The following is a 52562-nucleotide window of genomic DNA, read 5'->3' on the forward strand; positions in this document are numbered from 1 at the left end:
CGGCACCAGCGCGGCGGCGGCCGCCGCCATGGCCGCCGCGCATGCCGCGCAAGCGAACGCCGCCGCATTGAGCGCCGCCGACGACGCCGATCTCGATTTGCCGAGCCTGACCGCGCACGAGGCGGCGGCCGGCCGCCGGACTTGGCGCCCCGGTTCGGGCGCGCCGACGAACGGCGAAGCCGATTCGATGTACGAACGCTCGAAACTGAACCCGGTGCTCACGTTCGACAATTTCGTGACCGGCAAGGCGAACCAGCTCGCGCGGGCGGCGGCGATCCAGGTCGCCGACAATCCCGGCGTCTCGTACAACCCGCTGTTCCTGTACGGCGGCGTCGGCCTCGGCAAGACCCACCTGATCCACGCGATCGGCAACCAATTGCTGCTCGACAAGGCAGGCGCGCGCATTCGCTACATCCACGCGGAACAATACGTGTCCGACGTCGTGAAGGCATACCAGCGCAAAGCGTTCGACGATTTCAAGCGCTACTACCATTCGCTCGACCTGCTGCTGATCGACGATATCCAATTCTTCTCGGGCAAATCGCGCACGCAGGAGGAGTTCTTCTACGCATTCGAAGCGCTCGTCGCGAACAAGGCGCAGGTGATCATCACGAGCGATACGTACCCGAAGGAAATCTCCGGCATCGACGATCGCCTGATCTCGCGCTTCGACTCCGGGCTGACCGTCGCGATCGAGCCGCCCGAACTCGAAATGCGCGTCGCGATCCTGATGAGAAAGGCGCAGTCCGAGGGCGTGAACCTGTCGGAGGACGTCGCGTTTTTCGTCGCGAAGCATCTGCGCTCGAACGTGCGCGAGCTGGAGGGAGCGCTGCGCAAGATCCTTGCGTATTCGAAATTCCACGGCCGCGAGATCACGATCGAGTTGACCAAGGAAGCACTGAAGGATCTGCTCACCGTGCAGAACCGGCAGATTTCGGTCGAGAACATTCAGAAAACCGTCGCCGATTTCTACAACATCAAGGTCGCCGACATGTATTCGAAAAAGCGCCCGGCGAACATCGCGCGGCCGCGGCAGATCGCGATGTACCTCGCGAAGGAGCTCACGCAGAAGAGCCTGCCCGAGATCGGCGAGCTGTTCGGCGGACGCGACCATACGACCGTGCTGCATGCGGTGCGCAAGATCGCCGACGAGCGCGGCAAGGACGCGCAACTCAATCACGAGCTGCACGTGCTCGAGCAGACACTGAAGGGATGACGCGCGGATCGCCCGGCTTGATAAGCGCAAAACCGCCCCAATTTAAAAGGGGCGGTTCGGTTTTGAGGCACAATACTGGTTTGACCGCCTCCCGGCGGCGGGCCGCCTGCCCGTCCGGACAGGCGCTGCGGGGCTTGCAGGCCGTTATTTGAACGAAGGAACTCTATGCAACTGGTCAAGACCGAACGAGACACCCTCCTAAGGCCGCTGCAAACCGTGAGCGGTATCGTCGAACGCCGCCACACGTTGCCGATCCTCGCCAATCTGCTGATCACGAAGAGCGGCTCGGACGTGTCGTTTCTGTCGACCGACCTCGAACTCCAGATCACCACGCGCGCCGATTTCGGCGTCGGCGGCGATCAGGTGGCGACCACCGTCGCGGCGCGCAAGCTGCTCGACATCCTGCGCGCGATGCCGGACGGCCAGGTCACGCTGACGCTCGCGGACAAGCGCCTGACCGTGCAATCCGGCAAGAGCCGCTTTGCGCTGCAAACGCTCGCCGCCGACGAATTTCCGACCGTGGCGCAAGCGAAGGATTTCGGCGCGAGCCTGAGCGTGCCGCAAAAAGCATTCCGTCAGTTGCTCGGGATGGTGCATTTCGCGATGGCGCAGCAGGACATTCGCTATTACCTGAACGGAATGCTGCTCGTCGTCGACGGCGACCGGCTGATGGCGGTGGCGACCGACGGTCACCGCCTCGCGTACTCGTCGATGAAGATCGAAGGCTCGTTCGGCCGCCAGGAAGTGATCGTGCCGCGCAAGACGATTCTCGAACTGCAGCGCCTGCTCGAGGATATCGACGACACCGTCAAGATCGACATCGCGCAGACGCAGGCGAAATTCACGTTCGGCCAGGTCGAACTCGTCTCGAAGCTCGTCGAGGGCAAATTCCCCGACTTCCAGCGCGTGATCCCGAAGGCCCACAAGAACACGTTCGAGATCGGCCGCGAGGAGTTGCAGCGTTCGCTGCAGCGCGCGGCCATCCTGACGTCCGACAAGTTCAAGGGCGTGCGCTGCATCGTCGCGCCCGGCCAGTTGAAAATCATGTCGACGAACGCCGACCAGGAGGAAGCGCAGGAGGAACTGGAAATCGCCTACCAGGGCGATACGGTCGACATCGGCTTCAACGTCACGTATCTGCTCGACGTGCTCGCGAACCTGAAGGTCGACACCGTGCAGGTGAGCCTCGGCGACGCAAGCTCGAGCGCGCTCATCACCGTGCCTGAGAACGACGAATTCAAGTACGTCGTGATGCCGATGCGCATTTGAGCGCGCGCGACTGACCGATATACCAAGGGGCGGCAAGCCCCTTTGGCGTTTTTATGGCGATTTGAGAAGTATCGCGCTGCCTTGCCGGCGGCCAGCAGAACCGGAAGAAATCCATGACTGAACAGCACAATTCGCAGCCCGAAAACAGCTATGGCGCCTCGTCGATCCAGATTCTCGAGGGTCTGGAGGCAGTGCGCAAGCGTCCCGGGATGTACATCGGCGATACGTCGGACGGCACCGGTCTGCACCACCTCGTGTTCGAAGTGCTCGACAACTCGATCGACGAGGCGCTCGCCGGCCATTGCAACGATATCCACGTGACGATCCACGCGGACAACTCGATCTCCGTCACCGACAACGGCCGCGGCATTCCGACCGACGTCAAGCTCGACGACAAGCACGAACCGAAGCGCTCGGCCGCCGAGATCGTGATGACCGAGCTGCATGCGGGCGGCAAGTTCGACCAGAACAGCTACAAGGTGTCGGGCGGCCTGCACGGCGTCGGCGTGTCGTGCGTGAACGCGCTGTCGAGCTGGCTGCGCCTGACCGTGCGCCGCAACGGCAAGAAGCACTTCATGGAGTTTCAGCGCGGCGTCGCGCAAAACCGCGTGCTCGAAACGCGTGACGGCGTCGAAGTCTCGCCGATGCAATTGATCGGCGACACCGAGAACCGCGGCACCGAAGTGCACTTCATGGCCGATCCGACGATCTTCGGCACGGTCGAATACCACTACGACATCCTCGCGAAACGCATCCGTGAGCTGTCGTTCCTGAACAATGGCGTGCGCATTCGCCTGACCGACCAGCGCACCGGCAAGGAAGACGATTTCGCGTTCGTCGGCGGCGTGAAGGGCTTTGTCGAATACATCAACAAGACGAAGAGCGTGCTGCATCCGACCATCTTCCACATCAACGGCGAGAAGGACGGCGTCGGCGTCGAGGTCGCGATGCAATGGAACGACAGCTACAACGAAAACGTGCTGTGCTTCACGAACAACATCCCGCAGCGCGACGGCGGCACGCACCTCACCGGCCTGCGCGCGGCGATGACGCGCGTGATCAACAAGTACATCGCCGACAACGAGATCGCGAAGAAGGCGAAGGTCGAGACGACCGGCGACGATATGCGTGAAGGACTGTCGTGCGTGCTGTCGGTGAAAGTGCCCGAGCCGAAGTTCAGCTCGCAGACGAAGGACAAGCTCGTCTCGTCGGAAGTGCGCGCGCCGGTGGAGGAAGTGGTCGCGAAGGCGCTCGAGGAATTCCTGCTCGAAACACCGAACGACGCGAAGATCATCTGCGGCAAGATCGTCGAGGCGGCGCGCGCGCGGGATGCCGCGCGCAAGGCGCGCGAGATGACGCGCCGCAAAGGCGTGCTCGACGGCGTCGGCCTGCCCGGCAAGCTCGCCGACTGCCAGGAGAAAGACCCGGCGAAGTCGGAAATCTACATCGTCGAGGGCGACTCCGCCGGCGGCTCGGCCAAGCAGGGACGCGACCGGAAATTCCAGGCGATCCTGCCGCTGCGCGGCAAGGTGCTGAACGTCGAGAAGGCGCGCTACGACAAGCTGCTGTCGTCCGAACAGATCGTCACGCTCGTGACCGCGCTTGGCTGCGGAATCGGCAAGGACGACTACAACCTCGACAAGCTCCGCTACCACCGGATCATCATCATGACCGACGCGGACGTCGACGGCGCGCACATCCGCACGCTGCTGCTCACGTTCTTCTACCGGCAGATGCCGGAAATGATCGAGCGCGGCTACGTGTACATCGCGCAGCCGCCGCTCTACAAGGTAAAGGCGGGCAAGGACGAGCGCTATCTGAAAGACGACGCGGAGTTGAGCGCGCACATGCTGCGGCTCGCGCTGCAGAACTCGGAACTCGTGCCGCAGGAAAACGCCGCCCCCATCTCGGGCGATGCGCTCGGCGAGTTGGCGCGTTCGTATCTGCTGTCGCGCGGGGTGATCGAGCGGCTCGGACGGCTGTACGACCCCGCGGCGCTCGAGGCGATCATGGACGGCGTATCGATCGATCTGTCGAACGACGCGGCAACGCAAGCGTCCGCGAAAGCGTTGCAGGCCGCGCTCGAGGACGACACGCACAAGAACGAAGTGCGGGTTCTGCCGGCGTATGACGAAGTGCGCGAGCACCGGTCGCTGCGGATCGAGCGGCCGCATCATGGCAATGTTCGCGTGTCGGTGATCGACGAGGAATTTCTTGTCACCGCCGATTATCAGCAGCTCGTGAATACCGCGAATACGTTCAAGGGGTTGATCGGCAACGGTGCGCTGATCAAGCGCGGCGAGCGCAGCTCCGAGGTGTCGAACTTCAAGAGCGCGATGCAATGGCTGATGTCCGACGCGGAACGCAATATGTCGAAGCAGCGCTACAAGGGGCTCGGCGAGATGAATCCCGAGCAGCTGTGGGAAACCACGATGGACCCGGACGTGCGGCGCCTGCTGCGCGTGCAGATCGAGGATGCGATTGCGGCCGATGGGATTTTCACGACGTTGATGGGCGATGAAGTCGAGCCGCGGCGTGCGTTTATCGAGTCGAATGCGTTGCGGGCGGGGGATATTGATGTTTGAGGGGGGCGTCGCTCGTAAGCATCCCAACTGATCCCTTCGGTCCTCCACGAAACAAAAAGCGCCGCCAAGCGGCGCTTTTTGTTTTTCGATCCCCCCTCGCTACGCCTCTCCCCCCGACTCGGCCGCCTCATTCGCATGGGCCGACAGCGGTTCGCCGATCGCATAGAAATGGCCGCCCGCGACATGATGCAGGCTCCGCCATGCCGGCCCCGCGCGCTCGAAGCGCCAGTGACCATCCCGAAACACGCGCGTGTCGGACCATGCATCGACGATCTCGCCAATGAACAAGTCATAAGCCTGCTGGTTATGAGGCTCGGGGATAAGCTTGCATGCGAGCCACGCCGCGCAGCCCGCGACGAACGGCAACGCGTGACCGTCGATGTCGAACAGCGTGACACCCGCCTGTTGCAGCTTGCCCGGCTCATCCATCGCACTTACGGTGCCGACTTCATGCGTCAGCCGCAATTGCGCGGCCGTCGGCACCTGAATCGCGAACAAGCCACTCTGCTCGATAAGCGCGCGCGTTTTCGTCGCCTTGTCCAGCACGACCGTCAGCTTGGGCGGAGAGAAATCCAGGGCGCACGCCCATGCTGCGGCCATCACGTTATCCACGCCCTCGTGACGGGCCGATACGAGCACGGTCGGCCCGTGATTGATGAGCCGGTAGGCCTTGGCCAACTCGACTCGGGCGATATGGCTGTTCATTCACACTCCTCAAGAACGGGGCGCTTTTCAGATAAACATCCGGCTAATCGATGCGCCCTCAGCCGTTCATTATTGCACGCCGGCCTGTATCGTTTTGTATGAAACACGCGCTCCATTCTGGTGCAAACGGACTAATTCATCGAAGCTTCATGTCGCCATTCAATCTAAATATTAAATGGCTGCCAAAATAAATCGGCATATCCAGCAACGCACCGATTCGACGGTGCCATATACCTTCGGATATCTTCACCAAGTCGTTCAAATGAATATTATGAGCGACATGGTTTCATCAACGCCAACAGATAAGAGCAATAACGCAAACTCGCATTGAAACGGGCAATTCCCGCATTTGCCTCAATTTCGGCGAGTATGCAAATCAAACAAAAAAACATATCGAGGCTCTCGAAAGAGTCCAGGTACATCAGCCAGCCACACTTCGATAAGCGAGGTATTTCTATTCGAGTTGTCCCTGCAATAGCGCGGTCGTCGACCGTTTATCCATTTCACTGAATTTTATTTTCCCGCGATCGTCTCTGGAGGCATCCATGAACCGAGTCCGCAATTCCGGCATCACGCATCCCGCACCGTTCTTCTCCGAATCGGAAAGCCTGGAACGCAAAGCGAAAATCGACCGATATCTCGATAAAAAAATGGAGGAATGGCGTCAGTCGATTCCCTATGCGTCGCACATGAAAGACAAAAATATCAACATGAATTACTACCGTCGCACGCTGATCGAGCACGTGTGGCGCATTCGCCTGTCGCGAGCGAGCCAGGCCAAGGCCATCTATAAGATCGCGCAGATCTCTCCGGCTGCCGCACAAGACTATGCGCATTATCAGGCCGACGAAATGCTGCACGACAAGCTCTACATCCGCGATTGCGAAGCAGCCGGCGTGTCGATCGAGGAAATCCTGAATACCGAGCCTTATCTGTCGACCAAACTTTTTGAAGGCTTTTTTTATTACACCCTCGAACACGAACACCCGATGGCGCCGGTGGTATCGAACTACCTCGTCGAATATACGCAGGCCAAGCTGCAGCCGGACATCGTGAAGAATCTCAAATCCACGCTCGGCCACGATCTGATCAAGGGGCAGGAGGCGCATCTCGTCGTCGACACGCGAGACGACCATTCGCTGGAAATGTGGAAGATCCTCAATCAACTCATTCTCAGCGAGGAGGATTACGAGGCCGTATTCAAGTACATCGACGATGTACAGGAAATCCTCGCCATGTTCTTCCGCGAAATCTACGAAGACACGGTATTGGCACCGCAAAAATCCGCTGCGTGACCGCCAGCGCCGACGCGTAGCATCCCGGATGCCGGCGTGCCGGCGCCGCTCTTGCCGCCTGTCGATGGTTCGGCAGGCGGATCATGTATGTATCCCCGGAACCGATTCCTCATTTCACGATCCGCAGAATTCAGATCATTTGGAGGGAATATGTATTTGCGTGTCGAACCGATTAAGACGTTGGGGCGGAATATGAGGGTGCCCGCCTCGAAACCGGAAACGCAGCGCGCCATCATCGCCGCGAGTCTCGCCCAGGGTATCTCGACCGTGCGCAACGACTTGCGCTGCGTAGAAACGGAAACCATGAAAACCGCTTGTCGCAAGCTGGGCGCGACGATCGACGAAACCGCGGGTGCGCTGACGATCACCGGCACCGGCGGCCGCTTCAGCAACGACGTCCACGTCATCGACGCGCAAGGCTCCGGGCTCGTATTCCGCACGATGATGGCATTGAGCAGCATGCGCGGCATTCCGACGATTCTCACGGGCGATGCCACGCTGCGTCGGCGCGTCATGAAACCGCTGTTCGATGCGCTGCATGTGCTCGGCGCGAACTTCACCTATCTCGGCGACGAAGGCAAGGCTCCCGTGATCAATTGGGGCAAGGCGCTCGACGGCTCGCACTGCACGCTAGCGGGCGACATCAGCTCGCAGTTCGTCACCGCGCTGCTCATGACGGCTCCGCTCGCGCAACGCAGCATCGACATCCGGATGACGCCGCCTGTCCTCTCCCAATCGTATATCGATCAAACACTCGACTTCATGAAGCTCGCGGGGCTCGACGTACAAGCCAGCCCCGACTACACCGCCTACCGCGTGTCGCCCGGAGCGTACCGGGCATTCGACACGCACATCAACGCCGACTTCACTTCGCTTTCCTATCTTCTGATGGCTTGCGCGCTTTTTCCCGGCGCCTATCGGATTGCCGGCATCCAGCAAGAAACGCTGCAAGGTGAAAAACTCTTCATCGACATCGTCGAGGCGCTCGGCGTGCGGCTGCGCTACGCGCCCGGCCACATACTCGAAGTCGATAGCTCGAATGCCGGCCTCGAAGGCAATTTCGAGTTTGACGTCAGCAGCGGCCCCAACATCATTCCGACACTCGTCGCGCTGAGCCTTTTCGTCAAAGGCAAGCTGACCGTGCGGGGCGGCTCGGTCACGCGGTTTCACAAATCGTCGCGCATCGAATCGATGGTTGGCGAAGTCCGCAAGCTCGGCGCGGACATCGAGATCATCCGGCATCCGGACGGTCATACGGACGGCTTCGTCACACGCGGCAGGGACCGTTATGCGGGCGGGATTTCGCTTAGCAGCTGCGGTGATCACCGGAACTTCATGTCGCTGTTCGTCGCGGCATTGCGTTTTGACAATGCGTGCAACCTCGACGGCTATGCCGACGTGTCGTGCTCATTTCCGGATTTCATCGATCAGTTCCGCAAACTCGGCGTGGAAAGTCTTGCTGCAAACCATTACTACGTTGCAGCCGCGGACGAATGAATCGAAGTCGTCGGACGACGCCTCGCGCGTCGTCATACTTCCTTCCCACCACCTTGGAGATTCCAGTGGACAAGCGATTCAAACTCGAAAGCAGCGCTACGCAAGCGTCGCAGGCCGGCAATCGCGCTCGATCGCAATCCTGCACGATGCCATTGGAAAGTTCGTGCACACCCGCCAAGCCCATCTGGCAATCCGCTTTGCAGCCGATGCTGGATAACGAATCCGGCCACGCGCCTCCCAAACTGTCGTCCCGGCAGCAGCAAATCCTGATTTACATCATCCGTGGCTATCAAAATAAAGCGATTGCCCATCTGCTCGGCATCGAAATCGTCACGGTCAAGATGCATATCGGCGTACTGTTCAAAAAGCTGGGCGTCCGAAACCGCACCACGGCGGCCGTGCGCGGCATCGATCTCATCCGCGAAAGAGCGGACAAAGCATCGACCAACGCATATTGAACTGCCAGGGGCATCTCGAGTCATCTGCTGGCAGCGCATGCGGTTCCGCGCATTTCTTCGAAAAAATCAAATTGCCCGCGTTACTGCCCGGCTTTGCGCCGTATCGCCGGAACGGGCGCGCCTGGATGCGTCCGTTTCCGGCGCCGTGAATGGCGGATATCGGACGGCCCGCATGGGTCCGGCCACCGGTTGCTTTGCCACAGCGGCCTGAACGGACCGGAGGCGGCCGTACAAGCCGCATCCCATATCAACGATCGCGCGTGCCGCCGCTGCGCGGCGTGGCGCTCGCCATCGCGCGGCATTCACGCGATCCGATAGCGGGCCAGTGCCGATTGATCCCATTCGACGCCGCTTCCCGGCGTGTCGTTCGGCATCGCGTTGCCGTCGACGATCCGCATCGGTTCAGCCAGCACGAGATCGGCATAATCGTAATACTGCAGCCAGTGCGCGGTCGGCGTAACCGCCATCAAGTGCGCGCTGAATTCCTGATAGTTATGCGTGCTCACCGATAGCGACGCCGCATCGGCCAACGCCGCGCCTTGCATCCAGCGCGAGACGCCGCCGATCTTCATCAGATCGAACATCAACAGATCGGATGCGCCAGCCGCAATGCATTTGCCAAGCTCGTTCGTCCCAAAGCAGTTCTCGCCCATCTGAATCGGCGTGATTGTCTCGCGCGCGATGCGCGCGTGTCCCGCATAGTCGTCCTGCCGAGTCGGCTCCTCGATCCAGCCCAGCCCGAACGAATCGAGCGCCCTGCAGCGGCGAATCGCCTCGTCCACCGTCAACCCCTGGTTGTAGTCGACGCACAGCATCGACTTCGTGCCGAGCACGGATTTCACTGCGGCCACCACCTCGAGATCCTGTTCGAGCGAAATATGGCCGAGCTTGATTTTCATCGCCCGAAAGCCGCGCTCCAGCGATTGCTCCGCGAGCCGGCAACTGGCGTCGACACCGAGCATCCCGATGCTCGAATACGCGGGAATCGGCTGCGGCGCGCCGCCGAGCGCGCGGGACAACGGAACGCCCAATGCGCGAGCATGCGCATCCCAAAGCGCCATCTCGACGCCGGCCACCGCCATGCTGACCAGCCCCGTATTGCCGACCAGATGAAAATGCGATTCGAGCAGATCGCGCGTATCGAGCGCAATAAGCTGCTTGCCTTGCAGCAGCTCGCCGAACGATGCGATCAGCGTCGACAGCGGTTTGAGAACGAGTGGGGTGAATACGAACAGATACGCGTGCCCCATGACGCCCTGCTCGGTGTGCAGATCGATCAGCACGAACGGCGCATCCGCAATCAAGCCGCTTGCCGTGCGGATCGGGTTCGACATCGGCAACCTGACGGCAGTGACCGTCAATTCGCGAAACGTCAACGCAGACGACATGAACTCTCTCCCTATCGATGCAGCTTCGGTTCAGGCCCGGCGACGGGCGCCGCCGGCCAATCGCGGCCGCTTACAGCGTCAGAATTGCGCGCACACGACAATCAGCCCGGACGTCACGAGTGTCAGCCCCCAACGCTCGAGCATGCCGAGCTTCTCGCGCATCAGCTTGCGAGACACCAGATAACTGAACAGCACCTCGACCAGCCCGAGCGTGCGCACGTCCGCCGCGCCGTGAAGCGCAAGCGCGGTCAATTCGCCGATGGTCGCCAGCGCGCCGACCGTTCCGACCGTCAACGAAAAACGCCAGATCCGAACGATCGCGAGCAATCCGGCGCGATTCGCCAGCAGCAGATATCCGCCCAGCACGACCGACTGAATCAACTGCGCCCACAGCACGCCCCACGCGCCGTTCATCCACGGCGTCACGCCCGGCTGATGCAAGGCCGCCGCGCGATAGCCGACCGCCATCAACGCAAACGCCGCGCCCGCGCCCAACCCATAAACGGCCGATAAACCGAACCCGCCGCCCACGTCCGTCGCACGCCGCCCCGGTCCCGAATAGGTCAGCAAGACAACGCCCAGCATCGCGATCAACATGCCCAGCATCGAAAGTCCGCCCGGCACTTCATGCAGCACCAGCAGCGAAACCAGCGCCACTTGCAACGGTTCGGTTTTCGAGAACGCTACCGCCACGACGAAGTTGCGCTGCTTCATCGCCATCAACAACAACGCGGTCCCGCCCAACTGCGCGAGCGCCCCCAGCGTCAACCACCCCGCCCACGCCGCCGTTACCGCAGGCAGCGTGCCCCCCATGCGCGATAACAACAGCACCCATAGCAGCGAAAACGGCAGGCCGTACAGAAACCGCACGAGCGTTGCAGGCAACGTCCCGGCCTGCTCGGTCAAGCTGCGCTGGGCGGCATTGCGCACGGTGCGTCCAAACGCTGCGCACAAGACGATCGGCACCCAGGCCCACTCCCATACAGTCGACGCAAGCAACGGCACCTCCATAGTCATCCGAATCGCATCGCCGGCGGACTAAGAAGCTGAATCGCTCCTGCGCCGACGCTCCGTACCCGCGCGAGCCGCGCGGACCATGCCACGTGCTGCCGGCGCGTTCAGTCCATGCGCTTCCATACCGATATCGGCACATCGCCATTCGGGCGCGCAACGACGCGATAGCTCAATTCATCGCCGTTCAGTTCATAGGTGCGCTTTTGCTGCTCGCCTTCCCAATTCGGAAACGACGCATGTTGAATGTAAAAAACCAGCGTGTGCGACGCCGGATCGATTTCGAGCGTGCCGAAGTGCGTGCTCGATCCCATCACGGCATCCTTGTATTCGGCCTGCGTTGCCGAACGTTTGTCGCCCGAGCCAAAGCGCGCGCGTTCCGCCTTGAAGATCTGCAACGAATAGCGTCCGGCGCGATCGATCATCAAGAGGCCGGACGGCGCGGCGCCATAATCGCGGCCGCGCGTGCCGTCCGGATGTTCGACGTCCGCGGCCACGAGTGCCCAGGTGCCGGCAAGCGACACCGACGCGCCACCCGCAACCGATATGACCGGCATCGCGAGCATTGCGCCCGCGCATGCCAGCTTCGTGGCCAATCGAATCAGCGATCCAGCGTTCGTCATATCGAGTCTCCAGGTTCGTCGTCCAAGGTATCGGAAATCATTGCTCATCTGCGTCAAGCCGGCATTCGCGCCGGCGCGTTGCGTGCGGCTTTGATGATAGCCAAACGACTCTGAAGGAGATGCGATAATTCCGTATCGATGCTGCGGGAAAACTGAATCATGTCTCTGCCGAATCTCGATATGGATGTGATGCGAACGCTGCTGGCCGCTCATCAATTGGGCAGCCTGAACCGCGCGGCCGAGCGCGTCGGCCGGTCCCAATCAGCGATCAGCCAGCAAATCCGCAAGCTCGAGGAGCAAGTCGGCTTGCCGCTGTTTCGCCGCCAAGGGCGCGGGCTCGTGCTGACCGACGCGGGCGACGTGATCCTCTCGTATGCCAAGCGCATTCTCGATCTCAATGACGAGGCAATACGCTCGGTGCGCGGCGCGGCACTCGAAGGCAGCGTGCGTTTCGGCCTGCCCAGCGATTTCGCGGAAACCTGGCTGCCCGGCGTGCTCGGCACATTCAAAAAAACCCATCCCGCGGTGCGCGTCGAAATCGCGGTCGAACCCAATCGCCTGCTGCTCGAGCGTCTCGACAAAGCGGAACTCGATCTGGTGCTGGCGCTCGGTCAGCAAGCGCGCCCCGATGCCGTACATGTCTCGACACTGCCTATGACGTGGATCGGCCCGCAAAACTTCACCCGCCGCTCGACCGCGGGCGCCGCGCTGGATCTCGCGCTCTACAATCCGCCCTGCCTTTTTCGTCGCGCGGGCGTGCAGGCGCTCGACGACGCGAATATTTCATGGCGGCTCGCATACACGACCGCGAGCCTTCAAAGCTTGTGGGCGGGGGTCGCCGCCGGCCTCGGCATCACGCTGCGCACGGCGGCCGGCATTCCGCCCACGCTGCGCCGGCTCGGCGTGCGTGACGGGCTGCCGGAGCTGCCCACGGTGGATTTGTGTCTGCATGGCGCGCACCGCAAACTGTCTCCCGCGCTCGAACAACTCAAGCAAGTCGTGCTGGAAAGCGCCGTCGAACATCTCGCCGTTTGACGCGCCCCCGCACCGCGCGGCCGCCGTCGAACCGTTCACGCGAAGCTTGCCGGCCGCATTCGGCATTGGCGTCACGCCGCTTGCGCCACGGCCGCCGCGACGGCAGGCATCACGCGCTCGTCGAAGATGTCTGGAATGATGCGGCCGGCATCGAGCTGATCCGCATCCACCAACCCCGCAATCGCGTGCACGGCGGCCAGCTTCATCGCATCGGTGAACGCCGGTGCGTGGCTGTCCAGCACGCCGCGAAAGAGCCCCGGATACGCAAGGCCGCCGTCTATCTGATTCGGAAGATCGCTGCGGCCGGTCGCAACGATTGCCCGCGTCCCCCCCAAGTCAGACGGCAGAATTTCGGGTTCGGGATTCGCCAGCGCAAACACGATCGGCTCGCGCGCCATCGATCCGATATCGTCGGCCGTCACCACGCCCGGCCCCGACACACCGAGAAACACGTCCGCGCCCGCGAGCAAGTCGCGCAGCGTGCCGGTCTCGCACGCGCCGTTCGTATGCTCGGCAAACCACGCTTTCGATGGGTTGAGATCGGCGCGGTCGCGATGAATCGCGCCGATCCGATCGCATGCGATCAGCCGCGTCACACCGAGCTGCATGAACATCTTCGCGCAGCCGGTGCCGGCCGCGCCCGCGCCGACCATCACGACCTTGATCTCGCCGATGCGTTTGCCGATCCGCTTCAGCGCATTGAGCAGCGCGGCGCTCGCCGAAATCGCCGTCGCGTGCTGATCGTCGTGCAAAACCGGAATGCCTAGCACCGATTCGAGCCGCGCCTCGATCTCGAAGCAGCGTGGCGCGGCAATATCCTCGAGCATCACCGCCCCGAAAGCCGGAGCGATGCGCGCGACGGTATCGACAATCTCCCCGCTGTCGCGCGTGTCGACACAGATCGGCACCGCATTGATGCCGGCGAAGCGCCGAAACACGAGCGACTTGCCCTCCATCACCGGCAGCGCGGCATACGGGCCGACGTCGCCGATGCCGGATACGGCCGTGCCGTCGGTCACGATCGCGACCGTGTTCTGCCGGATCGTGTAACGCCGGATCAACTCCGGATCGCGATGAATCGCGGCAGCAACGCGCGCGAACCCGGGCGTATAGACGCGAGCCAGATCTTCGCGGGTTTCGATGTTCACCCTGCCCGTCATCTGCAGCTTGCCGCCGAGATGCGCCTGAAACGCCGGATGAGATAGATCGACCATGAGCATGAGTTCCCGACTGAAATTGGACTGGATTGCAAAAAACGACGCATCCGCGCTGACCCGCCGGCTATTCGCAATAGCTGATTCGAAAATGCGTGTCCGATTCGTGCTCGAGCACGTCGATCGATTGCGCGAGCGCGTGCTTGTCGACCACCCAAAGCACATCCATTACGCAAATCGCACGGTCCGAATCCTCGAGCTTCAACCCTGGCTTTCCGTGCAGTTCGAGCAGATCGGGCGGCTGTCCGGCCGCCTCGTATTCGATCGTCTTGATCGTGCGGCCCTTTTCTCCGTACTTGCTGACGAACAGGGTGGCGCGCCGTTCGGCTGGATCGTCGAGGCGCGCGAGCTGCGACACACGGTCGATAAAGGCATGAAACATCGCACGCTCGGCATCGTCCTTCAGCAACAACGAGCGCAGCCACATCTCCAGCATCGACACGCCGGTGACGCGCTCGGTGCTGGCGTTGATCAGGCTGCCGCCCATGCGTGGGTTGATCTCGATGATTTCCCAGCGCCGTTTCGCTTCCCAATACTTCATCTCGACGTGATACGCCCCTTGCGTCAAACCGATACGCGTGAGGCAATCGCAGACGAATCGCGCACCGTCCAGCAAGCTGTCGCACGACAGCGAAACGGGAGGGGAAATCGACATGCTTTCGAGCGTGGTGCGCTGCAAGCGCTCGACGCGCGCTTTTTCGTGGATGCAGATGACGCGCGGCCGATCAGCCGCGACGATCTCGAAGCTGAATTCCGGCCCTTCGACATACTCTTCGGCGAAAAACCCGTACTTGCCCATGAAGATGGCCGACAATTTCCGGTCGTCCAGCATTTGCGCCCGCATCCTCGGCAAATCGTCGAGATCGCGCATGCTCTCCAGAATGAAGCACCCGAACGACGCCGCGCCGCGCACCGGCTTGACGAACCAACGGCGCGACGGATCGAGGTCGAGCCGCGCGGGGTCCTCGCCCTCGTTGAGGCGCACGCTCGTCACCGCGCTGAGCCCGGCGCGACGGAGAAATTCGCGGCAACGGAATTTGTCCAGACTCAGCTCCAGCGCCTCGCGCGGCGCATCCCGCGAGCCGAGCGCGCGGTTCAGATCGGCCATCAGCAGGCGATAGCCCTCGAAGGTCGCGATCGCCGCGAGCAGCCGGTAATGACGTTGCTCGAAGGTGCGAACCGCTTGCTCGACGTCCGCCTGCGTGAGTTCGGCGTGCTCGACGAGCACCCAGTCGTCGAGCAACGTTTTGTTCCGCTCGAATACCTCGGGATCGGGCGGCAACGAACTGAGCGCAACGAGCGCGATATCGCGTGTGGCGAGCAGCGCGCTGAGTTCGCGCGTGAAAGAGTTGCCCTGATGCATCAGCAAGACGATGGCGTCTTTCATTGCATGGTCTCCCCGGCCGGCTGAAGCATCCCGAGCGTTTGCTGGTACGCGAGCAGCGCATCCACCAACAAACCGGCGCCGTCGCGACAGGGATCAACCACCGGCAAGCCGGTTTGATCCCGCAGCACCTGCATTTCGTGGCGATATGCTTCGTCGCTCAAGCCCGCGCTGTTGACGCTGATCGCCACCACTTTCGCCGGCCGCTCGAAGACGGTCAGCGCTTCGTTGAGCCTGATCAGCTCCGCAAGCGGCCGAATCTTCGTATTCCAGACCTTCGTGCGCTCGAGCCCGAGCCGATGACAGAAAATCAGCGCATGCGGCAAACCGCCATGCAGCAGCGCCAACGCAATGCCGCTCGCGCCGATGTGATTGAGCGACCCCTGCCCTTCAAGCACGACCCAATCGTTTCCCACTGCCGCATCGAGCACCACCCTTTCCGCCGCGCCGGCGACAAAGTCGCTCGGAATGCAGTCGACGACGATTCCGGTGCCGGAAATCAGCATGCCGGTTTGCCCCGTCGCCGCGAATCCGGTGCGGATGCCGCGCCGGTTGGCTTCGTGAGTGATTTCGAGCGCCGCTGTCTTTTTCCCGATATTCGAATCGCTGCCGCACGTATGCACAACGAAACAGTCCAACTCCAGCACACGCGCCTTATTGAGTTCGAGCGGCACCGGCTCTTTCGTCTCCCAGACGGTAATGCCGGCCTCGCTCGCCGCTTTCGCCAGATCCGGATCGGCATGCAATCTGAAATGGATGCTGTTGATCACATGCAAACCGCGCTGCATCGCCGTGCGAATCGGCTCCTTCCATCCGGACGGCAATTGCGCGGAATGCAGCCCCTTGCCGATGAACAGCACCTCCGGGCCGAAAGCCAGCGCTTGTTCGATATCCGCCACAACCGGGATATCGCCGCCGTATCCGATCACGTCCTGCACACGCTTGCCGGCCTGCGTGCTATCGATCACGGCGAGGCAGCGCTCGGGCCGGTAGCGCAGATAGGACGCCGCCACTTTGCTCGTGAACAGTCCAAAACAGCCTTCGGCGAAAACCACGCATTTTTTTGCAAGCAATTCGGCATGAGATAGGGTTTGCATCCGGGTCTCCATTGAACGGGGCAAATAAAAGCGAGTCATGCAGGAACGGTTTCCAGCACGTATTGCGTCCTGATCGCGTCCATCGAGGCCAACACCTGGGCTTCGTTGCGTCCCTCGACGAGAAAGCGCCCGCCTTGCAGGTGCGTATAGCCGCCACCGGTATCGGTCAACATCTCGCCCGCCGCGGGAATCAGCTCGCGATACAGCCCCGGCACGCGCCCGACGAGCGAGCGGGCAATCACCACTTTGCGCGGCAGCGGCGCTGGCCGCGGAATCGTCAGCCAGCCGCCGCTCGTCGCAACGTTTCGCGGCGGCGACGACGAATTGCCCAGCACGACGTCGACCCACAGCCGGAACAGATTCACGCCGAACACGCGGTGCACGACGTATGGCACGTCGGCGCCCGGCACGCGCGCGCCAACTTCGAGAAAGATCAATTCGCCGTCCCGTTCGAACAATTCGAGATGAAATGCCGAGCCGCGCAGCCCGAGCGCTTGCACGCATGCCGCTGCGAACGCCCGGCACGCGGCCGTCACCGGCGATTCGGTCTGGATGACCGAGCCGAGCGGCACGCCCGCTTCGAATTCGAGACACGACGAGATATAACGGCTCACCGACATGAACACGCTCTGCCCGAATGCATCGACCACGCCGTCCACGTGCAGAATGTCGCCGTCGATGTACTCCTCGATCTCGAATCCTCGAAGCTCGCGCGTCTGCACAATACGGCGCCACGCATCGATCGACTCCACTTTCAGCACGCCTTTGCTCGATGCGCCCCGCACAGGCTTCAAAATCAGCGGAAATCCCAATTCGAGCGCGCGCGCATCGTTATCGCCCGCGCCATCCGCATCGCATGCAAACCAGGCCGGCACGCGAATGCCCGCCGCGTGCAGCAGGCGCTTCATTTCGGTCTTGTCGCGAAACCGATCGACGTCGCCGGGGCGATGCCCCGGAATCTCGAAATGCGCTCTAACGGCCGCCGCCGCATCGAGCAAATACTCCGAGAATGCGAGCACGTGCGTAACCGGCCCGTGCAGGCTGATTACGCGTGCCACCCGTGCAATCACCTCGCCGATATCGTCGAAGCTCGCGACGGCATGCACGCGCCGCGCATCCGCCGTAATCGGCACGCCGGTACGGCCCTCGTCGTCGCATAAATAGCTGACGTCGCAATCCGGCGGAATGATCTCGTCGTATCGGCAAAGCTCATGATCCCATTGCCGGGCGTTGCGGTACTGCGGCCATCGGTTCATCACCAGGACATGAGGCTTCATCGCATCCTCGTCACATTTTTTCCGTGGTCAGAGCGTGCGTGGCGTATCCGCTCGAGCGCGTGTGCAGTTCGTCGGCAAGCAGATGCTCGCCTTGCTGAAGCGCATAGAGCGAGTTGAAAGCCTTCTGTGTGATCGGCATCGGATAAACACCCGCTTCGCAAAGCGCGACCGAACGGCGTTGCCCGCGCAGCAGATAAGTTCCCGCTTCGTTGTGCGCGGCATGCGGCCCGTAGTAGATGGGCAGCGCGTCGGCCGCGCGATAAGCGGGAATGAAGCAGCGGCGATACCGCGCCGAGTGGTTCGGATCGGACCGGTGCAGCACTTTGCAATGCAGAAATACAACCGTGCCCGCACCGCCGGCCGCCGTCATCTCCGGGTATTGGGTCGGCAGATGCGCCAGGTCGACCTTGCCGCGAAAATGGCCGTTTTCCGTGTGGTCGTAGATCGACGCGCGATGCGAACCGGCCAGTACCCGCAGGCACGCGTTATCCTCGGACGCGTCGTCCAGATAAATGAGGCACGCAATCAGCTTCGAATTCGTGTGCGGGTAATAAGAAAAATCCTGATGCCATTCGACCGGCGAGCCGACGCGCGGCCCCTTCATGTTGAGCTTGCTGTGGTGGAAGACGATATCGGGCCCAATCAGCGATTCGAGCCGATCGACGAGGCGCGGGTCTTCCTGTACCGCACGGAAAGCGGCATGCCGCTTGGATGGCTGCCAGATGCGCCGGATGACGGTCGGATCGCTGGGCTCCAGCTCCGCGACTTCGCGCAGATCGCCGGCAGAACCGATAATCTCGTCGATCGCTGAACGCATCGAGGCGATTGCTTCGGCGTCCAACAAATCTCGAACGACGAGGAAACCGTTCTCGCCGAACGCGGCCACTTCTTCATCGGAAAGGTGAAAGGACATGTCGGCCCTCGCTGGGTAATCGAATTTGACGGCGAATTTGCCGGCGAATATGCCGGTCTCTCCGGCGCATTGCTTGTTTGCCGGAACCCATCGTATAGCCGTGCCAATCGGGTCGACAGCTAGACAAAGGTATAGCGTGCCGCCCAGCGCGCGTGGGGCAACGCTCGTTGTCGTTCGTTGCCCGAGGCCCTCATCGTCCGAATCCTCTCCTCTTCGTCTTGCCCGTTACCGCCCGACCATCGCCCCCATCACGCCATCCCGACGAATCAGTCCGTGATAGAGCGCCGCCGCGAAATGCGCGACGAACGTCACGAAAAACAGATAAGCGAGCCATCGATGCGCGAGCCGCAGCCACGCGAACCACACGGGATCGGCCGGCACGATCGCCGGCAAGCGCACGCCCTCGCCGAGCGTGACCGGATACCCGCCCGCCGACAACATCGCCCAGCCGATCATCGGCATCGCGATCATCAGCGCATACAGCACGAGATGCGATCCGTGCGCGGCGAACCGCTGCCATTCGGGCAAATCGCCCGGCAACGCGGGCGGCCGCCGGCGCAGCCGCACCGCGACGCGCACGCATGCGAGCACCAGCACCGCGATCCCGAGCGGCCGATGCAACGCAACCAACGCCGCATGCCGATGCGACACCGACGCCACCATCCCCACGCCGATAAACAGCATCGCGACGATCATCGCGGCCATCACCCAATGCAGCAGGCGTGCGAGCGGACTGAACACAGGTTTCATCATCGTTTCTCCGGAAGGGAGCGCGCAGCGCCGGGCACCCCGGCTTGCTCGCCGGTGCGGCGCAAATAGGAATCGGCATACGCGGCCGAACGCGCGGCGAGCAGCGGATCGCCCGATACGCGGATACCATCGGGCAGGATCGTCGGATCGTAATTGACGTCGCGGCACGGCCCGCTGTGCTGCACCTGCGCGCGCTCGATCACGAGCGTGCCCGCGTCGATCGTCGCGCGCTCGTCGGGCCACGCGCGCGTCGCGTCGTCGACCGGATCGCCGGGCGCCGCCAGCGTGATCAGCAAACGCCAGCGCTGCGGGCCGGACGCCAGGCGTTGCAGCAGATCCCGCCGCAGCATGTCCGGATCGCCCGGGCGCACCGCATCGGTCGGCGCGCCCGGGCCGCGCGCATGGCCGTCGCCCTTGTCACCCGTACCACCCGTATCGCTCGCGCCACTCTTATCGCCCACGCCTGCCGTCCGCTCCGGCACGACGCGCCAGCGCGCCGCATGCCGGCCACCGTTTGCATCGACGAGATAAAACGCGTTCAGGCTGTAATACGTCTCGGCGACATAGCTCGCGCCCGGCCGCGCACGCTTCACCCACGCACGGAACGCGGCCGTCTCCGGGTGTGCGGCGAAGAATGCCGAGAGCTTCGCGGGATCGGGCTTGCCGGTGCGCGGATCGGGGCGGCTCGCGATCGTCTGCTCGTAGAACGCTTGCGGCGTCGCGACCGGGAACACCGGCATGCTGTTCATCCCGGTGCGCCATTGCTCGCCGTCCGGCGCGCTCAGACGCAGCGCGAGACTGCGAATCGGCACACTGCTGTCCGGCGCGTAGGGATTGCCGCCCGGCAGCGCGAAACGGCCAACGACAGGCGTGCGCACCGCCGCGAAAAACGGCGCGATCGAATACGCGCTCGCCGCGCCGTTGCCTTCGAAATAACCCGTCACGCATATGCCTTTCGCGTGATTGCGCCGATACCCCGGGTGCAGGCCGCCATTGCGCTGCAACGCGTCCACGAGCCGCTCGGGCGTGAGCCGCTGCGGCGCGAGCCAACCGCCGGCGTAGCCGAACGCCGCCACGCACGCCGCCACCGCGCCGCCGATCAGCATCCAGCGCCATCGGCCGCGCGCCGTCGCGCGCCGTGACGAAGAAGACGAGGAAGAATCCGCCATCGCATGCGCTCCCGACCGCCAGGTCATGTGTCGAATGCGCGTAAGACGTCGCACCGCCCGGTCTATTCCATCGAAAATTTTTTTGTCAGGCACGGGGAATAAACTGCGTCGGCCGGCGTCATACGCGACGAATCCATGCCCGAGCCGGCTTTTCGCCTGCTGCCGCCCACCATGCCGCCTGCCGACGATCTAGACGAACAACTGCGCGAACTCCTGCCGAGATTGCGCCGCTTCGCGCTCTGGCTGACCCGCGACGTCCACAGCGCCGACGATCTCGTGCAAGCCTCGCTCGAGCGCGCGCTGTCGCGCTGGTCGCAGCGCCGTGACGACACGGCGCTGCGTAGCTGGCTCTTCACGATCCTGTACCGGCAATTTCTCGACGCGCGGCGCCGCGCGAAACGGCACGCGTGGCTGCTCGGCCGTCTGCACGAGGACGACGAACCGCAATGGCCATCCGCCGAGCGCGAGGCAAGCGCCCGCGCGATGCTCACGGCCTTCGGCCGCCTCTGCGACGAGCAGCGCAGCCTGTTGCTGCTCGTCGCGGTCGAAGGCTTCAGCTATCAGGAAGTCGCCGATCTGCTCGGCGTGCCGATCGGCACCGTGATGTCGCGCCTGTCCCGAGCGCGCCAGGCGCTGCGCGGCCTGTGCGACGGCGAGCCCTCTGCTCCTTCGCTGCGATTGATGAAATGAAGCTCCCTCCCGACGAACACGACTTGCATGCCTATGTCGACGGCCGGCTCGACGAAGCCGAGCGCGCCGCCGTCGAGCGCTATCTCGCGCGTGACCCGGAGCGTGCGGCGCAGGTGCGCCGCTGGCAACAGGACGCGCAGCGGCTGCGCGCGGCGCTCGCGAGCCTGCCGCCGCCGCCCGCGAACCCGGCGCTCGACCCCGCGGCGCTGCGCGCGCGCCGCGCCGAGCGCGCGCGGGCGCGCTTCGCGCTGGCGGCGTCGCTCGTGCTCTGCGTGGGAATCGGCACGCTCGGCGGCTGGCACGCGCATCGCTTGACGGGCACGCCCGCCGCGCCGATGAGCGATGCGCTCGAGGCTTATAAGCTGATGGTGGTCGAGCGCAGCGCGCGGATCGACTTCCCTTCACACCGGCCGGCCGATCTGCAAGCGTGGCTCGAAGCGCGCGTGGGCTCGGCCGTGAAGCTGCCCGATCTGAGCGGCGCGGGTTTCCGGCCGGTCGGCGGCCGCCTGTTCGCGACCGAGCGCGGCGCGGCGGCGATGGTGCTGTACGAGGATGCGGACGGCCGAACGCTGAGCTTCTACGTGCGCCCGCCGGAATCCGCGCATCGGCTGCTCGCGGCCGGCCAACGCATCGACGGCGGGCTGCTGGCGCGCTACGGATCGTCGCACGGTTTCAACTACGCGATCGTCGGGCGTGCGGGCAGCCTCGACGAAACCGCCGTGGCGCGCGCGCTCGACGCGCAGATCTGACCCGAAACCGGCCGCCGGCGCCCGTGCGCGCCGCCCGGCGATCATCACCAACCGATCCGACCTAACGGCATCGCCATTTCATTCGCCTTGAAATATTACACATAATGAAATATAAATAGATTTTGTGTAATCACCTTTTCACCTTTTCGTTTCCGCGGCCACGCGGCAACCTAGCGCCCGATGCTGCAACCTCCCGCGAAACACCTGATCCTTGATTTACTCGTCGCGAAAAACGGCGAACCGCTGCAAGTGCGCGAGGCGATCATCGCGTGCCGGCTGTTCGGCCTGACCGAGAACAGTGTGCGCGTCGCGCTGGCGCGGCTCGCGGCTGAATCGCTGGTCGAAAGCACCGAGCGCGGCAGCTACCGGATTGGCTCGTCGGCCGCCGAACTATCCGAGGAGCTGAGCGCGTGGCGCACGGTTGAAACGCGGCTGCGGCGCTGGAGCGGCGCGTATCTGATGGTGTCGTGCCTGCCGCTCGGCCGCATCGATCGCACCGCGCTCGCGCGCCGCGAGCGCGCGCTGCGCATGCTCGGCTTTCGCGAATGGGACCGCAGCCTCTATGTGCGTCCGGACAACATTGAAGCGAACGTCGATGCGGTGCGGCGGCGTCTCGTGAAGCTCGGCGTGGAGACGTCGGCGGCCGTGTTCGTCGCGGGCGGGTTCGACGCCGAGCAGGAGGCGCGCATCCGCGCGCTCTGGAATGGTCACACGCTGACCGACACGTACCGCACGCTCGGCCACCAGCTCAACGACTGGCTCGCGCGCGCACCGGGGTTGGATCTCGATATCGCCGCGCGCGAAGCGTTCCTGCTCGGCGGCAAGGCAATCCGGCAGGTCGTGTTCGATCCGCTACTGCCCGAGCCGTTCGTCGATTGCGACGCGCGCAGCGCGTTCATCGCCTGTACGCGCCGCTACGTTGCGACGGGGCATCGAATCTGGCGGGCGCTGTTCGACAGCGAGCGGCTGGAGCCCGCCGCGCCGCGCGATGCGCCGGCGCGCGCCCCGGCCGATGCGTTGTCCTAGCGCGCCACGCGCGAGGAGCCGCTGAAATGACAGGCAAAACCCGTGCCCGCGAAGTCTTCAGCCACGAGGAGATCCGCTCGCTGACCGCCCGCTCGGATTGGCGCGGCGCATGGGCCGTCGGCTCGACGTGGGGCGTGATCGCGCTCGCTTTCGCGGGCCTCGCCTATGCGCGCGCGCATTTTGCGCCGTGGGGCTTCGCGCTCGCACTGGCGGCCGGCATGACCGTCATCGCCGGACGCCAGCTTTGCCTGGGCATCCTGCAACATGACGCAGCACACGGCACGCTGTTCAGCACGCGCTGGGCCAACGACGTGCTCGCCGATTGGCTATGCGCGCGCCCGGTGTGGAACGAACTGCGCAAATACCGTCCTTACCACCTGATGCATCACGCGGCCACATCGTCGCGCGCCGATCCGGACCTGTCGTTGATCGCCGGCCTGCCGGCGACGCGCGCGTCGCTCGCGCGCAAGTTTTTGCGCGATATCTCCGGCGTCTCGGGCGTCAAGTTCGTAGCCGGGCACGTGCTGATGGACGCGGGCGTGCTCAAGTGGTCGCTGACGAACGACATCGAACGCCTGCCGCAAGCGGGCCGGCGCGTGCGGGATTATCCGCTCGCGTTCATCACGAACGCGGCCGGCATGCTCGCGACCAACGGCATCCTGTTCGGCGTGCTGTGGGCGTGCGCTCATCCGTGGCTGTACGGCGTGTGGGCGCTGTCGTATCTGACGCCGTTTCCGCTTTTCATCCGGATCCGCTCGATGGCCGAGCATGCGTGCGTCGAAACCTGCGACGATCCGCTACGCAACACCCGCACGACCCGCGCCGGCTGGCTCGCACGGCTGACGGTCGCGCCGCTGCACGTGAATTACCATGCCGAGCATCACTTGATGGCGTCTGTCCCATATTTTCGGCTCGCGCGCATGCATCGGCTGCTGCGCGAACGCGGCCGCGCCGCTGCGCCGCCGTCGTACTGGCAAGTATTGAAGACGGTCAGCACGAAGACCGCGCCGGTTTGACGCGCGGCCCGTCCGGCGCGCCGCCCTCGCCCGATTCCCCGCCCGTCGATGCAGTTTGAATTGATCCACAGCGCACTTCCTGTTCCGCGTCGGACAATTTCCGTCATAGTGAAATCCTGACCTCTCATTCGAGCAACCGAGATATGTCCGAGGAAAATCGCAACGGCCAGGCGGCCGAATTCGATTACATCGTGATCGGCGGCGGGTCGGCCGGTTGCGTCGTCACGCACCGGCTCGTCCATGCCGGGCACCGCGTCCTGCTGCTCGAGGCCGGCCCGCCCGACAATTCGTTCTTCGTCCAGACGCCCGCCACCTTCGTTCGCGTGATCGGCACGAAACGAACCTGGATCTACGAAACCGAGCCGCAGCAGCACGCGGCCGGCCGCCGAATGTACGTGCCGCAGGGCCGCACGCTGGGCGGCGGCAGTTCGGTCAATGCGATGGTCTACATTCGCGGCACGCCCGCCGATTACGACGCGTGGCGCGACGCCGGCTGCGACGGCTGGGGCTGGGACGACGTGCTGCCGTTCTTTCGCCGCGCCGAGCGCAACCAGCGGCTCGCGGGGCCGCTGCACGGCGTCGACGGCCCGCTGCACGTCAGCGACACGCGCTTTCGCCATCCGCTCAGCCTCGCATTCGTCAAGGGCGCGCAGGAATTCGGACTGCCCTACAACGACGATTTCAACGGCGCGTCACAGGCGGGCGTGGGCTTTTATCAGACGACCACCTTCGACGGCCGGCGCGGCAGCACCGCGGCGACGTACCTTGCCGCCGTCAAGCACAACCCGTGCTTGACGATCGAAACCAACGCGTTCGTCACGCAAATCGTATTCGACAACGGCGCGGCGGTAGGCGTGCGCTACGTCGCGCGCGATGGCGAAAAGCGGCTCGCCCGCGCGCGCGCGGAAATCGTGCTCAGCGCGGGCGCGCTCGCAAGCCCGAAGCTTCTGATGCTCTCCGGCATCGGCCCGGCCAGCCAGTTGCGGCAGCATGGCATTGCGCTCGTGCACGACGCCCCGCAGGTTGGGCTCAATTTCCAGGACCATCTCGAATTGTCGCTGTACGGCCGCACGCGCGAGCCCGTCAGCCTCGCCGGTCAGGACCGCGGACTCAACGCAGTGCGCCACGGCCTTCAGTACACGTTATTCCATACCGGCTTGCTGACGTCGAATGTCGTCGAAAGCGGCGGATTCGCCGATACGGCGGGCTGCGGGCGCCCCGACGTGCAATTCCACGTGTTGCCGGTGCTTGTCGGCGATGTGGGGCGCGAGCCGCTCGCCGGGCATGGCATCTCGATCAATCCGTGCTTTCTGCGGCCCAAGTCGCGCGGCACCGTGCGGCTGCGCAGCGCCGATCCGCATGCGCCCATCCTGTTCGACGGCAATTTCCTCAGTCATCCGGACGATTATTCGACGCTGGTGCGCGGCTTCGAGATGGCGCGGGAAATCCTGCGCATGCCGTCGATGACGAAAGTGATCGCGGGCGAGATGCTGCCGAGCGATGGCGGCCGCTTCGATCTCGACGCCTATGTCCGCTCGCACGCGAAAACCGTCTATCACCCGTCCGGCACATGCCGCATGGGTGGCGATTCCGAGTCGGTCGTCGATCCGCAACTGCGCGTGCGCGGCGTGCGCGGGCTGCGGATTTGCGACGCGTCGGTCATGCCGACGCTGGTGTCCGGCAACACGAACGCGCCCACCATCATGATCGCCGAGCGCTGCGCGCAATTCATGCTTTCGCCCGCCGATGCAATGGCATCCGCGAGCGCGGGCCGTTCGGCGAGCCTCCCGCCAAGCGAGGCGCACAGCGCCCCGATCGCGAACCAGCCGGCCGATTCGCTGCTTCGCGCCCTGTCCCGCGCGCCATCCCACGGCTTATCGCGAACTGTCCGTCCGGACGATGCACAACCCATTTGAGGAATCCCGCATGCGTACCCCCTATCAAATCGTCGCCGACCACTACGCTGCGTCCGACCGGCGCGACCCCGCCGCCATGATGGCCGACATCGCGCCAACGATCGCATGGACCGAGATGGCCGGCTTCCCTTGCGCGGGCACTTACCACAGCAAGGAAGAAATCGTGCGCAACGTGTTCGAGCGTCTCGGCAACGATTGGGATAACTACACGTTCAAGCTCGACGCGCTTCACGACGCCGGCGACACCGTGATCGGCATCGGCCGTTATTCGGGCACCTACAAGCGGACCGGCAAATCGTTCGAATGCCGCGTGGCGCACGTGTGGCGCGTCGAGGCCGGACAGATCGTGGGCTTCGAGCAATTCACCGACACGCTGCTCGTCGCGCAGGCAATGCAGCGCTGAGCGCGCCGCCGCGCCGTTCGATTCGACATGAGGCTTTCATGAATCTGTCCGACCTTTCCACCCAATATCACCACCGATCGGAATTTCTCGCACGCCGCACGTTCGGCAACTGGATCGACGGCCGCATCTGCGAGCCGCGCTCGGGCCGCTATCTGAGCGTCGTCGATCCCGCAACCGAGAAGACGATCGCACAGGCCGCCGCAAGCGATGCGCGCGACGTCGATGCGGCCGTTGCCGCCGCGCGGCGCGCATTCGATTCGGGCGACTGGCCGCGGATGCGCCCTGCGGACCGCGAAAAGCTGCTATATCAATTCGCTGAGCTGATCGAGCGCCATGCTGACGAACTCGCTGCAATCGAAACGCTTGAAACCGGCAAGCTCGTCGGCATCGCGCGCGCGATCGACGTGCAAGGCGGCGCCGAATTCGTCCGCTATATGGCGGGCTGGGCGACGAAGATCGAAGGCTCGACCCTCGACACGTCGATCGCGGTGCCGGCCGGCACCGAGTATTTCGCGTATACGCGGCGCGAAGCGCTCGGCGTCGTCGGCGCGATCGTGCCGTGGAATTTTCCGCTCGCCATCGCCCTGTGGAAAGTGGCGACGGCGCTGGCGTGCGGCTGTACGGTCGTGCTCAAACCGTCGGAGGAAACGCCGCTCACCGCGCTGTACGCCGCCGAACTCGCGCAGCAGGCCGGGCTGCCGGCGGGCGTGCTGAACGTCGTGACGGGCACGGGCGCGGAGGCGGGCGCCGCGCTCGTTGCGCATCCCGGCATCGACAAGATCACGTTCACGGGATCGGTCGGCGCCGGCAAGACCATCGGCCACGCGGCGCTCGACCGGCTCGCGCGCTTTACGCTGGAGCTAGGCGGCAAATCCCCGCTGATCGTTCTTGACGACGCGGACCCCGACGCCGCCGCGCGCGGCGCCGCACAAGGCATCTTCTTCAACCAGGGGCAGGTCTGCACGGCCGGCTCGCGCGTCTACGTGCAGAAACGGCTCTACGAGCGCGTGGTCAGCGGCATCGCGGCCGCAGCCGAATCGATGAAGATCGGCTCGGGGTTCGATCCGGACGTGCAGATCGGCGCGCTCGTATCGAAACCGCACTTCGAACGCGTGCTCGCTCACGTCGACGCGGCCCGCGAAGAAGGCGCAACGCTCGTCACGGGCGGCACGCGCGCACTCGACAGCGGCTATTTCGTCAAGCCGACGGTGTTCGTCAATGCAACGCCGTCGATGCGGATCGTGCGCGAAGAAGTGTTCGGCCCGGTGGTGACCGTCGCGCCGTTCGATACGGTCGACGAAGCGCTGCGGCTCGCAAACGACACCGATTTCGGGCTCGCGGCGAGCGTGTGGTCGCAAAACCTGTCACTCGTGCATCGTATCGTGCCGCGCCTGAAGGCAGGCATCGTATGGGTCAACGCGCACAACATGCTCGACAGCAACCTGCCATTCGGCGGCTTCAAGCAATCGGGCTACGGCCGCGAACTCGGCCGCGCGGCGCTCGAACAGTTCACCGAATTGAAATCGGTGTGCATCGCGCATTGATCGCGCATCGAGGCAACGCAACCGCGGCGGCACCGGCCTGGCGCCGCCGCGCGGCCGTCGAAGCCCGTCAGGCCAGCGCACGCTGCCGCACGAACTCGCGCGGCGTCATCCCGTAACGCTGCTTGAAACTGCGGCAGAAATGCGCGCCGCTGCTGAAGCCCCAGCTAAGCGCGATCTCCAGGATCGCCGGCTTCGCCGTGCGTGCGGCGGCCAGCATTTCCCGGCAGCGTTCGAGCCGGCTCGACCAGATATAACGGTCGATCGTCACACCCTCTTCCTCGAAGATCCGGTGCAGATATCGCTTCGAGCAGCGCAACTCGCGTGCGATCCGCTCGATCGACAAATCGGCGTCGGCAAGGTGCCCGTGGATGTATTGCTTGACGCGCATGCGCAGCACGGCCGGCAGCGTCACGTGCGCGCCGCGCGCGTCGCGCTGCGCGGCGAGCGCCGAGACGAGAAGCCCCAGAATCGTTTCGGATAACGCAATGCCTGTCGTCCCCGGCAGCGCGGGCAATTGCTCGGACAGCGACACGAGAAACGACGACAGCAGCGAAAACAGCCCTTTCAACTCGAACTCGTGCACGTTGGACGTGTGCAGGCCGGTGGGCGCGACACCGCTCAACTGCTTGCGCGGAATCTGAATCACGAGTTGCTCGACGTGCGTAAGATTCGACAGACAATACGGCATGCGCGGATCGTACAGGCTCCAATCGCCTTCGCACAGCCGGACGAGCTTGCCGTGCTGCTCGATCTCGCTGACACCGCTCAATTGCAACAACAGCTTGAAGTAGTCCGAACCATGATCGTGCAACGCCCCAACGGGACGCACGATCCGGTGCGCGGGCGCGGAAATCTGGAACACGCGCATCGAGCCGACTTCGTATTGGCGCAGCTGCGCGTCGAACACGTCGTCGTCGCAACATGCATCGAGTCCGCCGAAATAATGCGTGACGACCCGTCCCCAAGCCGGACCACGCGACGCGGGCACCTCACCCGACGTCGTGAAGAATCTGCCATTCACTATGCGCTCCTTGCGGGAACGCGTGCAGCCATGCGGCAACCGACGCCTGCGCCTTCCCGGATATAGTTAGCATATTAAATATATGCGAGCTGCAGCATCCGGTTTACTCCGGAATACGGCACCGGCTCATTGCGCTCGATTGCGCACCGGTTTGCGGCCACGTCTGGCCGGCTTAAAAGCGCGTCAACATGCCGATGCGCGCGAGAAATTGCGAGTGCGTACTCGATTGCGCATCCGGCCCCATCACGCCATTGATCCACGCATACGCGCCGGCACCGCCACCCGCATACTGATAAACGCCTTCGACATAGGCAGACGTGCGCTTGGACAACGCATACTGGACAGCCGTCGTGACTTGGTGGGCATAGTTGCGCTCGAGCTGCGCGTTGCCTTTCATATACTCATAATTCGCGCCGATCGTCCATGGCGCGGCGACATAGCTCGCGCCGGCCTGGATCGCGTCAATCGCTGCGCCCGTCAACGTGTTGCGCGTATTCGTATAGAGCAGGTTCAGATCGAGCGACGACATCGTGTAGCGCGCGCCGAGCCCCCAGTTGCGCAGGCCGTCATGTCCATTGTTCATTTGGGGATATTTCACCTCGACATAGGCCGCGCCGAGCGATACCGCTCCCGCCTCGTACCGGATGCCCGCGCTTACCGTGCTGTTCGCTGACAATCCGCCACCCGCCTGGTTGCCGAACCCGTACAGCGCGCCGAACACGAGGCCGCCGAGGTTCGCGCTCGTGTACTTGACGGCGTTCGGTACACGGACCGAGCCTGCCAGCCGGTCGAAGTCGAACGAACCGGTCGGGTTGTCAGGAATCCCAAGCTTGGCGAACGGCCCTTGGCGGAAATTGTAGAGGCCGCCGTAGCGGAACGCGCCGTCGAACGAGCCGAAGGTCAGCGTATCGATCATGAAATCGTATTGCTGACCGAACGTGACGCTGCCGAGCCGCGTGCTCTTCAAACCCACGAACGCAGTGCGCGAAAACATCGAACCGGCCGTGGGCAACGCCGCACCGTTGCCGAGCATGTATTGCGACGTCAACTCGAAGATCACCGTCACGTCGCCGCCGAGCGCCTCGGTTCCCTTCAAGCTCCATAGATTCGGCACCGCGATGCCGTCGTCGAAATACAGGCTGCGCTTGCCGGCCTTGTTCGATATAAAGGACACGCCCGCATCGACGAGGCCGGACAGCGTCACGCCGCCGTCGGATGCGTGCGCGCTCGTCATGACGGCCAGGCTGGCCGCCGTCATTGCATACTTTTTCATCGCCGTCTCCACCAGAAATATTGTTATGGGCCTCGCGCCGGACGCGGCGGTGCCGATAGCTCGCGACGAGTGTGTGGCAGCAGGCGGCGCGCATCTTTTCCGAACGCGCACAAAAACTAGCCCGACGATGCACTCAATCGTCTGCTCTATGCTCTGGGGAACGAATCGAAGATAACGGGCGTGATATCGCACGCTGCGGCAAAAGCCGCACCAGCGCCGCGCGCAAGCGCGCGGCTAAAACGGCAACGTGCGAATGAAACGGCGCAAATGCTTATGAAACGTCGCGCTCATCCGTCGTCGCGGACCAAAGATCGTCCACGGTGCGCGCCCGCAGGTAGCGCACCGGATTGCCGGCCTGCTCCAGTGCCCGGAAATGCGCCGCGGCGCACTGGATCTTGCGACGCTCGTTCGTATGCAAATCGCCGTCGGCAAGGCCGCCCTTCGTGTCCACCACGAAATAGAGCCGCGATGCCTCGCCGTCGCCGCCGGCCGTCACCACCGCCCAATCCGGGTGATAGTTGCCAAGCGGCGTCGGGATCTTGAACCAGCCGGGCAGCTTCGCATACAGCTCGACTGCGGCGTCGCGCTCGAGCGCGTCGACGAATGCGAACTCGGCTGCCGAATCGCATCGCACGTCGACGTGGATCGATTTCGCCGCCTCGCATCGCAGGTCCTTCAGATAGCCGGTCAACGGCTCGTCCTCGAACAGTGACAGCGCATGCACGTGCCGCTCGCCGAGCAATTTGTATTCGATACCGTCGACGAGCGCATCGCGCTTGCAGCGCTCCAGCGTATCGGCGACGAGTTCGATGAAGCGCTGCGGATTGCGCGGAAATTCGTCGAGCCGGCCGCTTTCGATCAACACCGTCGCAATCGTGCGTCGCGTAAGCTGCGTGCGGTCCTGCAGCTCCGTCAGCAAATCCGGCAGAGCGATGTCGCCTTCGTCGATCAAGATCGCGCCCGCATTCTCCGTCTCGATTGCCTCGATGCCCGCCGCCTCGATCGCAATATCGGCCTTACGCCATTGCAGCCGGGCACGTGCGACGGCGGGCGCGGCCCGCAGCGCGGCGACGCAACGCTCGATCAGGTGCGCGTTGTCGAAATTCACGCGGTAGGCCGTCCGGTATTGAATCCGCGCCCACAGTGCGCGAAACGCGTCGCTGAGATAAACGGCCTTGCCGTTTTGATCGCGACGCAACGCGATATCGCGACGCTCGTCGGCGTTGCGCACGTCGAGCCGGCCCGCGAGCTTTCGCAGCAGATCGACGATGCGCGTGCGCTGCGCGTCGAATGCGTCCGGCAACGGCAATGCACGCAGCTTGAGCGCGGCCCGCAACGTATCCTGCACCCTGCCGCGCGCATCGAGATAGCCCGCGCCCGCCAGATACGTCCACAGCACGTTCGAGCGCTCGCTGCCGAGCGGCTGCACGCTGCCGTCCTCGGCCACCACGGGCAGCGCGGCGAACTGATTCACGTCGACGATACCGAAACGAATGCCCGTATCGGCCTCGATTTCCTTTTGCAAATGCTCGGCAAACTGCTCATAGCTTTCGCCCGCGATCACCGTCAGCGTATTGATGCCAAAGCCGCGCACCCGCTCGCCGCGCTGATTGACGGCCAGACGCAGCCCGCGCCCGATCGTCTGCCGCCGTTCGCGCTCGCTGTGGATGTCGCGCAGCGTGCAGATCTGGAAGACGTTCGGATTGTCCCAGCCCTCTTTGAGCGCCGAATGCGAGAAGATGAACTTCAGCGGCGTATCGAATGACAGCAGCCGCTCCTTGTCCTTCATGATGAGGCCGTATGCGCGCTCGGCGTTCTCGCGGCTGCTGGCGGTCTTGTCGTTGGTATCGGTCCAGCCGCCCTTTTTGTCGATCGAGAAATAGCCGTCGTGCACGGCTTCGGCGGCGCTGACGGGATCGATGCCGTCGAAGAGCGAGCGATACGCGGGCATTTGTGCCGCGCGGCGATACTCGTCTTCGAAAATCAGCGCGTAATCGCCCTTCTCTGGCTGGCCGTTCGCGTCGTACTTGCGATAGTTGGCCACCGAGTCGACAAAGAACAGCGACAGCACTTTCACGCCGAGCGGCCTCAAGCGCAGTTCCTTGTCGAGATGCTCGCGAATCGTGCGGCGGATCATCTCGCGCTGGATCGCCAGCGCCTGGACGTCGCCATGCGCGTCACCGACCGACAAAAACGCCGTGCCGCCCGGATAGCGCAGCTCCAGATATTCGGCGCCTCTGGCAGCATGAATCTCGCCGATTCTGAAATTCGCGTAGACCGCGCGCCTCGCGGCCCGTTCGAGATCGTCGCCGTCGACGAGGGTGAGCGTCTGCCGCCGCACGCCGCCATCGGGCGTGGCTACATCGAGTTCGGCGCGCGCGGTGATCGCACCGCGCCGGTTGCTGATCGACAGCACGCGCACGAACGGCTTGTTGTGCGCGTCCTCCACGCTCGCCGACGCGATCTCGATCTGCTTGACGAGCCGGCGCTCGTAAGCGTCGATCGCATCGAGCCGGTACACCATCTGATACTTGTCGGCGTGCGTGGCCGAATAGCGCAGCGTGCAAAGCGGCTGCATCGCATCCAGCGCTTCCTTGCCGCGCCCCTCCAGGCCGCCGTCGACGCTTTGCGGCTCATCGACGATCACGATCGGCCGCGTCGCGCGAATCAGGTCGATCGGCTTTTCTCCGCCGGTCTTTTCGCTTTCCTTATAAAGTACGTTGACGTCCTTCTTGTTGATCGCGGCAACCGTGACGATCATGATCTGCACCGTCGACTTCGATGCGAAGCCGCGCACATCACCGAGCCTCGTCGAATCGTAGACGAAATAGTCAAACGGTACGCCGGCATACAAGCCGCTGAAATGCCGCTCGGTCATCTCCAGCGTCTTGTGCACGCCCTCCTTGATCGCCACCGACGGCACGACGATCACGAATTTCGTGAAATCGTAGCGCCGGTGCAGTTCGAAGATCGTGCGCAAGTAAACATAGGTCTTGCCCGTGCCCGTCTCCATTTCGACGGTGAAATCGTTCGAGCGCGGCGTGCCGGACGGCGGCAAACCGTTGCGCGCCTGCACGTGCGCGAGATTTTCGGCAAGCGCGCGCGCATCGAGCATCAGACGATTGCCGACACCGAGCGCCGACTCGGTCATCCCGAGCGACATTTGCGGCGTCGCGCGCCGCGGCGCGCGCGGCGCCGCCGTCACGCTGAACGCCGCATCGCACACTTGCTGGCCGCGAAACAGGCCGCATACCGCTTCGACCGCTTCGAGCTGATAGTCGAGATCCGACTCGAAATGCAACTGCATAATCAACCTTCGTGTTGTGCGTCGTGGCCGCGTGCCTGCATCAGAGGCTCCGGATGCGTTTCACGCCATGCTGTTCGAGAATTGCCGACAAGTTCACCTTCGCGACATCGTCGACGAAGCTGCTGTCGCGAAACACGCAAGTCACGTCGCGGGCAAACAGCGGGCCCGCGTCCATCGCGCCGATCAGCTCGCCGATGCCTTCGCCGAGCGCGTCGGTATCCGCGCGGGAAATCGGCGCATCGAAGCACGCGACGATCGCATCGTCGATCAGGTGAACCGTCTTGCCGGCGATCGTCTGCGTGTCGATGCGCGCGCACAGGTCCAGGCCGAGTTTCAGCATCAGTTCGGCCAGCAAATCTTCATCGGAGCGGTTCGGCTTCACATGCTCGACCGCCGCGAGCAGCGATTGCTGCACGTCGTCGCTGTACGGGTCCCATTCGGCGACGTTCGTCGAATCCAACTTGAACACGCGAAAGCCGAGATCGGCGCGCCCGCCCGGATATTCGGCTGCAATCAGCTTTGCCGCGCGCCGTATCCGCTCCTTGGTCAGCTCGGCAAGATTCAGCGGCACGCCAAGCGCCGCGCAAAAATCGGCCGCGGCCTTTTGATCTTTGTTGCCGGCATCGAGCGGCTCCGGCAACTGCACGAGCAGATAGCGGCGCTGGCCGCCGTCGGCCGCGTTGAGCGCCATCACCGCATGCGCCGTCGTGCCGGAGCCGCCGAAGAAGTCGACGATCAGATCGTCGCGCTGCGCGAACCAGTCGATGATCGACGCGGCGAATTCGACCGGCTTGGGCAAATCGAACGGAATCCCAAGCGATTTGAGCAACATGTCGTCCGAGCCGCCGAACGGCAGGATCGACGGCACGTTCTCGTGCATGTTCTCGTCGAGAAAATAAATCCGCTGCGGCTGCGTGGTTTCGTCGGCGCCGAATTCGATGAACCCTTTGTCGAGCAGCGTCTGCATCGTCGCCGGCGGATTGCGCCAGCCGCGCTCGGGCACCGCGCACGGCTTGCCCGTGACCGGGTGCACGAGCGGCACGAAGTATTCGTCGGGGGCCTTCTTCTTGTTTGGCCACGCCATCGACACGAGCCGGTACACGCGGCCGTCCGCCGAGATCCGGTCATACATCGCCTCGCCGCCGGACAATGCCGTCTGCGACCTTACCCAGTTCCGGTACGCCGCGTTCGCGTCGTACCGGCTCGCCGCGCTCGCCACCGCGCCCGCCGCCGCGTCGAGCATGCGCTGCGCGTTGCGTTTGGGCCGTTTGAGCGGCGAGCGGGCGAACAGCAACTGCGCGTTGCGCGCGAACAGCACGATCGATTCGTGCTGGTACGCGATTCCGCGCGCATCGCCCTTCGGATTGCGTTTGTCCCACACCGCAACGCCCAGTTCGTTCTCCTCGCCAAAAATCTCGCGCATCACGAGCACGAGCGCGTGCAGCTCATGCTCGTCGATATGCACGACGATCGCGCCGTCTTCCGCCAGCAGATCGCGCGCAAGCTTCAGGCGCGGGTAGATCATGTTCAGCCAGTCGGTATGGAAACGGCCGTTCGCCTCGGTGTTGCTGCTGATCTTCGCGCCGCCCGTCGTCTGTCCGGTCAATTCGAGATAGTGGCGCAGGCTGTCGGCGAAATGATCCGAGTAGACGAAGTCCTTGCCGGTGTTGTACGGCGGATCGATATAGATCAGCTTGACCTTGCCTGCATAGCTCTTTTGCAGCAGCTTCAATACTTCGAGGTTGTCGCCCTCGATCATCAGATTGCGCGTCGAGGCCCAATCGACGCTTTCGCGCGGGCTGGGGCGCAGCGTGCCCGTCGAAGGCGTAAGCGCGAGCCGGCGAGCGCGGCGCTTGCCGTGCCAGTTCAGCCCGTATTTCTCGTCCGCGCCGCTCAGCGCGGGCGCGCCAACCAGCGCCGCGAGCGCGTCGAGATCGACCGCCGCGCCATCCGGCCCCTCGGTGACCACTTCCGGAAACAGCGCCTTCAGCCGCTCGACGTTTGCGGACACGAGATCCGCGGATTGCGCCTCCGGGCTCGCCGCATCGAGTTTTTGCATCATCCTTCCCATCAATTGCTCGTCTTCGTGCCAGCGCGGCGGACGCGCGGCAAACAAAGAGCCCGGCTCGAGCCGGGCTGCCAAAGGCCGCATTATCTCGCAGGAGAACGAGCGGACGAAACAGGAGAGATGAAACGCGCGGCGCGCGAGCGCGCCCGCGCATGCTTCGGGGCGAATCAGAACCGCGTTCGGATGCCCGACGTCAGCTCGACCTGATTGCGTGCGCCATGCGTCGACGCGACGGTGTAGCCGCCGTGCAGCCGCATGTAGTCGCCCGCGAGATAGACCTCGGTGCGCTTGGACAGGTGATAGAACACCGATCCGTACAGCGTTTCCTTATAGCCGTTGCCGACGCCCGACGTCAGGCTGAAAGCGCCGAGGTTCGCGTTCGGGATGTCGCCGTCGCTGTTGTACGCGGCGTTGTGCACGCGCATCTGCTGATAGCCCAGCTCGTAGTCGAGCGGCCCCTTCGGCGCGAGCTTGAACGACACGGTCCACGCGTTGTCCTGGCGCTGGCCGAGCACGCCCTGATTGCCGAGATAGCGGAAATAGCCGGCGTTCACGCGGAAAATATCGAACGTGTAGTTGCCGCCGACCGAGAACGACTTGTTCGAGAAGCCGTCATGATTCACGTGGCTGAAAAAGCCCGATACGTTGAATGGCCCACCGTTGTAGCCGAGCGCGACCTGCCAAGTCGAATTCAGTCCGAAGCTGGTCGAATTGCTGAACGCGTAGCCCGCGCTCGCAAAAATGCCGTTGCTGAACAGTTTCTTCCACGCGAGGCCGTTGCTGTAGCGCGTACCCGTCGCACCGGCCGCGTAGAAGATCATTTGCTTGAAGTTGTTCGCGTTGGTCCAGCCGCCTTCCTCCGTGGTCAGCTTCGCCGAACCATACGCGTCGCCGTAGATCGCCGACGCGTCGCGCGCGATCGTATTCTGAAAGCCGGCGGTGAACTTGCCGAGCGTGTCGTTCTCGATGCCGACCCACGCATCGCGATCGAAAATCTGGCCCGGGTCCTCCATGTTGCCGTCGGCGACCGTGTATTCGCTTTCGAGCCGGAAGATCACCTTCGTGCCGCCGCCGATGTCCTCCGCGCCCTTCAAGCCCCAGCGGCTGCCACTGAACCAGGGCTCGCCGTGCAGTCCCATGCCGATCATATGGTTGCCGTTCGCGTTCGCGTGCGACTGATACGTCAGCGCGCTGAGATCGATCAGCCCGTAAAGCTGGACGCTCGACTGCGCATATGCGTGCGGTGTCGCGCACGCCGCCGCTGCGACGGAAATTGCCAGGTATTGTCGTTTCAAGATCGTCTCCTCCTGTATCGGGGTGAGCGAGATTCGTTTGGACTGCGCAGATTCGATCCCGCACTGGTCGCACGACACGCATCGCGCGACCTTGCCATCGTAGTCGGCGCAATCCTTCGCGCCGCTTTCGCGCGAAAGCCGGTTATCTCGGGATAAACACGGAAGGAGCCGCATGCGCGGATGCGCATGCGATCGACGGACGTTATGCGGATGCGTCCTTCGTCCGAAGAATGTAGCCGAGCCCGCGCAGCGTGATGATCTGCGCCAGCGAACCCGTCAGGTGCTTGCGCAGCCGGTGGATGTAGATGTCGATCGCGTCGGCGCTCGGTTCGTCGTCGAGATCGTAGATGTTGTCCATCAGCCGCGCCTTCGATACCGTCTTGCCTTGCTGCAGCATCAGCGCCTCGAGGATCGCGTGCTCGCGACGGCGCAGCGTGAGCGGCGCGCCGTTGCACTGAAACTCGCGCGTCGCGAAGCGGTACAGCAGATCGCCGCAGGCAAGCTGCGTCGCGCCGACGCCGCATTGCCGCCGGATCAGCGCGCGGATTCGCGCAACCAGCTCGCGCGATTCAAACGGCTTCACGACATAATCGTCCGCGCCCGCGCTGAAGCAGTCGACCTTGTCGTCGACCGAGCCATGTGCGGTCAGCATCAGCACGGGCACGTTGTCGCCTCGGCGGCGCAGGCGTGCGAGCAGTTCCTTGCCGCTCATGCCGGGCAATCGCATGTCGAGCAGCAGCGCATCGTAGCGCTGCGCGTTCAATACCGTGTCCGCGCTTTCGCCGTCCGGTGCCGAATCGACGCCGAAGCCCTCGCCGCGCAACAGATCGACGATCCAGTGCGCAAGCTCCGCATTGTCTTCCACGAGCAGCAGTTTCATTGGATTTTTCTCAATTGCGGTAGGCAGGCAGACGCACTATCATCCTGACGCCGCGATTGCCGGGCCCGGATTCAAGTGCGACCGTGCCGCCATGCGAATGCGCGATCTCGTCGACGATCGCGAGCCCCAGGCCCGTGCCCCCCTCGTCGCGCGCGACGCGGTAGAAACGCTCGAACACGTGCGGCCGCGCTTCGGCCGGAATGCCCGGCCCGTTGTCGGCAACGTCGAGCACGACCGATTCGCCGTCGCGGCGCGCGCTCACCGTCACGCAGCCGCCTTCGTGCGTGTAGCGCACCGCGTTGTCGACGAGGTTCATCAACAGCGCCGACAGCAACCTTTCGCTCCCCGCGACGTACAACCTGCCGTCGTCGAGCGCGGCGCCGAGATCGATGCGCCGCCGCTCGGCGAGCACGATTGCCTCTTCGAGCACGCCCGACACCACGGCCGCGACGTCGACGCGCGCGTTGAGCCGCGCGGGCGATGCCGCCTCGGCATGCGCGAGCAACAGCAGCTTGTCGGTCACGTCGGCCATCTTGCGGCTGCTGCGCTGCATCGACGCGACGAGCCCGACCAGCGCGGCCGGGTCGTGCTCGCGCTGCAACGCGCATTGGAGCTGCGTATCGATCACCGCGATCGGCGTGCGCAACTGGTGTGCCGCGTCGGCGATGAAGCGCCGCTGCGTCGCCGCGTGCAGATTGAGCCGCGCAATGCATTGATTGATCGCATCGACGATCGGCCGCAGCTCGAAATGCAAGCGCTCGGAGTGAATCGGCTCAAGCTCCATCGGCCCACGGTCCGCGACGTCGTTCTTCAGCTTGATCAACGGCCGCAGTTCGAACGTGAGCCCCAGATAGGCAAGCGCCATCGCAAGCGCAAGCATCGCCATGAGCTTCAGCAACTGCGGCCGCCAGATCGCGGCGAGCATCATCCGGCGCGATTCCTGTGTCTTGCCGACGACCACCGTCACCGTTTCTGTACGGCCTTCGTTGTACAGCTCGCGCGTCGCCGCGACCGCGCGGATCGGCGCGCCGGCGAACGTCGTGTCGAACAGCGCCGGCTGCTCGCCGGGCACGGGCCGCGTGGCCGGCCAATCGAGCGCGGGATTGCCGGCGAGCAGGCGGCCGTCTTCCGTTCGGACCATGTAGTACACGTGATCGTGCGCCGGCGACTCGAACAGCTCCAGCGCGACGGGAGGCACGTCGACGACGAGCGCACCGTTCGCCCATTCGACGTCTTCGACGATCGCGCGCGCCGACGCGACGAGCGCGCTGTCCTGCACCAGATCGGCGGTCGTGCGCGCGGTGCCATAAGCCATCGCGCCCGCGATCGAGACGAAAACGGCGAGCGGCAGCAGCAGCCACCAGAGCAGCCGGCCGCGCAGGCTGTGCGACATGCCCGGTATCTCCAAACCCTGAAGCGATACGGCGCGCCACGCGCCATATCGCCACGAATGTTGTTATGGTCTGAACTTCAGAACGACGCAGGCCGCCACTTCAAGAGCCGCTTCTCGAGCCGAGTCAGCAGGAAGTCGGCGGCAAGCGCCACGACGGCAAGCACGATCATCGCGGCAAACACGCCGCTCGCGTTGAACGCGCCCTGAGCCGTGGAGATTAGCAAACCGATACCCTGCTTGGAACCCAGAAATTCCCCAACTACCGCGCCGACGAGCGCGAAGCCGAAGCTCACGTGCAGGCTCGCCAAAATCCAGCTCAGCGCGGACGGAATCACCACGGCGGTGGTGACCTGCCGGCGCGACGCGCCGAGGATCTGCGCGTTGGCGATCAAATAGCGGTCGGCCTCGCGCACGCCTTGAAACGCGTTACCGAACACGACGAAGAACACCATGACGACGGCGAGCGCGATCTTCGACGCCATCCCAAGCCCCAGCGCGATCACGAACACCGAGCCGAGCACCACGCGCGGAATCGAGTTCGCAATCTGGATGTAAAGGCCGAACACGTCGGCGAGCAGCTTGTTGCGGCCGAGCACGATCCCGCAGAACACACCGGCGACCGAGCCGATCAGAAAGCCCGCGATCGTCTCCTCAAGCGTCACCCAAACCTGCAACAGCAGCGGCCCCTGCGACGTGCCGTTGACGAACCAGTCCACAATCTGCGCGGCGATCAGCGACGGCATCGAGAAAAAGAACGGATCGATCCATTTGAGCCGCCCGGCCAATTCCCAGCCGCCCAATGCGGCGACGAGCACCGCGATGCGCAGCCCGACGATCAGCATGCGCCGCTGGCGCAGCCGGCGCTGCGCGGCGCGCGATTCGTCTTCGAGCGACGGGGAGGGGCGAAGCGTCGGCGAAAGCGTCATGTCAGTCATGCTCCAATCCTTTGTCATTCAGCCGATCTGCACTTCTTCGCGCAGGTCGTGCCAGATATCTTTCGAGATTTCGATGAAACGCGGCTCATAGCGCACCTCCGACGTGACCCGCGGACGTGGCAGATCGATGTCGTACACGCGCTTGAGCGTCGCCGGGCGCGACGTCAGCACGAACACGCGGTCGGCGAGGGCGATCGCCTCTTCGAGATCGTGCGTGACGAACACGACGGAGCCCTTGTTCGCCGACCAGAGCTGCAACAGCTCGTCCTGCATCAGCGTGCGCGTTTGCATGTCGAGCGCCGAGAACGGCTCGTCCATCAGCAGGATTTCCGGCTGATTGATGAACGTCTGCGCGAGCGCGACGCGCTTGCGCATCCCGCCCGAGAGCTGATGCGGGTAATGCTTCGCGAATTTGCCGAGCCCGACGCGGCGAATCCATTCTTCCGCGTCGGCATAGGCGGATGCCTTCGAGCGGCCGCGAAAGAGCGGGCCGGCCGCGACGTTGTCGAGCACGTTGCGCCACGGAAATACCGCGTCCGCCTGGAACACGAAGCCGATCCGCGGATCGATGCCGTCGACCGGCCGTCCCATCACGCGCACCTCGCCCGAGACCGGTTTCAGGAGGCCCGTGATCAGATTGAGCGTCGTCGACTTGCCGCAGCCCGTCGGGCCGACGATCGCGACGAACTCGCCGCGCGCGACCGACATCGTGAAATCGCGCAGCGCGACGGTTGCGTGACCGTCCGCCGAGATGAAACGGCACGACACGTTGCGAAACTCGATCGCCGGCGCGTTCGCCGCATGAGGTTGATTCATCGCTATCGTCCTGCATCAAAGCCGGCGCTGCGCGAACCGCGCCGGCAGCTTGAAGTTCGGGCCGGCGCGCCGGCCCGCCGGATCATGTTCGCCGCGCTCACTTCGCGCTGACGAACTCGTTCGTATACGTCTTCGACAGATCGATATGCTTGCCCTTCACCGACGGGTTGAACGCGGACAGCACCTTCAATACCGTCGCCGGACCATCCGCGGGCATCTTGCCGTCGGCCGTGTACATCGGCAGCGACGCCTTCAGCGCGTTCACGTAGAGCGCCTTGTCCTTCTGATAATCGGCGGGCATCTTCGCGGCGATCTCGTCCGCGCTGTGCGAGTGAATGAATTGCATTGTCTTCGCGAACGCGTGCGCGAGCTTCGTCGCCTGCGCCTTGTGCGTGTCGGCCCACGCGGACTGCACGTACAGGCTGGACGCCGGATACGTACCGCCGAGCGCCGCACGCGTGCCGTCGAGCGTGCGCATGTCGACGAGCACCTTCGCATCGCCCGCTTTTTCGAGCGCGGACACCGTGGGCTCGGTCGTCATCCCCGCATCGATGCGCCCTTGCTTGATCGCCGCAATGAAGCTCGCGTCGGCGCCGACGGGCAGCATCGTGTATTGGTTCGACGCGATTCCTTTCTGTTGCGCGAGGTACTGCGTGAGAAAGCTCGTCGACGAACCGAGGCCCGTCACGCCGAGCGTCTTGCCCTTCACGTCGGCCATCGATTTGATCGAATCCGCCGCCTTCGTCGCGACCATCTCGACTTCTCCCGGCACTTGCCCGAACACGACGATCGCCTTCACGTCCTTGCCCTTGCTTTGCAGATCGATCGTATGGTCGTAGAAGCCGACGACCGCCTGCACCGCGCCCGCGAGCAATTCGTTCTCCGCATCGACGCCCGCCGGCTGCGACAGCAGCTCGACATCGAGCCCTTGCTCCTTGAAGTAGCCGAGTTCCTGCGTGAGGCGCGCAGGCAGGTAGATCAATTTCGTGATGCCGCCCACCATGATCGTGATCTTGCCGCCGTCGTCGGCGGCAAGGGCGGCGGAAGAAGCGAGGCCTGCGCCCAGGCCGACCGCGAGCGCGGCGAGGCTGAACGCGCTGAACGCACGAGCACGAAGAGGAAAGCGCATCGGGAGTCTCCAATGTTGTCTGTTTGTGGCGAGCGACGCGTGGCGCATCGTCGGGACGAGTATAGGAAGCCGAAGCCTTCCGCGAGCTTTCGCGGCAGTTGCTTTCTCTTAGGGGTTTTCCAGCAAGACGGGGGCGGGGTAGACGCGGGTTCGAATCGGATGCGGGCAGGGAGACGAGCCGCACGAACCGCCGGTCGGAGGGCGCTTCAATGAAAAAAACGCGCGGGGCGCGTCACCACGCCCCGCGCGTTTCACGTATCGCGATGCTTACTTCATCGACGCCACGGAGGTCTTCACCGCCTTGTCGTAGAAAGTGGACAGCGCATTACGCAGCAACTTCCGGGTCGGATCGTCCGCATAACCCATATGGCCGGCCGGATAGAGAATCCGCGTATACATCTGGGCCATCTGCTGCGTCGGAACCGCCTGCGCGACCGATTGCATGTCCCAATCGACCTGGGCCGCCGGCACGACGGAATCGTAATAGCCCGCCGACGTCAGCACCTGCATGTGCGGGTTGATCATCATTTCGTCCGCGATGAAGATCGTCGCATCCGGGAATGCCAGCTTCGAGCCGTCCGGATAGGTCGTATTGTGATCCCACGCATCGGCGATCGTGCCCGTCAGGCCGTGGTACAGCGACGGCGTCTGATACTTCAGCGTGTTATACGCATACGACGCGAAGATCGGGGTATACGCGGCCAGATCGTTGAGCGACGGATCGTAGGTCAAATAGCTGTTCGGCATCGGGAAGACCTTCGCGAGATTGCCCGCCAGCTGTTTGCGCAGATCGTAGTATCCCAACGTTTGGCCGGCAATCATGCCGGTGGCATCCAGCCAGCCGGTAACCGCCGCGAGCACGTCGGTAGCCGAGCTGACTGGCGTGTCGCCCTGGGTCGCGTTGTTGTAGATGACAGGCGTGTTGCCCGTCAGCGCCTGCAAGCGTGCGACCAGCGTGCCCGCCTTCGCGTACTGCGCGGCAGTGGGCACCGAGTTGTACGGATTGGGCGTGACCGAGCGCAGATCGTTGAACGTGAAGTTCTCGGATGCCTGGAACAGATCGGCCTCACTGAGCTGCGCCAGCGAAGGATCGGTGATCTTGCCGTAGTACTTGGCCGCCATCGTGATCGTCGGCAGCAAGAACGGCGGCAGCGGATCGCGGCGAGCCGGCTCGCCTTCATAGAAATTCAGCGCCGGCGCCTGCATCATCAGCCCGCTCAACTTGATTCCGTACTGATCCTGCAATGCATACGACAAAATGCCCGCGCGCGGGCCGCCGTAAGATTCGCCGTACACCATCAGCGGCGAGTTGCCCCGGTTGTTCGTGATCATGTAGCGGTTGATGAAGCCCGCCATGATATTGACGTCCGGGTTGACGCCCCAGAAATCCTGGTTCTTGCTGGGCGCGATGGCCTCCGAATAGCCCGTGCCGACCGGATCGACGAAGATCAGATCGCTCTTGTCCAGCAAGGTCTGCGGATTTTCGCCGAGCGTCACGTCGTTCGGCCCCGATACCGTCGAGCCCTGCGCCGTGAAGACGCGCATCGGGCCGAACGAACCCATGTGCAGGAACGACGAAGGCGAGCCGGGGCCGCCGTTGAAAAACACCGTCACTGGCCGGCGTGTCGTGTTCTGGTTGTCGAGCGTGTACGCGGTATAGAAGATCGACGCCTGCGCGGCGTTGGTATTCGGGTCGCGCACGATCAGGTGGCCCGCTGTCGCCGTATAGGTCATGTTGACGCCGTTGAGTTTGATGCGGTGATGCGTAACGGCAGCGGCCTCGGTGGCCGTGGGCAGCGACGCGGTCGGGCTCGCGTCGTAAAGCGTGTTGTCGACGTAGGGCTGATCGGCCGGAAGCGGCGTCAGCGCCTGCTGCGTCGCTTGGTTGCCCTGGTTGCCTTGGCTGTTCTGGTCGACCTGGACCGTGGCCGACGTAACCTCCGGCGCGATAGGCTTGGGCGCGGACGACGCGCCGGACGCCGTGGCGGAACTGGTCACGCCCGCCGACGAGCCAGGCGACGAACCGTCTCCGCCGCACGCGCTCAATAGGAAGAGGGCCGCAACCGAGGACAGCACCGCCGCGCGCCCCGGCAGGGCAAATGGCGCGTTCCGTCGTTTTGACGTGCCGATCGATACAAACGATGTCATTTTCGAATACCCCTGTATAAAAACAACTCACGGACAACGCTCCGCCGAGGGCGGATTGCCCCAAGCCGGATGACTGGCCTGCCGTCGAGTTGTCAGTTTTTGACTGAAACAATTGGTTCGAATTAATTCGAAGCATCCATCTATATTGGGATTTTCCGTCTCCTCCTATTTTGAAATCATCGATGAATCGCCGAGCGCCGGAAATCGAGAAGCCGTTATCCCGATATCCATACCCAATCTCTAAATTGATTTCACTTTAATCGGCATCGCGCAAATCGATTCGCCGGCCTTTCTTTCATTACGCATACAACCAAACGCAATGTCCGCGGGCTCGCCGGCGCACTGCCCGTGGATTGGATTCCGAAAAACCTGTTATTCGGTCAGCCGAATTCGACTGAACCCCATCTCGAAATGATTTAGATGGCGCAAAGCCGGTTCCTTTGCAATATAGCGCAATGAAGCGTAAGGAGGCGCCAACCGGCACGCAAGCGATATTCAACATACTCAGTATGTGAGATTTCCAACAATTTTTTTTGAGATTTCTTGAAAATACCCTGTAAATTTTATCGTCGATTTGCGCATATCGGCGGTGTTTGCAATAACGATTTACCCGCATCACGAATATGAAAGGCAATCGGCCGCGCATAAGCGGGATATTGTCGAAACAACGAAACCGGAAAAACTAAACATTCCGATGGCTTTCTTTATTATTTCTTTTTCCTATCGATTTTCGGGGCTGCCGGACGGCGGCGCCCGGCAGCCGATCGACGACGCTCTAACAAACCTGCCGCCACTCCAGTACATGCGTCGCGCTGATCGCGCAGCCGGTCAAATAAAAGCCGACACCCAAAACACCATGCGTCATGAGGCTGTGCAAGCGCGCCAGCGCCGGGCGCGGCGTGCGGCTCGCGGCAACGCCCGCGCCCATGCCCGGCTGCATCACGAAAAACGGCGCGGCGATGCTGCCGATGCCGACGATCAGCGCCGGCGCGAGCGTCGGCCGGCACACCCAGCCGAGCCCCCAGCCAGCCAGCAGCACGGCCGCGAACCCGATGCCGATCAGATAATGGGCGAGCCAGCCGATCGCCCGCTCGCACCGCACGCGCGGCGATAAGGCAATCGCATCATGAAAGAAGCGGCCGCGTGCCACATGCGCGAGCCAGCGGCCCACCAGGCCGTAATCCAACGGCACGACGCCGAACCAGCGCCGGCGCACGATGGCCCACACGTCCGTTGCCGCCGTCGCGCCGGTGCCGATCAGCAGCGCGCCGGCCGAATAAGCCGCGATATCAGCCAGCGCGCCCATCGGCCGCCTCCTGCGCCTGCGTCGACGTGGGCGCCGCCCGTGCGCTGACCAGCCAGCACGCGGCGGTAAAACGGACCTCGGCTTGATGGACGAACGGCTCGAACGCATCGCGAACGGCAACGGCCACCCGCCTTCGCGTGAGTTCGTCCGCATCCTTCAGCGCGAGGGCAACCGGCCCGATTCGGCTCAAATAATCGGCGAGATCTTTTTCGGCGAACGAGCAGCCGGCATCGAGCGGCCGCACGTCGATCGAGGTCCAGCCGCCCGCTTTCAGCGTCGACGCAATCAGGCCAGGTTCGGCAAAGAAGAACGGCCCCGGCGCGCCCGGCCGGCGCACCGGCAAATCCGGCAGCAGCGCAGCGGCAGCCCGTTCGGCCGTCGTCATGAACGGATTGTCGGCGGGATCGCGCCACGCCACGAACCAAAGCACGGCATCGTCCGTGGCCGCGCGCCGAAGATTCGCGAACGCCTGCGCCGGATCGTCGAAAAACATCACGCCGAAGCGCGAAATGATTGTGTCGAAGCGGGCGGACGCGAACGCGTGGGTCTGCGCATCGGCGCAAACGAAGCTTGCACGCGCGCCTTCGCGCTTGGCGCGGGCACAGGCGGCAACGATCATCGGCACCGACACGTCGATGCCAACGCAGCTCCCCGCGTCGCCCAACCGGCGCGCGACGGCAAGCGTCGTGCCGCCGGTGCCGCAGCCGACGTCGAGCACCCGGCGCGCACCGCTCACGCGCACTGCGTCGACGAGCAACGCCTCGAGCGGCGCGAACATCTGGTCGAGCACCGCCTGCGTGTCGACCCATGCACGTCCGGTGCGACCGTTCCAGAGCACGCGTTGCTCGTTTGGCCGCGAAGCGGCCGGTTGCGCGACAGTCATGATGCTTTCCCGTGTATGCCATCAAGAGGCGGAAGCTACACTGTGCCAATTCAAGTTAACTTGAGGTCAAGCCCGTGGGAAATTTGGATATCGCCGACGTCGCTCGACAATCCGGCCTCCCTGCGTCGACGTTGCGCTTCTATGAGGAAAAAGGGCTGATCGCCTCGACCGGCAGGCTCGGACTGCGCCGCCAATTCGACGCTGGCGTGCTCGAACGGCTCGCGCTGATCGCACTCGGGCGCGCCGCCGGCCTGTCGCTCGATCAGATCGCGCGGATGCTCGCGCCCGACGGGCGGCCGCGCATCGACCGGCAGATGCTCGCGACAAAGGCTGACGAACTCGATCGGACCATTCGTTCGCTGAGCGCGATGCGCGACGGACTGCGGCACGCGGCCGCATGCACCGCGCCGAGCCATCTGGAATGCCCGACATTCCGCCGTTTGCTGCGCGCGGCAGCGGCGGGCGCGATAGGGCAGACGCGAAAAAAACGGGCGATGCGATCGGCATGAGGCCGGCCCGCGCCAAGGTTCCCGCTTCGAAACGCGGTGCGACGCGCATCAGTGCGCATCCGCACGCACCGTGCCGGGCGCCGTGCTCAGCGCAACCCCGCCGCCACGCGCCCGGCCAGATCGATTCCCATCTCGAACACCCGCCCGACGAACGCAATCAGATTCGGCGCCATCAGTTGCACGAGCAACAGCCCGACCAGCATCGTCACCGGAAAGCCAACCTGGAACACACCGATCTGCGGCGCCGCGCGATTGAGGATGCCGAGCGCCAGGTTCGCGATCAGCAGCGCCGCGACGACAGGCAGCGCGAGCAGCAGCCCCATCTCGAAGATCGCCGCGCCGGACGCGGCGAGCGTTCGCCAGCCGGGCGCGCGCAGCAGATCGGCCGACACCGGCACGAGCCGGAACGAATCGACGAGCACCACGAACACCTGCAAATGCCCGTCGAGCGCGGCGAACGCAAGCATTGCGATCGCGTTCAGAAAGCGCCCCATGACGGGCGTCGCGCCGCTCGCGTGCGGATCGAAGAACGTCGCGAAGCCGAGCCCCATCGACAGGCCGATGAAGTCGCCCGCCGCCTCGATCGCCGCGAACACGACCTGCATCGCAAAACCGAGCGCCACGCCGATCAGAAACTGATTGACGATGATCCCCACACCCTGCGCGGAAAACAGGGTGACGGCCGGCACCGGCCCGAGCGTGGGCGCGACGGCCAACGCGATGAAAGCCGCCAACCCGATCTTCACGCGTGCGGGCGTCGCGCGATGGCCCGTGAGCGGCGCCGTCGCGACGAGCGCAAGCAGCCGCGCGAACGGCCACAGAAACGCCGTGAGCCAACCGTTCAATTGCGCGTAAGTGACGGAAAACATCGGTCGGGATCGCAACCGCGGACTGCCGCGGAAATTTGAAAAAAGCGAAACGGACAAAGCGGATGCAAGCGCGCGGCGCCGGCGTCAACTCGCGCCAAGCGTCGCGACGCGCAGCAAAATCTCACGCAGATAATCGAGCATCGTCGACAGCATCCACGGGCCCGCGATCACCATCGTCGCGGCAACCGCGAGCAGCTTCGGGATAAACGACAGCGTCGCCTCGTTGATCTGCGTCGCGGCCTGAAACAAGCTCACGACGAGGCCCACCGCGAGCGCGACGAGCAACAGCGGCGCGGCAAGCAGAAGGCCGACGTACATCGCCTGATGCGCGAGCGTCATCACGTTTTCCGAAGTCATCTCGATATGCTTCCCACGATCACGCGAAACTCTGGGCGAGCGAGCCGATCAGCAACTGCCAGCCGTCGACGAGCACGAACAGCATCAGCTTGAACGGCAGCGACACCGTCGCGGGCGACACCATCATCATCCCCATCGACATCAGCACGCTCGCCACGACCATATCGATGATGAGAAACGGAATGAAGATCGTGAAGCCGATTTGAAACCCCGTCTTCAACTCGCTCGTGACGAACGCGGGCACGAGCAGCGACAGCGGCACGTCTTGCGGACCTTGCATCGGCGCGGCTTTCGCAAGCTTCGCGAACAACGCGAGATCGGTCTCGCGCGTCTGCTTCAGCATGAACGCCTTGAACGGCGCCACGCCGCCGCGCACCGCCTGGTCCATCGGCAGCGTGCCTTCTGAGAACGGCTTATAGCCGTCGGCATAAGCCTTGTCGAGCACGGGCGTCATCACGAACAGCGTCAGAAACAAAGCAAGGCCGACGAGCACCTGGTTCGGCGGCGTCGTCGCCGTGCCGAGCGCCTGCCGCAACAGCGACAGCACGATGATGATTCGCGTGAAGCTCGTCATCATCAGCAGCATCGCCGGCAGGAACGACAGCATCGTGAGCAGCAGCATCGTCTGCACGCTCAGCGAATAGGTGGTGCCGCCGTTCGGGCCGGGCGCCGCGTTGAACGCAGGCAGGCCCGCCGCCTGCGCACAGGCGAGCGCGGGCGCGAGACCGATCGCGAGCGCGGGCAACCAGCGCGCGGCAGCGCGCAACAGAGGGGTTTTCATCGAGTAATGGCGGAAATGTCGAAAAGCGCGGGGCGCGCGGCGCAACGCAAATGCGGCATTCCGGCGAACGCCGGGCCGCCGCGAATGTGCTGGCGCACGCGCTCGCGCCGCGAAGGCAATCTCGCCGGCAAAGAAAGCGGCGAACCGGAGGAACGCCGGGAATGCGCGGCCCCGGCATGCGTGCGGCGGCGCCAAGCACGCCGGCGTTCGCTTCGCAAAGGAAGCGCCATGAGCAAAAAGGATGGCGTAAGCAGTGAATAGGCCGGTTGCATCGTCTTCAACGGCTTTCGCCGCCCATCCGGAAACGCTTCGCGGCAACCTCCAGCAGCGCGTCGCGAAAACGCTGGGCGGATGCGCCGGCAAGGGTAGGGCGGTGCGGGGAAGCCGATGCCGGGCTGACGACGCCCCCCGCGCTTGCGGCGCCTCCATCCGCATCGGCCGATTCAACGCACGACGTCGCACCGAGCGAAGACATGCCGGCCGCATCCAACGTGCGCTCAGCCGCGCCACCGGCGGCCACGCCGCCAATTGCCGCGCCGGCCCGGTTCGCCGGATGCGCGCCGCCCGCCGGGCTCGCGGCCGACGCGGACAGCGCATGCAAAAGCCGCACGTTGCCAGGCGCGACGCCCAGCACGAGCGACGTATCGCCGATCGCGACGATCGTCACGCGCTCCTTGCCGCCGACCGCGACGCTCGCGACGACTTTCAGCGCAACATTGCCGCCGCGTGCCGGTTGAAAGCCGAAGCGGCGCGCGAGCCACGCGCAGCCGAACACGGCGCCGATCACCAGTGCGAGCGCAACGAGCGTTTGCAGCACCGCGCCGGCGCCAAGCGACGGCGCGGCCGAACCCGCGACGACGCTCGACGCAAGCGGCGATGCATGATTCACCGTATCGAGACTGGCGACACTGGCGGCAAACGCGCGCGGTACGGCCGTGCCGAATATGCCGAATATGCCGGCCACGCGTGCTGCGACGCGCGCAGCCGCGCCAACGCAGCATCTCGCGAACGGCGCGCGCCGAATGCGCGAACCGTCGGCCCATGCGGGCGTGCCGCCGTGCAATACCGGCCGCCGCCGTTGCGCCGCACGCGGTGCAACGGCACTCATGGCGGCACGCGCAACCATGTCCCGGCGCTTCCCGCCGCGCCATCTCAGCCCGGCGCCTGGTTTCACCGATTGAGCTTCCGGATGCGTTCGGACGGCGTGATGATATCGGTGAGCCGAATCCCGAACTTGTCGTTGACCACCACCACCTCGCCCTGCGCGATCAGGCAGCCGTTGACCAGCACATCCATCGGCTCGCCAGCGAGCCCGTCCAGTTCGACGACCGAGCCCTGCGCAAGCTGCAGCAGGTTGCGAATCGCAATCTTCGTGCGGCCGAGTTCGACCGTCATCTTGACCGGGATGTCGAGAATCAGGTCGATATCGTTGTGCGTCGGCGCCGCGCCCGCCTTCGACAGCGGCCGGAACACGCCCGCGCCGGTCGCACCGGTCTCGATCGGCTGCTGGTTCTGCTCGGCGAGCGCCGCCGCCCAGTCGTCCATGCCGGCGTCCTCTCGCGGCGCGTCCGCCACCGGCTCGCCGGCCGCCGCCGCGGCCTGCGCGAACGCGTCGTCGTCCGCGCCGCCCGCCTCGGGCGTGGAGTTCAGCTCAGTCATATCCACCTTCCTTCATCGTATCGCTCGCGCCGATCATCTTCTGCACGCGCAGCGCGTATTGGCCATTGAAAATGCCGTACCCGCACTCCATCACCGGCACGCCGTCCACTCTCGCGGTGATCGTGTCCGCGATGTCGAGCGGCAACACATCGCCCGCGCGCAGATTGAGAATCTGCTCGAAGGTCGTCGGTATCTCGGCGAGATCCGCGGCAAGCTCGACCTCGGCCGCCTGCACCTGCTGCGACAGCACGCGCACCCAGCGGCGGTCGACCTCCAGCGCCTCGCCCTGGATCGGCGACGAAAGCACGTCGCGGATCGGCTCGATCATCGAGTACGGCATGCAGATGTGCAGCGTGCCGCCCGTCGGCCCGAATTCGATCGAGAACTGCGTGACGATCACGATTTCGTTCGGCGTCGCGACGTTCGCGAACTGCGTATGCATCTCCGAGCGCACGAACTCGAACTGCAGCGGCCGCACGCTCTTCCACGCGCTCGTGTAGTGCTCGAACACGAGATTGAGCAGCTTGCCGATGATCCGCTGCTCGGTTGCCGTGAAGTCGCGGCCCTCGACGCGCGTGTGAAAACGCCCGTCGCCGCCGAACAGGTTGTCGACGACGAAGAACACCAGGTTCGGATCGAACACGAACAGCGACGTGCCGCGCAGCGGCTTCACGTGCACCAGGTTCAGGTTGGTGGGGATCGGCAGGTTGCGGGTGAATTCGCTGTACTTTTGCACTTTCACCTGGCTCACCGAAATCTCCGCGGTGCGCCGCATGAAATTGAAGATGCCGATGCGCAAAAGGCGCGCGAAGCGGTCGTTGATGATCTCGAGGCCGGGCATCCGGCCGCGCACGATCCGCTCCTGCGTCGCGATGTTGTACGGACGGATGCCCGACGTGTCCGCGGGCTCGTCGGCCGATTCATCCTCGCCCGTCACGCCCTTCAGGAGTGCATCGACCTCCTCCTGGGACATGAACTCTTCGTGGCCCATACGCGCTCCTTCGCCCGCGGCGTTACTGGACGACGAATTCGGTAAACAGCACGTCGTCGACGCGCACGCTCTGGTTGCCCGGCTGGGTCGGCTGCTCGATCACGGCCTTCAGCTCGTCGGCGAGCGCGCGTTTGCCGGCGAGCGTCGCAAGCTCGTCCGGACGCTTGTTCGACAATGCGAGCAGGATCCGGCTGCGCAGCTCGGGCATGTGCCGGCTCAGGTACTCCTGCGCCTTCGGATCGGTAAGCTTCAGCGACAAACCGACGCGCAGATAATGCTGGATGCCGTCGTCCGACTGCAGGTTCACGGTGAGCGGCTCGAGCGCGAAAAAGACCGGCACGGCAAGCGGCGCGGGCGCGCCGGGCCTGCCGTGGCGCACGCCGCCGTCCGTCAGCACGAAATACGTGCCGGCCGCGGCCGCCGCCGCCGCGCCGAATCCGATCAGCATGAGCAGCGCCACTCGCTTGAACTTGCCGGACGAAGCCGGTTTGTCGGCGGACAGGTTTGCGGTCGTGATAGCCATGGCATGCGGGAAGACTTTAGGTAGCCTGCATTGTTCGGCATCGGCGGGCGGTGCGATGGGCGGAATAGAAGGGGGATTTGCGGTTATCTCGTTCGTTTGTCCGGCGGCAGGACGGCGGCGGCGTTTGCCAACGCGCACGGCCGCCGCCGCGGGTGAGCGGGTGAGCGGGTGAGCGGGGGAGCGGGGGAG

Annotated in this window: 45 protein-coding genes and 1 pseudogene; 15 read left to right on the top strand and 31 right to left on the bottom strand. The window is 64.0% G+C overall.

The window, feature by feature from the left end:
• The 3 genes from dnaA to gyrB all read left to right on the top strand — a co-directional run.
• Positions 1-1216 (top strand): chromosomal replication initiator protein DnaA (dnaA, locus tag BSIN_RS12295; RefSeq protein WP_143757425.1); only part of this gene is annotated, 1216 nt, incomplete at its 5' end.
• Positions 1217-1381: 165 nt separating this feature from the next.
• Complete coding sequence (gene dnaN / locus BSIN_RS12300) at positions 1382-2485, top strand: DNA polymerase III subunit beta (protein WP_059572508.1); 1104 nt, start codon at positions 1382-1384, stop codon at positions 2483-2485.
• 113 nt (positions 2486-2598) lie between these two features.
• Positions 2599-5070: a DNA topoisomerase (ATP-hydrolyzing) subunit B gene (gyrB, locus tag BSIN_RS12305; protein WP_089340715.1), complete on the top strand. Its 2472-nt coding sequence runs from the start codon at positions 2599-2601 to the stop codon at positions 5068-5070.
• Between the two features lie 99 nt (positions 5071-5169).
• Here gyrB and BSIN_RS12310 read toward each other — a convergent pair whose 3' ends face one another.
• Entirely contained in the window at positions 5170-5775 is a 606-nt protein-coding gene (locus BSIN_RS12310) for a flavin reductase family protein (RefSeq protein ID WP_089340716.1), read from the bottom strand.
• 545 nt (positions 5776-6320) lie between these two features.
• Here BSIN_RS12310 and BSIN_RS12315 point away from each other — a divergent pair.
• The 3 genes from BSIN_RS12315 to BSIN_RS12325 all read left to right on the top strand — a co-directional run bounded on the left by BSIN_RS12315 (position 6321) and on the right by BSIN_RS12325 (position 9025).
• Positions 6321-7070: a hypothetical protein gene (locus BSIN_RS12315; protein WP_059517161.1), complete on the top strand. Its 750-nt coding sequence runs from the start codon at positions 6321-6323 to the stop codon at positions 7068-7070.
• Positions 7071-7220: 150 nt separating this feature from the next.
• Complete coding sequence (locus BSIN_RS12320) at positions 7221-8567, top strand: 3-phosphoshikimate 1-carboxyvinyltransferase (RefSeq protein ID WP_089340717.1); 1347 nt, start codon at positions 7221-7223, stop codon at positions 8565-8567.
• Between the two features lie 65 nt (positions 8568-8632).
• Positions 8633-9025 carry a response regulator transcription factor gene (locus BSIN_RS12325; RefSeq protein ID WP_059517157.1) on the top strand — a complete coding sequence of 131 codons (393 nt, stop codon included), beginning with the start codon at positions 8633-8635 and terminating at the stop codon, positions 9023-9025.
• A gap of 302 nt (positions 9026-9327) precedes the next feature.
• On the opposite strand, the gene BSIN_RS12330 is transcribed toward BSIN_RS12325, so the two are convergent.
• The 3 genes from BSIN_RS12330 to BSIN_RS12340 form a co-directional block, all read right to left on the bottom strand.
• Positions 9328-10413 (bottom strand): enolase C-terminal domain-like protein, encoded by a 1086-nt coding sequence (locus BSIN_RS12330; RefSeq protein ID WP_089340718.1) that lies wholly within the window; start codon positions 10411-10413, stop codon positions 9328-9330.
• Between the two features lie 78 nt (positions 10414-10491).
• Positions 10492-11430, bottom strand: coding sequence for an EamA family transporter (locus BSIN_RS12335; RefSeq protein ID WP_059517153.1), 939 nt, complete (start codon positions 11428-11430; stop codon positions 10492-10494).
• A 101-nt stretch (positions 11431-11531) separates the two neighbouring features.
• Positions 11532-12047 carry a lipocalin-like domain-containing protein gene (locus BSIN_RS12340; RefSeq protein ID WP_089340719.1) on the bottom strand — a complete coding sequence of 172 codons (516 nt, stop codon included), beginning with the start codon at positions 12045-12047 and terminating at the stop codon, positions 11532-11534.
• A gap of 159 nt (positions 12048-12206) precedes the next feature.
• On the opposite strand from BSIN_RS12340, the gene BSIN_RS12345 reads away from it, so the two are divergent.
• Positions 12207-13082: a LysR substrate-binding domain-containing protein gene (locus BSIN_RS12345; RefSeq protein WP_059517149.1), complete on the top strand. Its 876-nt coding sequence runs from the start codon at positions 12207-12209 to the stop codon at positions 13080-13082.
• Positions 13083-13153: 71 nt separating this feature from the next.
• Here the strand turns inward: BSIN_RS12345 and BSIN_RS12350 are convergent, their stop codons facing one another.
• The 7 genes from BSIN_RS12350 to BSIN_RS12380 all read right to left on the bottom strand — a co-directional run bounded on the left by BSIN_RS12350 (position 13154) and on the right by BSIN_RS12380 (position 20886).
• On the bottom strand, positions 13154-14296 hold the full coding sequence (locus BSIN_RS12350) for an NAD(P)-dependent malic enzyme (protein ID WP_256583774.1): 1143 nt from the start codon (positions 14294-14296) through the stop codon (positions 13154-13156).
• A 67-nt stretch (positions 14297-14363) separates the two neighbouring features.
• On the bottom strand, positions 14364-15683 hold the full coding sequence (locus BSIN_RS12355; protein ID WP_089340721.1) for an ATP-grasp domain-containing protein: 1320 nt from the start codon (positions 15681-15683) through the stop codon (positions 14364-14366).
• Complete coding sequence (locus BSIN_RS12360; RefSeq protein ID WP_089340722.1) at positions 15680-16777, bottom strand: N-acetyltransferase DgcN family protein; 1098 nt, start codon at positions 16775-16777, stop codon at positions 15680-15682. Before BSIN_RS12360 ends, BSIN_RS12355 begins: the two co-directional genes overlap by 4 nt.
• A 35-nt stretch (positions 16778-16812) precedes the next feature.
• Positions 16813-18054, bottom strand: a complete 1242-nt coding sequence (locus BSIN_RS12365) for an ATP-grasp domain-containing protein (protein ID WP_089340723.1) — start codon at positions 18052-18054, stop codon at positions 16813-16815.
• A gap of 10 nt (positions 18055-18064) precedes the next feature.
• Positions 18065-18967 carry a phytanoyl-CoA dioxygenase family protein gene (locus BSIN_RS12370; protein ID WP_089340724.1) on the bottom strand — a complete coding sequence of 301 codons (903 nt, stop codon included), beginning with the start codon at positions 18965-18967 and terminating at the stop codon, positions 18065-18067.
• Between the two features lie 225 nt (positions 18968-19192).
• A complete protein-coding gene (locus tag BSIN_RS12375; RefSeq protein WP_069233537.1) occupies positions 19193-19720 on the bottom strand; it encodes a cytochrome b in 528 nt (175 codons plus the stop codon).
• Positions 19717-20886 carry a catalase family peroxidase gene (locus BSIN_RS12380; RefSeq protein ID WP_089340725.1) on the bottom strand — a complete coding sequence of 390 codons (1170 nt, stop codon included), beginning with the start codon at positions 20884-20886 and terminating at the stop codon, positions 19717-19719. The genes BSIN_RS12375 and BSIN_RS12380 overlap by 4 nt, the downstream gene beginning before the upstream one ends.
• Before the next feature lie 171 nt (positions 20887-21057).
• Here BSIN_RS12380 and BSIN_RS12385 point away from each other — a divergent pair, with 171 nt between their 5' ends.
• The 7 genes and pseudogenes from BSIN_RS12385 (at position 21058) to BSIN_RS12415 (ending at position 28230) form a co-directional block, all read left to right on the top strand.
• The gene (locus tag BSIN_RS12385) at positions 21058-21576 is read left to right on the top strand and encodes an RNA polymerase sigma factor (protein WP_059517135.1); all 519 of its coding nucleotides are present in this window, start codon (positions 21058-21060) and stop codon (positions 21574-21576) included.
• A complete protein-coding gene (locus BSIN_RS12390) occupies positions 21573-22325 on the top strand; it encodes an anti-sigma factor family protein (RefSeq protein WP_089340726.1) in 753 nt (250 codons plus the stop codon). Before BSIN_RS12385 ends, BSIN_RS12390 begins: the two co-directional genes overlap by 4 nt.
• A gap of 180 nt (positions 22326-22505) precedes the next feature.
• Complete coding sequence (locus tag BSIN_RS12395; RefSeq protein ID WP_089340727.1) at positions 22506-23351, top strand: PaaX family transcriptional regulator C-terminal domain-containing protein; 846 nt, start codon at positions 22506-22508, stop codon at positions 23349-23351.
• 26 nt (positions 23352-23377) lie between these two features.
• Positions 23378-24367 carry a fatty acid desaturase family protein gene (locus BSIN_RS12400; protein WP_089340728.1) on the top strand — a complete coding sequence of 330 codons (990 nt, stop codon included), beginning with the start codon at positions 23378-23380 and terminating at the stop codon, positions 24365-24367.
• A gap of 143 nt (positions 24368-24510) precedes the next feature.
• Positions 24511-26178: pseudogene (locus BSIN_RS12405) on the top strand (GMC family oxidoreductase); the annotation flags it as partial.
• A 115-nt stretch (positions 26179-26293) separates the two neighbouring features.
• Entirely contained in the window at positions 26294-26686 is a 393-nt protein-coding gene (locus BSIN_RS12410) for a nuclear transport factor 2 family protein (protein ID WP_089340730.1), read from the top strand.
• Between the two features lie 38 nt (positions 26687-26724).
• Entirely contained in the window at positions 26725-28230 is a 1506-nt protein-coding gene (locus tag BSIN_RS12415) for an aldehyde dehydrogenase family protein (RefSeq protein ID WP_089340731.1), read from the top strand.
• Between the two features lie 67 nt (positions 28231-28297).
• Here the strand turns inward: BSIN_RS12415 and BSIN_RS12420 are convergent, their stop codons facing one another.
• The 13 genes from BSIN_RS12420 to BSIN_RS12480 form a co-directional block, all read right to left on the bottom strand.
• A complete protein-coding gene (locus BSIN_RS12420) occupies positions 28298-29254 on the bottom strand; it encodes an AraC-like ligand-binding domain-containing protein (protein ID WP_059517921.1) in 957 nt (318 codons plus the stop codon).
• 169 nt (positions 29255-29423) lie between these two features.
• Positions 29424-30524, bottom strand: coding sequence for a porin (locus BSIN_RS12425; protein WP_089340732.1), 1101 nt, complete (start codon positions 30522-30524; stop codon positions 29424-29426).
• Positions 30525-30795: 271 nt separating this feature from the next.
• Positions 30796-33831 (bottom strand): type III restriction-modification system endonuclease, encoded by a 3036-nt coding sequence (locus BSIN_RS12430; protein WP_089340733.1) that lies wholly within the window; start codon positions 33829-33831, stop codon positions 30796-30798.
• A 40-nt stretch (positions 33832-33871) separates the two neighbouring features.
• The gene (locus BSIN_RS12435; protein ID WP_173678677.1) at positions 33872-35893 is read right to left on the bottom strand and encodes a site-specific DNA-methyltransferase; all 2022 of its coding nucleotides are present in this window, start codon (positions 35891-35893) and stop codon (positions 33872-33874) included.
• A gap of 173 nt (positions 35894-36066) precedes the next feature.
• The gene (locus tag BSIN_RS12440; RefSeq protein ID WP_089340748.1) at positions 36067-37194 is read right to left on the bottom strand and encodes a porin; all 1128 of its coding nucleotides are present in this window, start codon (positions 37192-37194) and stop codon (positions 36067-36069) included.
• Between the two features lie 202 nt (positions 37195-37396).
• Entirely contained in the window at positions 37397-38074 is a 678-nt protein-coding gene (locus tag BSIN_RS12445; protein ID WP_089340734.1) for a response regulator, read from the bottom strand.
• 10 nt (positions 38075-38084) lie between these two features.
• On the bottom strand, positions 38085-39467 hold the full coding sequence (locus BSIN_RS12450; RefSeq protein ID WP_089340735.1) for a sensor histidine kinase: 1383 nt from the start codon (positions 39465-39467) through the stop codon (positions 38085-38087).
• A gap of 77 nt (positions 39468-39544) precedes the next feature.
• Positions 39545-40402, bottom strand: coding sequence for an ABC transporter permease (locus tag BSIN_RS12455; protein ID WP_089340749.1), 858 nt, complete (start codon positions 40400-40402; stop codon positions 39545-39547).
• An 18-nt stretch (positions 40403-40420) separates the two neighbouring features.
• Complete coding sequence (locus BSIN_RS12460) at positions 40421-41218, bottom strand: ABC transporter ATP-binding protein (protein ID WP_059517115.1); 798 nt, start codon at positions 41216-41218, stop codon at positions 40421-40423.
• 97 nt (positions 41219-41315) lie between these two features.
• Positions 41316-42347 carry an ABC transporter substrate-binding protein gene (locus tag BSIN_RS12465; RefSeq protein ID WP_089340736.1) on the bottom strand — a complete coding sequence of 344 codons (1032 nt, stop codon included), beginning with the start codon at positions 42345-42347 and terminating at the stop codon, positions 41316-41318.
• Positions 42348-42614: 267 nt separating this feature from the next.
• Positions 42615-44345, bottom strand: a complete 1731-nt coding sequence (locus BSIN_RS12470; protein ID WP_159935952.1) for a S10 family serine carboxypeptidase-like protein — start codon at positions 44343-44345, stop codon at positions 42615-42617.
• A 925-nt stretch (positions 44346-45270) separates the two neighbouring features.
• A complete protein-coding gene (locus tag BSIN_RS12475; RefSeq protein WP_369828180.1) occupies positions 45271-45801 on the bottom strand; it encodes a DUF2938 domain-containing protein in 531 nt (176 codons plus the stop codon).
• On the bottom strand, positions 45785-46684 hold the full coding sequence (locus BSIN_RS12480) for a class I SAM-dependent methyltransferase (protein WP_089340738.1): 900 nt from the start codon (positions 46682-46684) through the stop codon (positions 45785-45787). Before BSIN_RS12480 ends, BSIN_RS12475 begins: the two co-directional genes overlap by 17 nt.
• Before the next feature lie 74 nt (positions 46685-46758).
• Between BSIN_RS12480 and BSIN_RS12485 the strand changes: the two genes are divergently transcribed.
• Positions 46759-47193, top strand: coding sequence for a helix-turn-helix domain-containing protein (locus BSIN_RS12485; RefSeq protein ID WP_089340739.1), 435 nt, complete (start codon positions 46759-46761; stop codon positions 47191-47193).
• Between the two features lie 86 nt (positions 47194-47279).
• Here BSIN_RS12485 and fliR read toward each other — a convergent pair whose 3' ends face one another.
• From fliR to fliL, 7 genes are all read right to left on the bottom strand, one after another.
• Positions 47280-48062 (bottom strand): flagellar biosynthetic protein FliR, encoded by a 783-nt coding sequence (gene fliR, locus BSIN_RS12490; RefSeq protein ID WP_089340740.1) that lies wholly within the window; start codon positions 48060-48062, stop codon positions 47280-47282.
• Positions 48063-48146: 84 nt separating this feature from the next.
• Positions 48147-48419: a flagellar biosynthesis protein FliQ gene (gene fliQ / locus BSIN_RS12495; RefSeq protein ID WP_069233550.1), complete on the bottom strand. Its 273-nt coding sequence runs from the start codon at positions 48417-48419 to the stop codon at positions 48147-48149.
• 19 nt (positions 48420-48438) lie between these two features.
• Positions 48439-49200 (bottom strand): flagellar type III secretion system pore protein FliP, encoded by a 762-nt coding sequence (gene fliP, locus BSIN_RS12500; RefSeq protein ID WP_089340741.1) that lies wholly within the window; start codon positions 49198-49200, stop codon positions 48439-48441.
• Between the two features lie 277 nt (positions 49201-49477).
• Positions 49478-50308, bottom strand: a complete 831-nt coding sequence (gene fliO, locus BSIN_RS26770) for a flagellar biosynthetic protein FliO (RefSeq protein WP_440245257.1) — start codon at positions 50306-50308, stop codon at positions 49478-49480.
• A 62-nt stretch (positions 50309-50370) separates the two neighbouring features.
• A complete protein-coding gene (gene fliN, locus BSIN_RS12515; RefSeq protein ID WP_089340744.1) occupies positions 50371-50859 on the bottom strand; it encodes a flagellar motor switch protein FliN in 489 nt (162 codons plus the stop codon).
• Positions 50852-51850, bottom strand: coding sequence for a flagellar motor switch protein FliM (gene fliM, locus BSIN_RS12520; protein ID WP_059517095.1), 999 nt, complete (start codon positions 51848-51850; stop codon positions 50852-50854). The genes fliN and fliM overlap by 8 nt, the downstream gene beginning before the upstream one ends.
• 22 nt (positions 51851-51872) lie before the next feature.
• Positions 51873-52373 carry a flagellar basal body-associated protein FliL gene (gene fliL, locus BSIN_RS12525; protein ID WP_089340745.1) on the bottom strand — a complete coding sequence of 167 codons (501 nt, stop codon included), beginning with the start codon at positions 52371-52373 and terminating at the stop codon, positions 51873-51875.
• Between the last annotated feature and the right edge of the window lie 189 nt (positions 52374-52562).

Source organism: Burkholderia singularis (genome assembly GCF_900176645.1).
Lineage (GTDB): Bacteria > Pseudomonadota > Gammaproteobacteria > Burkholderiales > Burkholderiaceae > Burkholderia > Burkholderia singularis.

Bases quoted from the DNA above. Each gene is read 5' to 3' on its own strand.
- dnaN (WP_059572508.1), top strand. From the start codon at position 1,382: ATGCAACTGGTCAAGACCGAACGAGACACCCTCCTAAGGCCGCTGCAA.
- gyrB (WP_089340715.1), top strand. From the start codon at position 2,599: ATGACTGAACAGCACAATTCGCAGCCCGAAAACAGCTATGGCGCCTCG.
- BSIN_RS12310 (WP_089340716.1), bottom strand. From the start codon at position 5,775: ATGAACAGCCATATCGCCCGAGTCGAGTTGGCCAAGGCCTACCGGCTC.
- BSIN_RS12315 (WP_059517161.1), top strand. From the start codon at position 6,321: ATGAACCGAGTCCGCAATTCCGGCATCACGCATCCCGCACCGTTCTTC.
- BSIN_RS12320 (WP_089340717.1), top strand. From the start codon at position 7,221: ATGTATTTGCGTGTCGAACCGATTAAGACGTTGGGGCGGAATATGAGG.
- BSIN_RS12330 (WP_089340718.1), bottom strand. From the start codon at position 10,413: ATGTCGTCTGCGTTGACGTTTCGCGAATTGACGGTCACTGCCGTCAGG.
- BSIN_RS12335 (WP_059517153.1), bottom strand. From the start codon at position 11,430: ATGACTATGGAGGTGCCGTTGCTTGCGTCGACTGTATGGGAGTGGGCC.
- BSIN_RS12340 (WP_089340719.1), bottom strand. From the start codon at position 12,047: ATGACGAACGCTGGATCGCTGATTCGATTGGCCACGAAGCTGGCATGC.
- BSIN_RS12345 (WP_059517149.1), top strand. From the start codon at position 12,207: ATGTCTCTGCCGAATCTCGATATGGATGTGATGCGAACGCTGCTGGCC.
- BSIN_RS12350 (WP_256583774.1), bottom strand. From the start codon at position 14,296: ATGGTCGATCTATCTCATCCGGCGTTTCAGGCGCATCTCGGCGGCAAG.
- BSIN_RS12355 (WP_089340721.1), bottom strand. From the start codon at position 15,683: ATGAAAGACGCCATCGTCTTGCTGATGCATCAGGGCAACTCTTTCACG.
- BSIN_RS12360 (WP_089340722.1), bottom strand. From the start codon at position 16,777: ATGCAAACCCTATCTCATGCCGAATTGCTTGCAAAAAAATGCGTGGTT.
- BSIN_RS12365 (WP_089340723.1), bottom strand. From the start codon at position 18,054: ATGAAGCCTCATGTCCTGGTGATGAACCGATGGCCGCAGTACCGCAAC.
- BSIN_RS12370 (WP_089340724.1), bottom strand. From the start codon at position 18,967: ATGTCCTTTCACCTTTCCGATGAAGAAGTGGCCGCGTTCGGCGAGAAC.
- BSIN_RS12375 (WP_069233537.1), bottom strand. From the start codon at position 19,720: ATGATGAAACCTGTGTTCAGTCCGCTCGCACGCCTGCTGCATTGGGTG.
- BSIN_RS12380 (WP_089340725.1), bottom strand. From the start codon at position 20,886: ATGGCGGATTCTTCCTCGTCTTCTTCGTCACGGCGCGCGACGGCGCGC.
- BSIN_RS12385 (WP_059517135.1), top strand. From the start codon at position 21,058: ATGCCGCCTGCCGACGATCTAGACGAACAACTGCGCGAACTCCTGCCG.
- BSIN_RS12390 (WP_089340726.1), top strand. From the start codon at position 21,573: ATGAAGCTCCCTCCCGACGAACACGACTTGCATGCCTATGTCGACGGC.
- BSIN_RS12395 (WP_089340727.1), top strand. From the start codon at position 22,506: ATGCTGCAACCTCCCGCGAAACACCTGATCCTTGATTTACTCGTCGCG.
- BSIN_RS12400 (WP_089340728.1), top strand. From the start codon at position 23,378: ATGACAGGCAAAACCCGTGCCCGCGAAGTCTTCAGCCACGAGGAGATC.
- BSIN_RS12410 (WP_089340730.1), top strand. From the start codon at position 26,294: ATGCGTACCCCCTATCAAATCGTCGCCGACCACTACGCTGCGTCCGAC.
- BSIN_RS12415 (WP_089340731.1), top strand. From the start codon at position 26,725: ATGAATCTGTCCGACCTTTCCACCCAATATCACCACCGATCGGAATTT.
- BSIN_RS12425 (WP_089340732.1), bottom strand. From the start codon at position 30,524: ATGAAAAAGTATGCAATGACGGCGGCCAGCCTGGCCGTCATGACGAGC.
- BSIN_RS12430 (WP_089340733.1), bottom strand. From the start codon at position 33,831: ATGCAGTTGCATTTCGAGTCGGATCTCGACTATCAGCTCGAAGCGGTC.
- BSIN_RS12435 (WP_173678677.1), bottom strand. From the start codon at position 35,893: ATGATGCAAAAACTCGATGCGGCGAGCCCGGAGGCGCAATCCGCGGAT.
- BSIN_RS12445 (WP_089340734.1), bottom strand. From the start codon at position 38,074: ATGAAACTGCTGCTCGTGGAAGACAATGCGGAGCTTGCGCACTGGATC.
- BSIN_RS12450 (WP_089340735.1), bottom strand. From the start codon at position 39,467: ATGTCGCACAGCCTGCGCGGCCGGCTGCTCTGGTGGCTGCTGCTGCCG.
- BSIN_RS12455 (WP_089340749.1), bottom strand. From the start codon at position 40,402: ATGACTGACATGACGCTTTCGCCGACGCTTCGCCCCTCCCCGTCGCTC.
- BSIN_RS12460 (WP_059517115.1), bottom strand. From the start codon at position 41,218: ATGAATCAACCTCATGCGGCGAACGCGCCGGCGATCGAGTTTCGCAAC.
- BSIN_RS12465 (WP_089340736.1), bottom strand. From the start codon at position 42,347: ATGCGCTTTCCTCTTCGTGCTCGTGCGTTCAGCGCGTTCAGCCTCGCC.
- BSIN_RS12475 (WP_369828180.1), bottom strand. From the start codon at position 45,801: ATGGGCGCGCTGGCTGATATCGCGGCTTATTCGGCCGGCGCGCTGCTG.
- BSIN_RS12480 (WP_089340738.1), bottom strand. From the start codon at position 46,684: ATGACTGTCGCGCAACCGGCCGCTTCGCGGCCAAACGAGCAACGCGTG.
- fliR (WP_089340740.1), bottom strand. From the start codon at position 48,062: ATGTTTTCCGTCACTTACGCGCAATTGAACGGTTGGCTCACGGCGTTT.
- fliQ (WP_069233550.1), bottom strand. From the start codon at position 48,419: ATGACTTCGGAAAACGTGATGACGCTCGCGCATCAGGCGATGTACGTC.
- fliP (WP_089340741.1), bottom strand. From the start codon at position 49,200: ATGAAAACCCCTCTGTTGCGCGCTGCCGCGCGCTGGTTGCCCGCGCTC.
- fliO (WP_440245257.1), bottom strand. From the start codon at position 50,308: ATGAGTGCCGTTGCACCGCGTGCGGCGCAACGGCGGCGGCCGGTATTG.
- fliN (WP_089340744.1), bottom strand. From the start codon at position 50,859: ATGACTGAGCTGAACTCCACGCCCGAGGCGGGCGGCGCGGACGACGAC.
- fliM (WP_059517095.1), bottom strand. From the start codon at position 51,850: ATGGGCCACGAAGAGTTCATGTCCCAGGAGGAGGTCGATGCACTCCTG.
- fliL (WP_089340745.1), bottom strand. From the start codon at position 52,373: ATGGCTATCACGACCGCAAACCTGTCCGCCGACAAACCGGCTTCGTCC.